This window comes from Flavihumibacter sp. (genome assembly GCF_036676075.1).
In the GTDB taxonomy this organism is placed as follows: domain Bacteria; phylum Bacteroidota; class Bacteroidia; order Chitinophagales; family Chitinophagaceae; genus Flavihumibacter.
In genome coordinates this window covers 1-57671 of the sequence record NZ_JAKFDQ010000011.1, presented here as the reverse complement: position 1 = coordinate 57671, position 57671 = coordinate 1, and the positions used below count along the sequence as shown (strand labels likewise).

Annotated in this window: 57 protein-coding genes (1 of these 57 running past the window's edge); 40 read left to right on the top strand and 17 right to left on the bottom strand. The window is 44.1% G+C overall.

Annotated elements, in window-relative coordinates; all coding sequences use genetic code 11:
- On the bottom strand, positions 1-53 hold the beginning of the coding sequence (locus tag V6M43_RS14335) for a B12-binding domain-containing radical SAM protein (RefSeq protein ID WP_332736397.1). It extends 2215 nt beyond the left edge of the window; 53 of the gene's 2268 nt are visible here — the first part of the coding sequence; its start codon is at positions 51-53; its stop codon lies off the left edge, out of view.
- A gap of 27 nt (positions 54-80) precedes the next feature.
- Between V6M43_RS14335 and V6M43_RS14330 the strand changes: the two genes are divergently transcribed.
- Together V6M43_RS14330 and V6M43_RS14325 are read left to right on the top strand one after the other, a co-directional pair.
- A complete protein-coding gene (locus tag V6M43_RS14330) occupies positions 81-620 on the top strand; it encodes a gluconate 2-dehydrogenase subunit 3 family protein (RefSeq protein WP_332736395.1) in 540 nt (179 codons plus the stop codon).
- A 2-nt stretch (positions 621-622) separates the two neighbouring features.
- Positions 623-2329: a GMC family oxidoreductase gene (locus tag V6M43_RS14325; RefSeq protein ID WP_332736393.1), complete on the top strand. Its 1707-nt coding sequence runs from the start codon at positions 623-625 to the stop codon at positions 2327-2329.
- Here V6M43_RS14325 and V6M43_RS14320 read toward each other — a convergent pair.
- Positions 2326-3447, bottom strand: coding sequence for a redoxin family protein (locus V6M43_RS14320; protein WP_332736392.1), 1122 nt, complete (start codon positions 3445-3447; stop codon positions 2326-2328). The genes V6M43_RS14325 and V6M43_RS14320 overlap by 4 nt on opposite strands.
- Positions 3448-3526: 79 nt before the next feature.
- On the opposite strand from V6M43_RS14320, the gene V6M43_RS14315 reads away from it, so the two are divergent.
- Genes V6M43_RS14315 through V6M43_RS14270 form a run of 10 tightly spaced genes read left to right on the top strand, consistent with a single transcriptional unit; the run spans position 3527 to position 12569 of the window.
- Positions 3527-4621: a glycoside hydrolase family 26 protein gene (locus V6M43_RS14315; RefSeq protein WP_332736391.1), complete on the top strand. Its 1095-nt coding sequence runs from the start codon at positions 3527-3529 to the stop codon at positions 4619-4621.
- Positions 4622-4626: 5 nt separating this feature from the next.
- Complete coding sequence (locus tag V6M43_RS14310) at positions 4627-5364, top strand: EcsC family protein (RefSeq protein WP_332736390.1); 738 nt, start codon at positions 4627-4629, stop codon at positions 5362-5364.
- Complete coding sequence (locus tag V6M43_RS14305) at positions 5315-6967, top strand: ArnT family glycosyltransferase (protein ID WP_332736389.1); 1653 nt, start codon at positions 5315-5317, stop codon at positions 6965-6967. Before V6M43_RS14310 ends, V6M43_RS14305 begins: the two co-directional genes overlap by 50 nt.
- Before the next feature lie 54 nt (positions 6968-7021).
- Positions 7022-7804, top strand: a complete 783-nt coding sequence (locus tag V6M43_RS14300; protein WP_332736388.1) for a glycosyltransferase family 2 protein — start codon at positions 7022-7024, stop codon at positions 7802-7804.
- Between the two features lie 42 nt (positions 7805-7846).
- Complete coding sequence (ribD, locus tag V6M43_RS14295) at positions 7847-8905, top strand: bifunctional diaminohydroxyphosphoribosylaminopyrimidine deaminase/5-amino-6-(5-phosphoribosylamino)uracil reductase RibD (protein ID WP_332736386.1); 1059 nt, start codon at positions 7847-7849, stop codon at positions 8903-8905.
- A complete protein-coding gene (locus V6M43_RS14290; protein WP_332736384.1) occupies positions 8890-9753 on the top strand; it encodes an EamA family transporter in 864 nt (287 codons plus the stop codon). Before ribD ends, V6M43_RS14290 begins: the two co-directional genes overlap by 16 nt.
- A 1-nt stretch (position 9754) precedes the next feature.
- A complete protein-coding gene (locus V6M43_RS14285; protein ID WP_332736382.1) occupies positions 9755-10360 on the top strand; it encodes an IMPACT family protein in 606 nt (201 codons plus the stop codon).
- Positions 10361-10402: 42 nt separating this feature from the next.
- A complete protein-coding gene (locus V6M43_RS14280; protein WP_332736380.1) occupies positions 10403-11344 on the top strand; it encodes a hypothetical protein in 942 nt (313 codons plus the stop codon).
- A gap of 5 nt (positions 11345-11349) precedes the next feature.
- Positions 11350-11901, top strand: a complete 552-nt coding sequence (locus tag V6M43_RS14275; protein ID WP_332736378.1) for an RNA polymerase sigma factor — start codon at positions 11350-11352, stop codon at positions 11899-11901.
- On the top strand, positions 11898-12569 hold the full coding sequence (locus V6M43_RS14270) for a hypothetical protein (protein ID WP_332736376.1): 672 nt from the start codon (positions 11898-11900) through the stop codon (positions 12567-12569). The genes V6M43_RS14275 and V6M43_RS14270 overlap by 4 nt, the downstream gene beginning before the upstream one ends.
- On the opposite strand, the gene V6M43_RS14265 is transcribed toward V6M43_RS14270, so the two are convergent.
- Positions 12547-13452: a 3-hydroxyacyl-CoA dehydrogenase family protein gene (locus V6M43_RS14265; RefSeq protein WP_332736374.1), complete on the bottom strand. Its 906-nt coding sequence runs from the start codon at positions 13450-13452 to the stop codon at positions 12547-12549. The two genes, V6M43_RS14270 and V6M43_RS14265, sit on opposite strands and share 23 nt — an antisense overlap.
- Positions 13453-13480: 28 nt before the next feature.
- Complete coding sequence (locus V6M43_RS14260; protein WP_332736372.1) at positions 13481-14122, bottom strand: carboxypeptidase-like regulatory domain-containing protein; 642 nt, start codon at positions 14120-14122, stop codon at positions 13481-13483.
- A gap of 95 nt (positions 14123-14217) precedes the next feature.
- On the opposite strand from V6M43_RS14260, the gene V6M43_RS14255 reads away from it, so the two are divergent.
- The 8 genes from V6M43_RS14255 (at position 14218) to V6M43_RS14220 (ending at position 21315) form a co-directional block, all read left to right on the top strand.
- Complete coding sequence (locus V6M43_RS14255) at positions 14218-15312, top strand: Mrp/NBP35 family ATP-binding protein (protein WP_332736370.1); 1095 nt, start codon at positions 14218-14220, stop codon at positions 15310-15312.
- 103 nt (positions 15313-15415) lie between these two features.
- Positions 15416-16255: a glycerophosphodiester phosphodiesterase gene (locus V6M43_RS14250; RefSeq protein ID WP_332736368.1), complete on the top strand. Its 840-nt coding sequence runs from the start codon at positions 15416-15418 to the stop codon at positions 16253-16255.
- 11 nt (positions 16256-16266) lie between these two features.
- A complete protein-coding gene (locus V6M43_RS14245; RefSeq protein WP_332736366.1) occupies positions 16267-17052 on the top strand; it encodes an SDR family oxidoreductase in 786 nt (261 codons plus the stop codon).
- A gap of 24 nt (positions 17053-17076) precedes the next feature.
- Positions 17077-18339, top strand: coding sequence for a kynureninase (kynU, locus tag V6M43_RS14240; RefSeq protein WP_332736365.1), 1263 nt, complete (start codon positions 17077-17079; stop codon positions 18337-18339).
- Positions 18340-18357: 18 nt separating this feature from the next.
- Positions 18358-19158, top strand: coding sequence for an orotidine-5'-phosphate decarboxylase (gene pyrF / locus V6M43_RS14235; RefSeq protein WP_332736363.1), 801 nt, complete (start codon positions 18358-18360; stop codon positions 19156-19158).
- Positions 19159-19220: 62 nt separating this feature from the next.
- On the top strand, positions 19221-20399 hold the full coding sequence (locus tag V6M43_RS14230; protein WP_332736361.1) for an acyl-CoA dehydrogenase family protein: 1179 nt from the start codon (positions 19221-19223) through the stop codon (positions 20397-20399).
- 24 nt (positions 20400-20423) lie between these two features.
- Complete coding sequence (locus tag V6M43_RS14225; protein WP_332736359.1) at positions 20424-20930, top strand: shikimate kinase; 507 nt, start codon at positions 20424-20426, stop codon at positions 20928-20930.
- The gene (locus V6M43_RS14220; RefSeq protein ID WP_332736357.1) at positions 20923-21315 is read left to right on the top strand and encodes a DUF423 domain-containing protein; all 393 of its coding nucleotides are present in this window, start codon (positions 20923-20925) and stop codon (positions 21313-21315) included. Before V6M43_RS14225 ends, V6M43_RS14220 begins: the two co-directional genes overlap by 8 nt.
- Here V6M43_RS14220 and V6M43_RS14215 read toward each other — a convergent pair.
- Positions 21295-23196 (bottom strand): sensor histidine kinase, encoded by a 1902-nt coding sequence (locus tag V6M43_RS14215; RefSeq protein WP_332736355.1) that lies wholly within the window; start codon positions 23194-23196, stop codon positions 21295-21297. The genes V6M43_RS14220 and V6M43_RS14215 overlap by 21 nt on opposite strands.
- Before the next feature lie 120 nt (positions 23197-23316).
- On the opposite strand from V6M43_RS14215, the gene V6M43_RS14210 reads away from it, so the two are divergent.
- A complete protein-coding gene (locus tag V6M43_RS14210) occupies positions 23317-25866 on the top strand; it encodes an FtsK/SpoIIIE family DNA translocase (protein WP_332736353.1) in 2550 nt (849 codons plus the stop codon).
- 140 nt (positions 25867-26006) lie between these two features.
- Positions 26007-26660 (top strand): LolA family protein, encoded by a 654-nt coding sequence (locus V6M43_RS14205; protein WP_332736351.1) that lies wholly within the window; start codon positions 26007-26009, stop codon positions 26658-26660.
- Between the two features lie 71 nt (positions 26661-26731).
- Here the strand turns inward: V6M43_RS14205 and V6M43_RS14200 are convergent, their stop codons facing one another.
- Together V6M43_RS14200 and V6M43_RS14195 are read right to left on the bottom strand one after the other, a co-directional pair.
- A complete protein-coding gene (locus V6M43_RS14200; protein ID WP_332736349.1) occupies positions 26732-27718 on the bottom strand; it encodes an AraC family transcriptional regulator in 987 nt (328 codons plus the stop codon).
- A 39-nt stretch (positions 27719-27757) separates the two neighbouring features.
- The gene (locus V6M43_RS14195; RefSeq protein ID WP_332736347.1) at positions 27758-28321 is read right to left on the bottom strand and encodes a UbiX family flavin prenyltransferase; all 564 of its coding nucleotides are present in this window, start codon (positions 28319-28321) and stop codon (positions 27758-27760) included.
- Between the two features lie 37 nt (positions 28322-28358).
- Here V6M43_RS14195 and V6M43_RS14190 point away from each other — a divergent pair, with 37 nt between their 5' ends.
- Entirely contained in the window at positions 28359-28892 is a 534-nt protein-coding gene (locus V6M43_RS14190) for a thioredoxin family protein (RefSeq protein ID WP_332736345.1), read from the top strand.
- 447 nt (positions 28893-29339) lie between these two features.
- On the opposite strand, the gene V6M43_RS14185 is transcribed toward V6M43_RS14190, so the two are convergent.
- Positions 29340-30596 (bottom strand): aminotransferase class I/II-fold pyridoxal phosphate-dependent enzyme, encoded by a 1257-nt coding sequence (locus V6M43_RS14185; RefSeq protein WP_332736343.1) that lies wholly within the window; start codon positions 30594-30596, stop codon positions 29340-29342.
- 121 nt (positions 30597-30717) lie between these two features.
- On the opposite strand from V6M43_RS14185, the gene pafA reads away from it, so the two are divergent.
- From pafA to V6M43_RS14170, 3 genes are read left to right on the top strand one after another with little or no spacing between them, the layout of a single operon-like run.
- A complete protein-coding gene (gene pafA, locus V6M43_RS14180; RefSeq protein WP_332736341.1) occupies positions 30718-32352 on the top strand; it encodes an alkaline phosphatase PafA in 1635 nt (544 codons plus the stop codon).
- A gap of 17 nt (positions 32353-32369) precedes the next feature.
- Positions 32370-35231 (top strand): M16 family metallopeptidase, encoded by a 2862-nt coding sequence (locus tag V6M43_RS14175; RefSeq protein ID WP_332736339.1) that lies wholly within the window; start codon positions 32370-32372, stop codon positions 35229-35231.
- Between the two features lie 12 nt (positions 35232-35243).
- The gene (locus V6M43_RS14170; RefSeq protein ID WP_332736337.1) at positions 35244-36308 is read left to right on the top strand and encodes a radical SAM protein; all 1065 of its coding nucleotides are present in this window, start codon (positions 35244-35246) and stop codon (positions 36306-36308) included.
- 88 nt (positions 36309-36396) lie between these two features.
- On the opposite strand, the gene fbaA is transcribed toward V6M43_RS14170, so the two are convergent.
- The 4 genes from fbaA to V6M43_RS14150 all read right to left on the bottom strand — a co-directional run bounded on the left by fbaA (position 36397) and on the right by V6M43_RS14150 (position 41543).
- Positions 36397-37464, bottom strand: a complete 1068-nt coding sequence (fbaA, locus tag V6M43_RS14165) for a class II fructose-bisphosphate aldolase (RefSeq protein ID WP_332736336.1) — start codon at positions 37462-37464, stop codon at positions 36397-36399.
- Positions 37465-37542: 78 nt separating this feature from the next.
- Complete coding sequence (locus V6M43_RS14160) at positions 37543-38727, bottom strand: hypothetical protein (RefSeq protein ID WP_332736335.1); 1185 nt, start codon at positions 38725-38727, stop codon at positions 37543-37545.
- On the bottom strand, positions 38633-39430 hold the full coding sequence (locus V6M43_RS14155; RefSeq protein ID WP_332736334.1) for an ABC transporter substrate-binding protein: 798 nt from the start codon (positions 39428-39430) through the stop codon (positions 38633-38635). The genes V6M43_RS14160 and V6M43_RS14155 overlap by 95 nt, the downstream gene beginning before the upstream one ends.
- 751 nt (positions 39431-40181) lie before the next feature.
- Complete coding sequence (locus V6M43_RS14150; RefSeq protein WP_039134567.1) at positions 40182-41543, bottom strand: pyridoxal-phosphate dependent enzyme; 1362 nt, start codon at positions 41541-41543, stop codon at positions 40182-40184.
- Positions 41544-41589: 46 nt separating this feature from the next.
- On the opposite strand from V6M43_RS14150, the gene V6M43_RS14145 reads away from it, so the two are divergent.
- The 5 genes from V6M43_RS14145 to V6M43_RS14125 all read left to right on the top strand — a co-directional run bounded on the left by V6M43_RS14145 (position 41590) and on the right by V6M43_RS14125 (position 47245).
- On the top strand, positions 41590-42234 hold the full coding sequence (locus tag V6M43_RS14145) for an alpha/beta fold hydrolase (protein WP_332736333.1): 645 nt from the start codon (positions 41590-41592) through the stop codon (positions 42232-42234).
- Between the two features lie 78 nt (positions 42235-42312).
- Complete coding sequence (locus tag V6M43_RS14140) at positions 42313-44559, top strand: Tex family protein (protein WP_332736332.1); 2247 nt, start codon at positions 42313-42315, stop codon at positions 44557-44559.
- 219 nt (positions 44560-44778) lie between these two features.
- Positions 44779-44991, top strand: a complete 213-nt coding sequence (locus V6M43_RS14135) for a hypothetical protein (RefSeq protein WP_332736330.1) — start codon at positions 44779-44781, stop codon at positions 44989-44991.
- A 27-nt stretch (positions 44992-45018) separates the two neighbouring features.
- Entirely contained in the window at positions 45019-45873 is an 855-nt protein-coding gene (locus tag V6M43_RS14130; RefSeq protein WP_332736328.1) for an aminotransferase class IV, read from the top strand.
- Positions 45874-45913: 40 nt separating this feature from the next.
- Positions 45914-47245, top strand: a complete 1332-nt coding sequence (locus V6M43_RS14125; RefSeq protein ID WP_332736326.1) for a cryptochrome/photolyase family protein — start codon at positions 45914-45916, stop codon at positions 47243-47245.
- On the opposite strand, the gene V6M43_RS14120 is transcribed toward V6M43_RS14125, so the two are convergent.
- Both V6M43_RS14120 and mqnB read right to left on the bottom strand, forming a co-directional pair.
- Positions 47200-48021, bottom strand: coding sequence for a 1,4-dihydroxy-6-naphthoate synthase (locus tag V6M43_RS14120; RefSeq protein ID WP_332736324.1), 822 nt, complete (start codon positions 48019-48021; stop codon positions 47200-47202). The two genes, V6M43_RS14125 and V6M43_RS14120, sit on opposite strands and share 46 nt — an antisense overlap.
- A 17-nt stretch (positions 48022-48038) precedes the next feature.
- Positions 48039-48695: a futalosine hydrolase gene (gene mqnB / locus V6M43_RS14115; protein ID WP_332736322.1), complete on the bottom strand. Its 657-nt coding sequence runs from the start codon at positions 48693-48695 to the stop codon at positions 48039-48041.
- A gap of 195 nt (positions 48696-48890) precedes the next feature.
- Here mqnB and V6M43_RS14110 point away from each other — a divergent pair, with 195 nt between their 5' ends.
- The 3 genes from V6M43_RS14110 (at position 48891) to fabD (ending at position 50923) form a co-directional block, all read left to right on the top strand.
- Positions 48891-49307, top strand: coding sequence for a 6-pyruvoyl trahydropterin synthase family protein (locus tag V6M43_RS14110; RefSeq protein ID WP_332736320.1), 417 nt, complete (start codon positions 48891-48893; stop codon positions 49305-49307).
- A gap of 38 nt (positions 49308-49345) precedes the next feature.
- Positions 49346-49942 (top strand): GTP cyclohydrolase I FolE, encoded by a 597-nt coding sequence (folE, locus tag V6M43_RS14105; RefSeq protein ID WP_332736318.1) that lies wholly within the window; start codon positions 49346-49348, stop codon positions 49940-49942.
- Between the two features lie 90 nt (positions 49943-50032).
- Positions 50033-50923 carry an ACP S-malonyltransferase gene (gene fabD, locus V6M43_RS14100; protein WP_332736316.1) on the top strand — a complete coding sequence of 297 codons (891 nt, stop codon included), beginning with the start codon at positions 50033-50035 and terminating at the stop codon, positions 50921-50923.
- A 5-nt stretch (positions 50924-50928) separates the two neighbouring features.
- Here the strand turns inward: fabD and V6M43_RS14095 are convergent, their stop codons facing one another.
- Genes V6M43_RS14095 through V6M43_RS14085 form a run of 3 tightly spaced genes read right to left on the bottom strand, consistent with a single transcriptional unit; the run spans position 50929 to position 54435 of the window.
- Complete coding sequence (locus V6M43_RS14095) at positions 50929-51378, bottom strand: GNAT family N-acetyltransferase (RefSeq protein WP_332736314.1); 450 nt, start codon at positions 51376-51378, stop codon at positions 50929-50931.
- A 6-nt stretch (positions 51379-51384) separates the two neighbouring features.
- Positions 51385-53181, bottom strand: coding sequence for a serine hydrolase (locus V6M43_RS14090; protein WP_332736312.1), 1797 nt, complete (start codon positions 53179-53181; stop codon positions 51385-51387).
- Positions 53182-53208: 27 nt separating this feature from the next.
- Positions 53209-54435, bottom strand: coding sequence for a trans-sulfuration enzyme family protein (locus tag V6M43_RS14085; RefSeq protein WP_332736311.1), 1227 nt, complete (start codon positions 54433-54435; stop codon positions 53209-53211).
- Between the two features lie 47 nt (positions 54436-54482).
- On the opposite strand from V6M43_RS14085, the gene V6M43_RS14080 reads away from it, so the two are divergent.
- The 6 genes from V6M43_RS14080 to V6M43_RS14055 all read left to right on the top strand — a co-directional run.
- Positions 54483-54971: a DinB family protein gene (locus V6M43_RS14080; RefSeq protein WP_332736309.1), complete on the top strand. Its 489-nt coding sequence runs from the start codon at positions 54483-54485 to the stop codon at positions 54969-54971.
- 57 nt (positions 54972-55028) lie between these two features.
- Positions 55029-55574, top strand: coding sequence for a hypothetical protein (locus V6M43_RS14075; protein WP_332736307.1), 546 nt, complete (start codon positions 55029-55031; stop codon positions 55572-55574).
- Positions 55571-56617 (top strand): nucleoid-associated protein, encoded by a 1047-nt coding sequence (locus V6M43_RS14070; RefSeq protein ID WP_332736305.1) that lies wholly within the window; start codon positions 55571-55573, stop codon positions 56615-56617. Before V6M43_RS14075 ends, V6M43_RS14070 begins: the two co-directional genes overlap by 4 nt.
- A 14-nt stretch (positions 56618-56631) precedes the next feature.
- A complete protein-coding gene (locus tag V6M43_RS14065) occupies positions 56632-56880 on the top strand; it encodes a hypothetical protein (RefSeq protein ID WP_332736303.1) in 249 nt (82 codons plus the stop codon).
- Positions 56867-57256, top strand: coding sequence for a type II toxin-antitoxin system VapC family toxin (locus V6M43_RS14060; protein WP_332736301.1), 390 nt, complete (start codon positions 56867-56869; stop codon positions 57254-57256). Before V6M43_RS14065 ends, V6M43_RS14060 begins: the two co-directional genes overlap by 14 nt.
- 30 nt (positions 57257-57286) lie before the next feature.
- Positions 57287-57671 (top strand): hypothetical protein (locus V6M43_RS14055; RefSeq protein WP_332736299.1); only part of this gene is annotated, 385 nt, incomplete at its 3' end.

Sequence of the window (57671 nt, the reverse complement as noted above, 5' to 3'; positions counted from 1 at the left end):
GGTAAAATTATGACAGAATAATTATCGATAATGGTATATTTATTCTTCGGCATGGGTGTTAACATAAAATTGCAAGCCAAATGAATCGAAGAGACTTAATCAGGCATATGGTCTGGATGGGTGCTGGTATAGCGTTCCTTCCATCCTGTGTTTACAAGCAGGACCAGCTATCAATCCAACTGAAAAAAATTCAAATTACCCCCGATCAGGAAAAGCTGCTCTTTTCCCTCGCTAATGCAATTATTCCCCCTGGTGATTCTCCAGGTGCGGCTGATTTAGGAGCTCATTTATTTGCTTTAAAAATGGTTGATGATTGTTTCAATAGAGAAGAACAGGAAAAATTTGTGAGGGGATTGAAAGCAATGCAGGAGTACCTCAGAAAAAATGGAGCAGATGTTCTGGATGAAAAAGAGGAAGAAGGAAAGCTCAGTCTATTGAAAAAAGTTTCTCAAAAGTCTGACAACAACGAGATTCCGGGATTTCTTGACCCTTTCAGGCGGTTGGTAGTTTTTGGCTATACACAATCCGAATATGTGATGACAAAACTTGTTCCCTATAAACTTATTCCCGGTAAATACCATGGCTGCGTACCGGTTACCACTTCAACAATAAAATCCTGATTATGGGAAACCTGAATTTGAAAGGCGTTAAAGAAAACACTTATGATGCAATAGTCATAGGTTCCGGAATAAGCGGGGGATGGGCTGCAAAAGAATTTACAGAAAAAGGGTATAAGACACTTGTACTTGAGCGTGGCCCTGATGTTAAGCACCTGAAAGACTATCCAACCACCAATATGATGCCCTGGGAATTTGAGCATCGCGGACAGTTGACCAGTGATATCATTGATGCCAACCCGGTTGTTAGTAAATGTTATGCATTTCGGGAAGATGCGATGCACTTTTTTGTTAAGGATAACGATCATCCATATGTGCAGGATAAACCTTTTGATTGGATTCGTGGATACCAGGTTGGTGGAAAGTCTCTACTTTGGGCAAGGCAGACACAGCGATGGAGTGATTATGATTTTGAAGGCCCGGCAAGGGATGGCTTCGCAGTGGATTGGCCCATCAGATATAAAGACATTGCGCCATGGTATAGTTATGTTGAAAAGTTTGCCGGCATCTCCGGTAATAAAGACGGCATTGCAACCTTACCTGATGGCGAGTTTCTTCCACCCATGGAACTCAATTGTGTGGAGCAGTACTTTAAAGAAAAGGTGGCTTCCCGGTATAACGACAGGCATATAATAATCGGCAGGGCAGCACATATCACAACTCCCCAACAAATTCATCTCGACCAGGGAAGGGCTCAGTGTCAGAACAGAAATCTCTGCCAGCGCGGATGTCCGTTCGGAGGCTATTTCAGCAGTAATTCCTCTACCATACCCTGGGCTCTGAAAACCGGAAATATGACGCTTCAACCTAATTCGGTTGTTGAATCCATCATCTATGATGAAAAGTCAAATAAGGCTACTGGTGTAAGAGTTATTGATACCGTTAACAAAAAAGCCACAGAATATTTTGCCTCAGTCATTTTTGTAAACGCGGCAGCACTTAATACCAACCTGATTCTCCTGAACTCCACTTCATCAAGATTTCCGAATGGACTTGGAAATGATAATGGGTTATTAGGTAAATATGTTGCTTTCCATAATTACAGGGGTAGAGTTAATGCCGAGTATGATGGTTTTAAGGATAAGAACAGCGAGGGAAGAAGACCTAATAGTGGATACATACCCCGCTTCAGGAATGTTCTTAAACAGGAAACCGGTTTCCTGAGAGGATATGCTGCGGGTTTTGGAGCATGGCGTTCAAACCAGCCTGCAAATGGTTGGGGCAATGAATTGAAATCAGCCCTTCTTAACCCTGAACCAGGACCATGGCAGGTGAACTCACATATTATGGGCGAAACAATTCCCAAAGAAGCAAACCGAGTTAGTCTTGATTCAAGTAAAAAAGATGAATGGGGAATACCTCTTATGCATATCGATATGGCCTATGATAATAACGATGAGGATATGCTAAAGGATTATTTTGAGCAGGTATCTGAAATGTTTGCAGATGCAGGCTTTACAAATATCAAAACCCAGGATTCTAAACAGGCGCCGGGACTGGATATTCATGAAATGGGTGGAGTGCGCATGGGCCGTGATCCAAAAACATCCCTTCTCAATGAATGGAACCAGCTACACCAATGCAAAAATGTATATGTTACGGATGGTGCATGTATGACCTCTACGTCTACTCAGAATCCATCACTTACCTATATGGCACTTACAGCAAGAGCGGTTGATCATGCAGTGCGAACTATGAAAAAGGAAGGTTAAAAATATCGTCCTATCAAGGGATGATCAACGATGATTTTTTTGATCTCAGCTGGATCTATAGGGCCCTGTTTGGCATATACAATCTTTCCTCCCGGTTCCACGATGAGGGTATAAGGTAATGCACCCGGCCATTTGGGATCGATGGCCTCTATGAGATGATATTTATCCTCAGCTGTGTAATGGTAATTGCTTCCCGATGCCTGCTGTTTTTTCAGGAACTCTATCACTTTATCCTTTTTCAAAGGATCATCGGCGCTGATACTGATGAATTCAAAATCGCGCCCTCTGTACATTCGGTGTATAGTTATGAAATCAGGAAATTCCCTAACACAGGGTCCGCACCAGGTTGCCCAAACATTGATCATCCGGAGCTTTTTACTGTCATTTTTCAATAACTCCCTGATACCGTTTACATCAATGTCCTTTACCATTACCGGCTCTTTGGCCCATTCTTCTTTTGCTTTTTCAAGCCAGTTTTCTTTTTCTGACCACTTGATGGAACAACCGAAAACTTTGGTTGTTTCCACTGCAGGTGCACGATTGTTTATCAATGACTCAATGGCATCCCTTGTATCAAAACTTGTTGGCGTTTTCGTTGGTTTTTCAACATTATCGATCCGTCCCTGGTAGCGCAATTTTCTCTTCTCATCAAAAATAAAAACATGAGGAGTGGCCACAGGTCCATAAGCTTTTGATACAGCCTGGGTTTCACCGTCATATAAGTATGGGAAGTTGAATTTTTTCTGCGCTGCCCTGATCTTCATCTCCTCAAAACTATCATTGAGATCAGTATAGTCAAGTTCGTTTAACCTGATGGCTTTAGGATCATTTGGAGAAATAGCAACTACTCCTACCGACTTGTCACGATAATCTTCCGCTAGTTTTATCAGCCTGTCTTCATAGGCTTGTGCGGTGGGACAATGATTGCAGGTGAATACTATCACTAGCACTTTTGCTTTTTCAAAACTCCCCAGTGTATATGTTTTACCGTCTGTACCGGGTAAACTAAATGAAGGCGCTGCTGAACCTATGGAAAGTGTTTTGGGGTCTTCAATGGCAAATGCATTAATAAATGAACTTATTAAAAAAGCCAACACAAAAAATGGTGTACTTTTCATTTCCAAGATTTCCTAAAAGTTATCATTTTTATCTGTATTAACCTGCATTATGAAATATTGCCCGGCACTATTGCTGATCATGATTATAATTTCTCTCACAGCATCCGCACAAAAGAGAATCTCCCTGATAGATCCTCTTGCTACCAAAGAAACCAGGGCCCTTGCAGGAAACTTATTAAGGCTCTCAAAGAATTCTATACTCTTCGGTCACCAGCATGCCACTGAATACGGACATGGGTGGCAGGGGGATGCTGACAGATCAGATGTGAAGACTGTAACAGGATCACACCCGGCTGTTATTGGCGTTGATATAAGTGGTTTGTCAGGAAGACCCAAAGATGAAATCGAGAAAAACAAAGCCGACCTGGTTAAGAATATAACTGATACATATAACCGGGGTGGATTGAGTACAATATCCTGGCATTTCTCGAACCCGGCATCAGGTGGTGGATTTTATTGGAAGGATTCTGTTTCCCTGCCTGCTGTGCCATTGATAATACCCGGTGGTTCGCATCACCATCAGTATAAGGATATTCTGGCTACAATAGCAGATATGGCAAAATCACTTAAAGGGAAGGATGGTAGCCTGGCACCGGTAATTTTCAGACCCTATCATGAATTCGACGGTGATTGGTTCTGGTGGGGAAGTAAGCATTGCACAAAAGAGGATTTCATAACATTATGGCAATTCACAGTAAGTTATTTGAGAGATACGCTTGGCGTACACAATTTCATTTATGCATTTTCTCCCGATAATAAATTCAACACCGAATCGGAATTTCTGGAAAGATACCCTGGTGACCAATGGGTGGACCTGGTAGGTATGGACAACTATGGTGATTTCGGTAGGGATGGAAAATATGATCTGCTTTCAGGCATTAAAAAACTCAGAATCGTTTCGGAATATGCACAAAAAGCAGGCAAACTCGCTGCATTCACAGAAACTGGTCTCGAATCTATTCCAAACCCAAAATGGTTCACCGATGTACTATTGAGAACAGTTATAACCAATGGCTTGAAACTTGCATACGTGCTGGTATGGCGAAATGATGCAACCAGTGCCACGCACTATTATGCCCCATTTCCAGGCCATCCCAGTGAGGCTGATTTTAAATTATTTTATGATCATCCCTTCACCCTTTTTGAGAAAGATCTGAAGGCATTATATAAATAAAAAGCATGGATGTATACCAGCAACAAATAATCGCTGAATTAACCGCCTGGCAGCACAAAATGCTAAAGCGCCCTTCATTCCTTAATAGCATCTCCAAAAGGATGCAAAAGCGTATCAATGCCATTATCCCCGAAAAAGTTCACCAGGCAATTACAGCTACCATCAAACAAATGATCCGCGGAGTGCTGTTTGGTTCAAAGCATACAACCAGCAATCCCGAACCTTTTGATTCACTCATGTCAAAGGAAATGGCTGTAATGCAAAAAATTGAATTCTACCGGAATACCGCAGCCATAGAAGGAGGGGTTACCGGGGCCGGAGGCCTTTTGCTTGGATTGGCGGATTTCCCAATTCTTCTTACCATCAAGATCAAATTGCTATTTGAGATCGCGGCCCTTTACGGGTTTGATATCAACGATTACAAGGAAAGGGTTTACCTTCTTCATATTTTTGAACTTGCCTTTTCAAGCCATGAACATCGGCGTAATGTATACCTGAAAATGGAAGACTGGGAAGAAAAAAAGAAACACCTCCCCGACGATATTCACCAGTTCGATTGGAGAAATTTCCAACAGGAATATCGCGACTACCTTGATCTTGCAAAGATGGCCCAGCTGATTCCTATCATTGGTGCGCCGGTGGGACTTATCGTCAACTATCGCCTACTCAAAAAACTTGGAATAACCGCGATGAATGCATACCGAATGCGTATATTTTCGGTTAATGATCGCTTCCAATCATAAAATTCTTTTTTTTTCAGCATGGCTTCTGCTGGGTTTTTGGCAATCAATCAATACTGAACTGCTTGATGATGAAGCATTGTATTGGGTTTATAGCAGGTATCCCGATTGGGGATATTTTGAACATCCTCCAATGGTTTCATGGCTCTCCAGAGCAGGATATGCCATCATGCCCCATGAAACTGGCCTCAGATTATTCTTCCTCCTGCTGAATACAGTTTCGCTGATTCTCCTGCAGACTCTTACAAACAGGAAGGATCCGCTTTTATTTTATGGGATTATCGCTGGTATCTCTCTCTTCCAGCTTTCGGGTCATCTTGCAGTACCCGATAGTCCGTTTATTTTTTCGGCTATTTGTTTTTTGATATTTTTTCAGAGATACCTCAATAAGAGTGATGTAGTAAATGGACTTTTTCTTGCACTGGCAATTGCTTTTGCATTTTATTCCAAATACCATGCAATGCTGTTAGTGGGTGTATGCTTCTTTGCAAATCCATTTTTGTTTCTTCGATTACATACATGGGTTGTTATAACTTTGACCTTGTTATTAATGATGCCTCATTTTTTATGGTTATATGAAAATGATTTTGGCGGTATAATGCATCATTTACAGGAGAGGCACAGGGATGCCTGGAGGCCCTCTTTCACCCTTCAATTTCTGCAATCCCAATTTATTTCAACAGGTCCCGTTACAGGCTGGTTGCTATTGTTCGCTGCTTTTAAACTCAGAACCGAAAAGGATTTCGACAGAACCCTAAAGTGGCTGATGGCAGGTGTTTTTTTAATATTCCTTACAATAAGTTTTTTTGTTCGCGTGGAATCAAACTGGACAGTCCTTGCTTTTATACCAATGATCCTGCTGAGCCATCAATATCTGCAAAACCATATTGTTCTGCGACGATTCCTATTCCTTGCACTGCCATTTTCTTTGCTATTCATTTTTATTCACAGGGTTTCGATGACCTCAGTCAATGGCTGGGTGAACAACCTTAGCCGAAATGAATTACATGACAATAATATCTTTGCTTCCAAAATTAATGAAGCAGCAGCCGGTAAGCCTGTTGTTTTCATTGATTCATACCAGCAGGCCTCCAAATACTGGTTTTACTCCGGCAGAAATTCATTCTCCCTGAATACCATCAATCATTACAGAAATAGTTATAATCTATGGCCTGGTGAAGCCAGTATTATATGTAAAACCGTTTGTGTTGTTGATAGCCAGGATAATAGAAAAGCAATTCTTCAGGTAATTGCAAACTACTATTCGTTTTCCGGAATATATTTCACCGTTAAGAATATTCGGAGAATAGGCAATTCCGTTGAAATACAATGTTCGATTAACATTAATAAATCACTTCTTCCTTTTATTGGACAGCAACCATATATGCATTTGCCTGTTTATCTGGCATCATACGATCATAAGGGGAAATTATCATCAATTACTCCCACAAATACAAAAATTGGGCAGCTAATTACCGGGCATGGTCAACTGACGATACACTCTGACCAACCACTATCCTTATCCGCAGGTAAGTTTCGACTTGCCATTGAAACTGCAGTTCAGAATACATATACCTGCAACAGTTCCTTTTTCACGAGCAGGTAAAAACGAACTCCCTTCTATAGTTTATAATTCATGGTATATTTCGTATATTTAAGTATGCCAGTTTTCTCGATTGTGGTCATCTGCAAAAACGAGGAGCATGTAATTGAAATGCTTCTGAAAAGCGTTTCAGCCCTTTCAGATGATTTGGTGGTTTATGATACTGGCAGCACAGATAATACGCCTCAACTAGCTTTGAAGTACAACGCTAATCTTTATTCCGGCCCCTGGGAAGGTTATGGAAAAACAAGGGTGACGGCAGCCCTAAAAGCAAAACATGACTGGATACTTATTCTGGATGCCGATGAAGCGCTTGACAGCGAAGCCAGATTTGCTTTAAACAATTTAGACCTTACAGATAATTCAAAAGTTTATCAATTTCGTTTCCGGAGTTTCTTGGGAGATAGACCTATTCACTATGGAGAGTGGGGAAACGAGAAACATATTAAGCTGTTCAATCGAACTATGATCAATTGCGATATGGCAGTTGTTCATGAAAGACTTATTCTTTCTTCGAGAATGAAAGTCCATACTGTTCCTGGTCATGTTCTTCATTATTCAATCCATGATATTCAGGATTATTGTGATAAAATGCAACGGTATGCATGGTTATGGGCCGAGAAGAATGCTTTTAACAAAAGCAGGTACCCGGCTTTCAAAATGTTTTTCTCACCCACATATACCTTCCTGTATAATTATATTTTGAGATTGGGAATAATAGACGGTCGTGAAGGTTTTATCTGTGCAAGTATGACCGCCTATTATACTTTCCTTAAGTACACAAGGCTTATGGAGATCCAACGAACACTGGCCGCTCTTCCTCATCCATCTCTTGGCTAATCATTTTCTATATCTCCTTGTACTATATTTGTTTGATTCTATATGAACATTCATGAAAAATACATGCATCGTTGCCTGCAGTTGGCTGAACTGGGTTTAGGTAATGTAGCTCCTAATCCCATGGTTGGGGCTGTGCTTGTATTTGACGACAGGATAATTGGTGAAGGATTTCATCGCCAGTATGGAAGGGAGCATGCAGAGGTAAATTGCCTTGCATCCGTTAAGGAGGAAGACCGCTACCTCATCCCTGAAAGCACCATGTATGTTTCCCTTGAACCTTGTGCCCATTATGGTAAAACTCCACCTTGTGCAGATCTGTTGATCGCGAACAAAATTCCTAAAGTGGTAATTGGAATAATTGATCCTTTCGAAAAAGTTAGTGGAAAGGGTGTTGCGCGATTAAAAAATGCAGGAGTTGAGGTGATAACAGGCGTTTTGGAAGAGGCTTGTTATTCAATAAACAGACGCTTCTTTATATTCCACCGTTATCAGCGTCCATTCATCATTCTAAAATGGGCCCAATCAGCAAATAATTGTATTGCCGGGGCAGGAAAACATCCTATGCAGATCAGTAATGAATTTTCAGGACGCAGGGTTCATCGGTGGCGGAGTGAAGAATCTGCCATCATGGTCGGAACAAATACAGCACTTATTGATGACCCGTCTCTGACAACCCGTTTGTGGAATGGTAGCAACCCTGTAAGGATTTTATTGGATATGCACCTCAAAGTACCTGATAGCAGTGCTATCTTTTCGGCTGATAATTGGAAACCAGGTGATATTCCTCGTACTATAATTTTTAATGAAAAGAAGGAGGAGACAAAAGATCATCTCCTTTACATAAGATTAGAGAATAATGATCACCTGATTTCCCAGCTCAATAAACACCTGTATACGCTCGGCATTCAGTCAGTACTGGTTGAAGGAGGAACGCTTTTGATTCAGTCATTTCTTGATGCCGGTACCTGGGATGAAGCAAGAATCATAACCAACAAATCACTTGTTATCGAAAATGGATACCCCGCTCCATCTTTAAATGTTGGCCAGCTTAAAACAAGTGAAACTTACTTAACAGATATTCACTCATGCTATTCCTCATAGGTAGCATAATTCTTAGCTCCTGGCTTATCCTCTCCTTTAAACTGGTGGAAAGGTTTGGTATCAATACATTTCAGTCAATTGTATTTAATTATATCACCTGCGTTATAACCGGCTCAATAGTAAATGGAGATACGCCATTCAAACAATCTTTAATACATGAAAATTGGTTTCCCTGGGCGATCCTGATGGGGAGCATGTTTATTTCACTTTTTAACCTTATCGGATATACTGCCCAGCGTTCTGGTATTTCAGTTGCCTCCGTTGCTTACAAATTATCGCTGGTTATTCCTTTTGTCTTATCCATTTTCCTTTACCAGGAAAAAGTCACTTTTCTTCGGATTTTGGGCCTTGTACTCTGTATCCCCGCTATTTATCTCGTCAACCGGCGAAATCAAAATACAAAGGCTGGCTTTGGGTTAGCTTTGCTTCCAATAATACTATTTATTGGTAGCGGTTTATTGGATAGCCTAATAAAATACACAGAACAGCGATTTCTTGACGGTAATAATAACGATGAATTTCTGATAACAGCTTTTGGCGCTGCTGCTGCTATTGGCTTTTTTATCCTTCTCTGGCAGCTGATTGCCGGGAAACCATACCTTAGCTGGAAAGCGGTATTGGCAGGAATAGCGATTGGTATCCCAAATTATTTTTCTATATGGTGCCTGGTGAATGTGTTGAAAAAATTTGAAGGGAATAGTTCGGCCATAATACCGGTTAACAATATGGCTATTGTTGCATTTTCCACAGTAGTAGCAGCCTTGTTATTCAAAGAAAAACTAAGCAGGAGTAACTGGCTGGGCATTATTGTTTCATTGGGCGCCATCGCCTTAATTGCTTTTGGATAACATGGATACTAAAACATATTATACTACGATAGATTCAAATGGTACCGCTGAATTCCGCGACAGGGGTTCCAAATTCATTGGTTATGCCTTCCCGGTAAATTCAGTTGATCAATTCAAGAAAACATTGGAGGTTATCAAAAAGGAACACCCTAAAGCCACCCATCACTGTTTTGCTTACCGGATTGGTATTGATGGTAACAGTTTCCGGGTTAATGATGATGGTGAGCCTTCTGGTACAGCGGGCAAGCCTATTCTTGGACAGATCGATAGCAAAGAATTAACCAATGTTGGGGTTGTGGTAGTCCGCTATTTTGGAGGATCATTATTAGGCGTTCCTGGTTTGATCAACGCTTATAAAACCACTGCAACAGTAGTATTGCAGACGATCCCCTTCGTGCAAAAGCCCATTGAAGTGAAATACAGGCTCCAGTTTGATTATACTACCATGAATGATGTAATGACAATCATCAAACAGTATAATTGCACCATCCTGTCCCAGGAAATTCAATTGTTCAGTCTTTTTACCATCGGCATACCTATCAGCCGTCTCGATGAGGTGCTCTATCGTTTAAAAGATCTTCATACAGTGGAAACCACCAAATGCTAATGCCATGAGCTGCATTTAATTTAATTGTTAATTGTTAAAGAAATGCAAAAGCTCCTTAACTTACCCAACGGTTTTGTGCCATGGGAGGGTATTGTTTATATGAGTGATTTACTCTTTACAACAATAAACATTATCATGAAAAAGCAACTATTATTCCTTTGCAGTCTGGCATTTCTTTTTTTGATCTCCTGCACTGCCGCCAAAGTTTCTGTACCGGACAACCTCCGGGCTGCCGCAACACCAATGAAAGTTTCGGGCCTCAATGGCTGGATGATTAACCAGCAGTTGTCTTTTGGTAATTATACCACCAGTTCGGTGAAGCGTGGATGGGATTTTTCTTCAGCCCTCCAGCACAGCCGTATCAGTTTCAAACTGGAAGACCAGATCGTAAAAGTTTTCAATATCGGGACCGATAACAGGTCAGTTAATGAAAGGAATAAGTTCCAGTATACTATTCGCGAAGGCGCAAATAGCGCTGCAGTTTTTGCAATGGAAAAATTCAACGAGAAACAATTGGTGTACAAAACAGGCTTACCAATTCTGGGGGATGTAACCCGCACTAAAAATGTGCAATACGCTTTTTCTGCAGCCATAGTTTTACTTGCCGATAACCAACCTGAACCCTGGCAGCTTGTAATGGTTCACCGCTACGATGCCGCACGTGATACAGCACGCGGAATTTTTGACCAGCCCTATGTAGAGGAGGATGGTTATGCCAGTAATGGCGATATGACCATACAAATAAGGCCATTAAGAATTCGAAATTATACCAATCCAAAAGGGAAGGATGTGAAAGTTGTGGGAGGACCATTGTTTGCAGGTTACGAACTGCTTATTGACAATGGTGTGATAGGTGTTGTGGATCTCCTTGACAACCAGGTATGGATGGTGAATGATATGGACCCGGCCTACAAAATGGTGACAGCAGCCGTATCTTCAGCGCTGATGTTAAAAAGAAAGCAGGACATCAACCAGGAGCAATAATTTACTTGAGCGATCAACTGACCATAGAAACAATAATTGACGGCTGTATAGCAAACAACCGCAAGGCACAGGAGTTGCTATACCGCCAGAACTATGCCTTTGCCATGGTTATTGCCCAACGCTATTCACGCGATGAAGCTGATGCCGCAGATATTCTCAGTCATGCTTTCGTGAAAGTTTTCAGAAGTATTAAAACTTTTGATCCTTCAAAGGGTAGCTTTAAAACCTGGTTGAAAAGGATAGTAATTAATGAGGGACTTGATCATATTAAATCAAGAAAAAAATTCGGCGATGAAATAGAACTTGAAATGGAAACAGTAGCTGCTCCCAATATCAACAATGCAGCTATCGAGCAACTGGATGCCAAAGAGCTGATGACGATGATCCAGCAATTACCTCCCGCAACACACGCAGTTTTTGTTCTGTATGCCGTTGATGGTTATAACCACCGGGAGATCGCAGAGAAACTCTCCATCAGCGAAGGCACCAGTAAATGGCACCTGAGCGAAGCCCGGAAATTTCTGCAGCAAAAGATCCTTCACGAAAATTTTAAATGAGCCAGGCCACACCATATGAACAATTAATAGCCGCAAAGCTGGAACAACTTCCACCATTACCCGAAATGGCGGATGCGATATGGCTTCGTATCGAAAAGGAACTCGACGATTCACCGTCTTCCGATGATGATGATTTTGGGGGCGATCCTGAACCAGGTCCGGTTTCACCCACTGTACCTGATCTTTCCTGGGTGGGATGGTCCTTTCTGTTAGTTGTGGGTTCTGTAATTCTGATTCTGATGTCCAGAAACAAGATTCTATCTCCCACATCGATGCCAGTTAATGTACCAGTTAAAAATTATGAAGAAGTTGATATTGGCAATTCAACCGTGAATAGAAATGCCATTCCATTCCTTACTGATAGCAGTCCAGGTATAACAAATAGGAGAGGATCAGTAGATTCCGGCCCTTTAATAATACAGGATCCGCTTTTGCAACCAGATTCTTCCCAGCTCATTAATGTGGATAGCATAGCCGGTTCTCCCGGCTCCCCAATACCCGATGCGGGTAGAGAAGCAGGCACGCTTATTCCTTTACCTGATACCATAAAAAATAACGCATTGAATAATTCTGCCCGCGATTCAACGCGTAGCAGAAAAAAACCAACAGGAATTATTGTGGATTCGGGTGCATACAGAATCGTTCCTAAAAAAGATTCTGGTTCTTAAAGCGATCGCTTACTACAAGCTCTTTGGAACCCGGCGTGTAAGAGTAAAATCCTTCACCGGTTTTTATACCAAATTTCTTTGCTGTGACCATATTGGTAAGCAGGGGGCAGGGTGCATATTTGGGATTCCCAAAACCGTCCTGTAACACCTTGAGGATACTATGGCAAACATCCAGACCAATAAAGTCTGCCAGTTGAAGCGGCCCCATCGGATGGGCCATACCTAATTTCATAACCGTATCAATTTCTTCAACACCAGCTACTCCTTCATATAAACTGTAAATAGCTTCATTTATCATTGGCATCAGGATCCTGTTAGCAATGAAACCTGGATAATCATTAACAACACAGGGTATTTTATCCAGTTGTCTGGAGAGGGCAACAATTGAATCCGTAACACCAGCATCTGTAGCATATCCATTGATGATCTCTACAAGCTTCATTAGGGGAACCGGATTCATAAAATGCATACCTATCACTTTCTCCGGTCGGCTGGTAGCACTTGCTATTCGGGTTATTGATATAGAGGATGTATTGCTTGCAAGGATTGCCTCTTTCGGAGCTAACTCATCAAGCTCCTTAAATATCTTAAGCTTAAGTTCCGTGTTTTCTGTTGCCGCTTCCACAACAAGCGCAACATCATGTAAGCCTTCCTTTAGCGTATTATATGTATGCAGCCTGCCATATGCGCTGTTTTTTTCATCTGCAGAAAGCGTCCCCTTGGTAACCTGGCGTTCCATATTCTTACTGATGGTCTGTAACGCTTTGGCCAACTGATCCTGGTTAACATCTACCAGGTTCACCTCAAATCCTTTTTGGGCAAATACATGTGCAATACCATTCCCCATAGTACCTGCACCAATCACAGCAATCTTATGAAACATAATTATTTTTTAAGGAACAAAACTAGCGCTACTTCTTGCTTTTAAAATCACCTCGTTTCCAGGCCCTGATAAACTCTGCCCAGGCGACCGGATTCATGAGGTTGATAGGAGGTGTTTGACCCGCATAAGAATATCGTTGGGCCTGCTTCCGTAATGTGTAGTTGGCAGCCTCCCTGCCATCAGCAGGAAGAATATTCATCAAAGCCCTGCGGGTTTGTTCATCCGTATTACGACGCGCAATTTCAAGATCATCATCCGGGATCTGCGTATTCACAAAATCACGTTCGAATTGTTCGCGGGTTGGTCTCGGTCTTATAATAGTTGCAGGAAGATACTGTGTATCTGTGACCATTAACTGCACAACACTGTATTGATTTCCTTCTATATCACGAGGCACCTCAACCAGTTTTGGTTTATAACCTATGCTGGTAAATTCTACTTTGTCACCCTTCATCACCACTATAGAAAATACACCCTGATCGTTTGTTATAGTTCCTCTTCTTCCCCCCTTAATAGTGATACTAACGGAGGGAATTGCCTGCAGGCTGTCGGCAGTCATTACAACTCCATATAATTGCACAACAGAATCCTTGATCTGTTCAAATTGCGCATTTGCCTTACTACAGATAACAAAAAAACTTATTATGAAAAGAGGTATAATTCGCTTCATCGCTTCAAATATATAGACTCTTGCAAACCTGACTCAACATTTTACGGCTTGCATTGGTTAATTTTGCACTAAAATTACCCTACAAAAGTCCAATAATGACGCAAGATCAAATATTACAGGCACTTAGAAATGTTCAGGAGCCCGATCTGGGTAGCGATATTGTTACATTGAACATGGTTAAAGACCTTTCTGTAAATGGCGATGATGTGAGCTTCACCATAGTTCTCACCACGCCCGCCTGCCCTATGAAAGACCTGATGAAAAATGCATCCATAAATGCAATCCGCCTTTTGGTAAACAAGGAGGCCAATGTTACCGTGAACTTTACCGCCAACACAAGTTCTGTAAGGAAAGACACCGGCGCGATACTTCCTAAAGTCAAAAATATCATTGCAGTTGTGAGTGGAAAAGGTGGAGTGGGGAAAAGCACCGTTTCTGCCAACCTTGCCCTTGCCTTATCACAGGGCGGAGCAAAAGTTGGATTGATGGATGCAGATATTTATGGACCATCCGTTCCCATCATGTTTGGCGTTCGCGGTGAAAGACCAAAGATGATGGATAATGGTGATAAAGGTCTGATCGTTCCCCTCGAACGCTATGGCATAAAACTAATGAGCATAGGCCTGCTGGTGGATGAAAAAAATGCTGTTGTGTGGCGCGGACCAATGGCCAGCAGCGCCATCAGGCAGTTTGTGACTGATGTGTTCTGGGATGAGCTCGATTATCTGGTGATCGATATGCCGCCGGGTACGGGTGATATTCACCTTACTCTTATGCAAACCGTTCCTGTAACAGGGGTGGTGGTGGTCACTACTCCTCAGGATGTAGCGCTCGCTGATGCTAAAAAAGGTATAGCCATGTTTGGACAGGCACAGATCAAAGTGCCTATCATAGGCATCGTTGAAAACATGAGTTACTTTACACCTGCAGAACTGCCCGAAAACAAGTATTATATCTTCGGAAAGGAAGGAGGCAAAAGACTCGCAGAAGAATATGATATTCCTTTCCTGGGCCAGATCCCATTGGTTCAAAGCATTCGCGAAGGTGGTGATAAAGGCGTTCCCATCATGATGACAGATGATGCTGTTTCAAAAGCAGCATTTGAAGAATTTGCAGGGCTGGCAGCCAGGAGTATTGCTATGCGAAATGCAAATTTTGCAGCTACCAGGGTTGTTGAAGTAGTAGCATAGCAACAATATTACCTTGCTCCAACAATGCTGAACTATGTACGTAAACCTCTTGTTTTTACTTTTCATTACAATCCTTTCAGGTTGTAGCGCAACTAAAACGAATATGCCAAAAACACCTTTACCTTCTTTTGATATGGAAGGCCACAGAGGTGCAAGAGGACTGATGCCGGAAAATACAATTCCGGCTATGATGAAGGCCCTGGAGCTGGGAGTGACAACCCTTGAAATGGATGTTGTTATTACCGCAGATCGTAAGGTGATATTGTCGCATGAACCTTTTTTTAATCATGATATCAGCACCCACCCGGGTGTTGTTCCAATAACAGCGGAAAATGAAAAGCAATACAACATCTTCAAAATGTCTTATGAGGAAACAAGGATGATTGATGTTGGTTCAAAACAACACCCACGGTTCCCACGCCAGAAGAATCTTCCTGCTACCAAACCATTACTATCAGAGGTGATCGATAGTGCCGAAGCGCATGCTAAACAAAATGGACGCTCCCTTCCTTTCTATAATATCGAGACAAAATCACAGCCATCATCAGACGGTATTTTTCATCCTTCTCCCACAGAATTTGTTGACCTTTTAATGGCAGTGATTATGGAGAAGGAAATTAGTGATCGGGTTATTATCCAATCCTTTGATTTCAGGACCTTAAAGGAAGTTCACAACCGCTATAAAGGAATTCGAACAGCAGCTCTTGTAGAAGGAACCGATAATAAATCCCCTGACCAGCAACTGGCTGAATTAGGATTTGTGCCAGATATTTATAGCCCGTATTTCCTGCTGGTAACACCATCGCTGATTAGTTTTTGTCACGATAAGGGGATGAAGATTATTCCCTGGACAGTTAATGATAAGGAGACTATCCAAGCACTGAAAACAATGGGGGTGGATGGAATCATAACCGATTATCCCGATCTTTTCACTAACGAGTAAATCAATCCCATATGGATCTTTCACTAAAAGGTAAGACAGCGCTGGTATGTGGTAGTACCCAGGGCATTGGTTTGGCTTCGGCTATTGAACTCGCTGCGCTTGGAGCTAATTGCATATTGCTTGCTCGTAATGAAGAAAAACTCCGGGAAATTGTTTCTCAACTACCATCTTCAGAAAACCAGCAACATTCCTATGCTGTTGCTGATTTTGCTGACCCTGCTTCCATCCGAAATGCAATCCAAAAAATCGTTTCCGAAAAGCACATAACCATACTGGTTAATAATACTGGCGGACCAGCAGCCGGACCAATCATAAATGCGGAACCTGATGCGTTTATTGTTGCCTTTACACAACATCTTGTCGCCAACCAGATATTGGTGCAGGCTGTTGTACCTGCAATGAAGCTGGAAGGCTATGGACGTATCATTAATATAATTTCTACTTCGGTTAAGATTCCGCTTAATAACCTCGGCGTATCTAATACCACACGTGGGGCAGTGGCTTCCTGGGCCAAAACGCTGGCCAATGAACTGGGCGGTTTCGGTATTACAGTAAACAATGTATTACCTGGATTTACCCGCACAGCCCGGCTTGAAAGCCTTGCAAACACGCTCGCTGCCGATAAAGGAATTTCAGTAGAGGAGCAATCAGCTGCCATGGCTGCAGAAGTGCCGGCAAAACGCTTCGGATCTGCCAGTGAGATCGCTGCTGTTGTTGCTTTCCTCGCATCACCCGCCGCAGCTTATGTGAATGGAACCAGCATACCGGTAGATGGCGGAAGAACAGGAACTATTTAAGCATTAAACCTAAAATCAACCTCCTTGAATAATTCCCCCGAATTTGCACGCACACTGGATGCAGCCGATCCATTAAGAGCTGCCAGATCATCATTTATCATTCCGGTTGAAAACGGAAGAGAACAGATCTATTTCCTGGGTAATTCCCTTGGCCTGCAACCAAAACGAACAGCGTCCTTCATTGACAAAGTGATGCAACAGTGGAGCCGCCATGGAGTAGAAAGTTTTTTTATGGGCGATGACCCCTGGATCGATTATCATGGGCACCTGGTAAAACCACTGGCAAATATCCTTGGAACACTTCCACAAGAGATCGTGGTGATGAACCAGCTCACGGTTAACCTGCACCTGATGATGGTGAGCTTTTATCGTCCGGAGGGGCAGAGAAAAAAGATCATCTGTGAAGCAAAAGCATTTCCTTCTGATCAGTATATGTTTGAATCGCATCTTAAGGCGCTGGGATTGGAACCGGATGATATTCTTGTTGAAGTGGGCCCTCGTGAAGGTGAGCATACTGTAAGACATGAGGACATTATATCAATGATTCACAAAACGGGTAATGATCTCGCCCTCGTATTATGGGGTGGCATTAATTATTACACCGGGCAGCTTTTTGATTTGGCATCCATAACGGATGCAGCCCATTCAGTTGGTGCTAAAGCAGGATTCGACCTCGCCCATGCCGCAGGTAATGTAATGCTTCATCTGCATCAATGGGACGTCGACTTCGCCTGCTGGTGCTCTTATAAATACCTTAATGCGGGTCCGGGTGCAGTTGGTGCAGCGTATATCCATGAACGATACCATAACGATAAACACATTCAACGATTTGCAGGATGGTGGGGTTATGAAAAAGAGACCCGCTTCCTGATGAAGAAGGGTTTTGTTCCCATGCCGTCTGCCGAAGGTTGGCAGCTAAGTACACCATCTCCAATAATGATGGCCTCTATGCGTGCCTCACTCGAAATATTTGAGGAGGCAGGCTTTGCAGCAGTTTATCAAAAAGGTCAGCTACTTAGCGATTACCTGCTTTTTTTACTTGACGATATTAATAAGGTATCCTCATCAATGATAGAAGTAATAACTCCACGATCACATAATGAAAAAGGTTGCCAGGTGTCAATGCTCATGCACAAAAATGGAAAGGAGATCTTTGACAAACTTTCCAAAGAGGGCGTATATGCCGACTGGCGTGAGCCCAACGTTATAAGGGTTGCACCTGTTCCCCTCTATAATAAGTTTGAAGAAGTGTGGCAGTTTGCAGAAATTCTTCGTTCAACTATTTAACCTGATTACCTTCACTCCATGAACCGAGCTCAACTCATTGAACAGATAAAGAGTAAAAAGTCATATCTCTGTGTAGGTCTCGATACCGACCTCTCCAAGATCCCCGCGCACCTTCATAAACGTCCCGATGCCATTGTTGCTTTCAACAAAGCCATCATAGACGCTACCCGCGAGTATTGCATCAGTTATAAGATCAATACAGCATTTTATGAAGCCATGGGACTCAAAGGATGGGCAGCCATGGAAGAAACTGTCCATTATATTGGTGATTCCCATCTAAGGATCGCAGATGCTAAAAGAGGTGATATAGGTAATACCAGCTCACAATATGCCAAAGCATTTTTTGAAGAACTCCCATTTGATGCAATTACCGTTGCACCATATATGGGATCGGATAGTGTTAAGCCCTTCCTCGAATATTCAGATAAATGGACCATCGTGCTGGGATTAACATCCAATATCGGGGCAAAGGATTTTGAACTGCAGAAAATGGATGATGAATTCCTCTACGAAAAAGTTTTACGTACCGTTTCAGGATGGGGAAACCCTTCAAACCTGATGTTTGTAATTGGCGCTACACAAGCCGATGCTTTTACCAATATCCGCAAAATTCTTCCCTATCATTTTTTCCTGGTTCCCGGAGTAGGGGCCCAGGGCGGCAGCCTCAAAGAAATATCAGAGAAAGCTATGAACCCTGATTGCGGACTCATCGTTAATGCAAGCAGGGCAATCATCTATGCTTCTGAAAAGGAAGATTATGCTGCAGAAGCTGCTGCCATAGCCTCCCAATACCAAACCGAAATGGCATCCTATTTATAAATGCCAGTTCGTACCACTTGACCGCTTTTTCCTACTTTAGCAATTCCAAAATTCAAGATGCCATGGCCCAGGATCAATTTCAAAGCCCCGATTATTTAAAGTTAGACGACCTCTTAACAGAAGAACACCTGATGGTACGCGATGCGGTACGCAATTATGTAAAGCAGGAGATCTCGCCCATCATCGAAGATTATGCCCAGCGAGCAGAATTTCCCCAGCAGATCGTTAAACAAATGGGTGAGCTCGGCGTATTTGGTCCCACCATCCCTGCTGAATATGGCGGAGGCGGACTTGATTATATTTCCTACGGACTTATGATGCAGGAACTCGAAAGGGGCGACAGCGGTGTCCGCTCTACAGCATCAGTACAGGGCTCACTGGTGATGTACCCTATCTACGAATTTGGCAGTGAAGAACAACGGCGGAAATTCCTTCCCAAACTTGCCAGTGGAGAATGGTTGGGTTGCTTTGGCCTCACCGAGCCCGATCATGGAAGTAACCCTGCAGGTATGCTCACCAACATCAAAGATGCTGGTGACCATGTTATCCTGAATGGCTCAAAAATGTGGATCAGTAATGCGCCCTTCGCACAGGTTGCAGTTGTATGGGCAAAAGATGAAGAAGGTAATATCAGGGGCATGGTTGTTGAACGTGGCATGGAAGGTTTCAGCACACCAACCACCAAAGGCAAGTGGAGCCTGCGTGCATCTGCAACAGGTGAATTGGTTTTTGATAATGTGAAGGTTCCTAAAGAAAATATCTTTCCGAATGTAAAATCAATGCGCGGTCCGCTTAGCTGCCTTACAAAGGCGCGTTTCGGAATCGCCTGGGGCACAATTGGTGCAGCAATGGATTGCTATGATACCGCCCTGCGTTATTCTAAAGAAAGAATTCAGTTCGATCGTCCTATCGGCGGTTTCCAGCTTCAGCAAAAGAAACTGGCTGAAATGATCACTGAAATCAGTAAGGCCCAGTTATTGAACTGGCGTGTTGCTGTACTGATGAACGAGGGAAAAGTAACCCCCGCACAGGTAAGCATGGCAAAAAGAAACGGCTGTGAAGTAGCGCATAATGTTTGCCGTGATGCAAGGCAGATGCTTGGTGGAATGGGTATAACAGGCGAATATCCTGTGATGAGGCATATGATGAATATTGAAAGCGTGATCACTTATGAAGGTACGCACGACATTCACCTCCTGATTACGGGTATGGATGTGACCGGAATGAATGCCTTCACCTGATTGGGTAGGCACCAAATATTTATTATGAAGATTTACCTGATCGGATTTATGGGAAGCGGCAAATCATTCTGGGGCCGGAAACTTTCTGAAAGTATGAAGCTTCCCTTCTTTGACCTCGATGATATGATAGTACAGCAGGAAAACAAACCTGTCACGGATATATTCATGGAAAAGGGTGAAGAATATTTCAGGGGAATCGAAAAAGAGATGTTGCATGATCTCACCGCTTCTCACGAAAACTTTATCATTTCCTGCGGAGGAGGCACACCCTGTTTCTTTGGCAATATCGATTACATGAAATCAAATGGTAAGGTAATCTGGCTGAACACCTCAGCTGATGTGTTGATTGAACGTTTGCTGAAAGAAAAAAAACATCGCCCTTTGCTTAGCGACATACCCGATGAAGACATGAAGGCCTTCATCATGAAAAAACTGCATGACCGGAAACTTTATTACGAACAGGCGCATTTGTCTTTGCCTGAAGAAACACTTTCACTAAAACAAATCCAGGAGGCAGTAGAAAATGAGTAGATCCATCCTTTCAACGGCAGCATTACTCGGCGCTCTTGCAGTTATACTGGGTGCATTCGGAGCTCATGGACTTAAATCACTCGTACCCCCTGAATCTGTGTCCACTTTCGAAACCGGTGTACGATATCATATGTACCATGTATTTGCATTATTGGCTACAGGACTATTGTCTATCCATTACCCTGTACTGCCAATGAAAAGAGCAGCACAATGTTTCCTCGTGGGCATGCTGCTTTTCAGCGGATCGCTTTATTTGCTTACTTTACTTAAAGCCACCGAAACGGTTGGACTATCCCGTATAGGTCTTATCACTCCGATTGGTGGATTATTCCTGGTGGCAGGCTGGTTATTTCTCTTCTGGGGATTATTGAAGCGGCACACTTAAGGTAATGGTGGTACCATCATTGCTGCGAATTCCAAAATGGCCGTCAATGGTTTCCATTCGCTTACGCATATTTGTCATTCCACTGCTGAACTCCCTTATCTTTTCCGGATTTACACCAACACCATTGTCATGGATCTGGATCACAAGATGAGGGCCAAGCCTGAAACTTATTGTAACTACAGTAGCATTTGCATGTTTAACGATATTGTTGAGTGACTCCTTAATGCACAAAAAGATATTTCGTCTTTTTTCACCACTCAATTCAACCGCAGGGATATTATCAGGGTAATCAACTTTACAGATTATATCTGCATTGTCAAGAAATTCATATGCATATGATCTTACATAAGCTATCATATTGTCCACCGTATCATTTGAACTTTTCATTGTCCAGATGATGGTATTCATCTTACTGATAAGTTCACTTGCTGAATTAGAAATTTTATCAATTTCAGGTAGTATGGGATCTTTCATTTTTGTCTTTGCCAACTCACTTAACAATCGGATTGCTGTTACCCCTGAACCCAGTTCATCATGCATATCAGCGGAGATCCTGTTTCGTTCTTCCTGCTTTGCCGCCAGCACAGCCATCTTGTTCTCAATAGCAGTTTTCTCATACTCCATCAGCAATCGCTCTTTTTCCCTTGCCCTTGCTGAAATGTCCTGCTTATTCTTCACCGAAAGGGCCACCAGGAAAAAGACCAGCTCAAAAAGTATTCCCAGTTCATACCAGAATAGTGAGTCGTTGATTAGGGCTGATCGGGCATCAGTGAAACGCTGTGAACTATTGATAAGGAAGAGTGAAAGCAGCCCCCCTACAAATAGAAAAGAATGGCCAATTGCCAGGTAGCGAAGTATTGACTGGCGGTTAATGATTGAATAGGAGATCACAAAAACAGTACAGAACGACCAGGAATATTTAATCAGGTTCTCAATAAGATTTTGTAAGGGGAAATTGTCTGTGAAAAAATTTAAATAAGTAAATAATGCCATCCCCGCTAAGGTGAGATATTGCAAAGCCTTCAGTACGATATTAAGTGCCGGGAAGTCTTCCCGCGCGTTCACAAATTTGACAAGGAAAAGAAAATAAAAAATTGTTGCTGTTGCCTGTAGCATAAAATCGGCATAGCTTTCAAAAAAGAAATTTTCTTCGGTGGGATATTTGTATAGAGCGGCCTTTAAAAAAAACATTATCCCAAGTAAAGTGCCATAAGCGGCATAATAGATAAACTCCATGGATCGGTTGGCAAAAAATTGTGCTAATGAGTAAATCATCATCATCAGCATAATGCCACATATGAGATAAGTTATAATCGCACTTATCCTGCGTTCATTTTGAATGGATGCGATCAGGGAAGGAAGATAAAAATCCTGCGATAACATCGGCCTGAGATTGTTAACTGTAGTTTTAATAAACTTCAGGCGTGCTATAAAAGTTGCTGATTCACCACTATCGAGCCTTATTTCACCAACAATCGGATTGAAATTATTTTCATTTCCTGGTCCCGATATGGCTGGCATAGAATCTGATACTTGCCCCGTATCCGTCATTTTATACAATACGATCTCCCTGAAATAAAACCCCGGAAGGAAAAAAAGCCTGGTGCTGGTATCTGTATCATTTTTAATACGAAAACGCAGGTAAAAATTTCTATTGATATCTCTGGCGGGAATCTTACTCGCAAAGCTGTGGTCAATGGTTTGGTTGATGGGTAAGCCTGTGAGTTGATTACTTCCCATACCATCAGCGCTGTCAATATAGATCCTGCTCTCCCCTTCAATGGGAACCGCCAGTTTGATCTTGCTAGTATGGATAGTTTCTGCTACAGGCACTATATCCTGCGCCTTCAGCAGGTCACCGGTTAGAATAGCTGAAATCATGTAAATTGTCCGGATAAGGCATCGGACCATCAAGGGAATTTGCATCGGTAGGGCTAATCTAAAAATCTAACCCAAAATACAATTTCTTTTGCACCCTACTGCCAATGTATATTTGTGTTTATGGCAAATAAGCTGAAGTCCAAGAAAAAACCATTACCCGATACTGTTGACCTCCGGCAAGATAAGGAGGAGAAGGTGGAAATGAAGTCACTGGTTAAAGACGAACGCACCCTGAAGATCACCGGTGCCATATTGTTATTGCTGGCCATATTCCTATTCATTGCATTCACTTCCTATCTCTTTACCTGGCAGGAAGACCAGGATAAGGTGTTCAAAGGAGGGAGTGAATTTCTGTTTGCTGATAATATCAGGGTTTCTAATCTGCTGGGTCGCCTGGGCGCCTGGGTATCACATTTTTTCTTTTACAAAGGATTCGGAATTGCATCCTATTTTCTCTGCAGCCTTTTTTTTGTTAGTGGAGCCAATCTACTTTTTGAGCGGAAAATATTTCGCCTCACCCGTAATATGAGATATGTTTTGGTCGGGTTGATATATTTCAGTGTTGCCCTTGCCTTTTTCTTTGGGGGAAGCGCATTTCCCTGGGGTGGTGCAGTGGGCACCATGGTGAGTGACTGGATGACAAAATTCCTCGGTACCATCGGTACCGCTGCTATATTACTGGCAGGCGGGGTTGCATACTTCATCTGGAGATTCAACCCGGTATTTTCTGTTCCAAAAATTCCTGCCATTCCACTTAAAAAAAATTCCGAACCTGCCCCTGATCCACCCTTAGAGAAGGACGAAGAGGATGAACCACGCCTCTTTATTGAAGAAAAACTGGCTAAGAAAAATGGACTGAAAAAAAATGATGGTGGCATCGTTGTTATTCCGCCACCCGATCCCATAACATCTATTCCATTGGAGGTTATCGAAAAGGAATCTCCCGATTTTGAATTGCAGGATCAAATCGAAGAAGACGAAATAATACCGGTTTTAGAAGAAGAGCCGAAAATTGAGGAAGATGTACATGCCTATGTTGAAATGCCTTCACCTCCACTTCGTCCAACAGTTCCACCAGTTCCCGTTACCGATCTTGAACTTGAAATTAAAGTAGTGCCGGAGGGGGCAATTGAAGACGACCTCAATGAAAAGCTCCCGGAACTTCCTCCTTATGAACCTACCCTCGACCTCAGGGACTATAAATATCCGGGAATGGATCTGCTGGAAACCCATGGTAGTGAAAAAATAGTGCAGGACCCTGCCGAACTGGAAACCAATAAGAACCAGATCATCACAACACTCAAAAACTATGATATCCATATCCAGAAGATCAGTGCCACGGTTGGACCAACTGTAACCTTATATGAAATAGTTCCGGCAGCAGGGGTGCGCATATCAAGGATCAAGAATCTTGAAGATGATATAGCCCTTAGCCTTGCAGCCCTCGGTATCCGTATCATAGCACCTATCCCAGGAAAAGGTACCATCGGTATTGAAGTGCCAAATGTGAAGAAAACTGTTGTGAGCATGAAGACCCTGCTCAACTCAGATAAATTCCAGAATAGTAATTTCAGCCTGCCTATCGCTATCGGAAAGAAGATCGACAATGAGAATTTTATTGTTGACCTCGCTGCTATGCCCCACCTCTTGATGGCAGGGGCAACGGGCCAGGGTAAATCAGTTGGACTAAACGCCATTCTTGTTTCCCTTCTTTACAAAAAACATCCGTCTCAGCTGAAGTTTGTACTGGTGGATCCAAAGAAAGTGGAACTGAGCCTGTACCGGACCATCGAACGTCACTTCCTCGCTAAATTACCCGGAGAAGAAGAGGCTATTATCACCGATACAAAAAAGGTGATCAATACCCTCAATGCACTTTGTATTGAAATGGATAACCGCTATGATCTTTTAAAGGAAGCCGGTACCCGCAACATCAAGGAATACAATGAGAAATTTGTTAAGCGCAAACTCAATCCGCAGAAAGGACACCAATTCCTTCCCTTTATTGTGCTGGTAATAGATGAGTTCGCTGATCTTATTATGACGGCGGGAAAAGAGGTTGAAATGCCAATAGCCCGACTTGCCCAGCTTGCCCGCGCAGTAGGTATACACCTGATAATAGCCACGCAAAGACCTTCGGTAAATATAATTACCGGAACTATCAAGGCAAACTTCCCGGCACGTATCGCATTCAAAGTTTCTTCCAAAATTGACAGCCGAACCATTCTCGATGCCGGGGGTGCTGAACAACTGATAGGGAAGGGGGATATGCTGATCTCCTATAATGGTGAACTTACGCGTCTGCAATGTGCCTTCGTGGATACACCCGAGGTGGAGGGTGTTACTGAATTCATCGGCGACCAGCGTGGTTACCCCCAGGCTTTTCTCCTCCCTGAATATGTTGATGAAAAAGACCTGGAAGGAAAGGATTTTGACCTCGGCGATAAAGATCCTCTTTTCGAGGAAGCCGCCCGTTTGATCGTTTCCAACCAGGTGGGATCAACATCCCTGCTGCAAAGGCGTATGAAACTGGGTTATAACCGGGCAGGAAGACTGATGGACCAGCTTGAAGCGGCCGGTGTGGTGGGACCTAACCTGGGAAGCAAAGCAAGGGAAGTGATCATTAAAACTGAATCAGAACTTGATCAGTTCCTCTCCGAACGGCTTTAACAAAATAAATGACCAGCTCACCGGCTAAACATTAGAAAGCTTTGTTAAAGCGAACTGCGTCTTTAAGCTTTGCTTACAACCAGGGGTCCAATCATTGCATCTGAAAGAATATATTTGCACCCGTTTTAATTAACTAACACATGAAAAGATTTTTAGCCCTTGCGGCATTGTTGATAGGTTCGTTTTCAATTTCTATAGCACAAACCAGCAGTGACCCCGCTGCCAAATCCGTGCTTGATAAAGTAAGTGCCAAATTCAAGACCTTTAATGCTGTACAATCGGGCTTTACCCTGCAGGTTGAAGATGGTAAGGGAAAAGTGCAGGGAGTTAAAAAAGGAACTGTATATATGAAAGGCGGCAAATACAGGGTAAGTGTCACCGGCCAGGAAATTTTCTGCGACGGTACCAATATCTGGACCTACGATAAAGCTGCTAATGAGGTTACAATCACCAAATTCGAACCCGGACAAAACACGCTCACTCCTCAGAAACTATTCACCAATTTTTATGATAAGGACTTTCTCTACAAGATGAATGGTGAAAAAAAGATCGGCGCAAAAACCATCCAGGAAATTGAAATGACCCCTACTGATAAATCTAAGGCTTTTCATAAGGTTTATGTTTATGTGGACAAAGGAACCAACACCATCTATTCTACTAAAGTGCTGGAGAAGAATGGTAACAAATACACGTACACGGTGAATAGTCTCAATGGTAAAGCTGTGGTGCCCGATGCACAGTTCGTGTTTGATAAGAAGAAATATCCGGGTGTAGAAGAAGTTGATCTTCGATAAATGATATCGTTCACATTACTTTAATAGCAGGACCCCCATAGGGTCCTTTTTTATTTGTAGGATAGAAAAAATCAGGCCCTGATTTCACTCGGGAGTAGATTATACTCCTTCCTGAATGCAGCCGCAAAGTTGCTGAGGTTTGAATAGCCAATTTTCAATCCAACTTCTTTTACAGAGAAATCACCACTCAGGAGCATATCCCTTGCAATACTCATTCGCTGGCGCTGGTAATAAGCATAAATGCTTGTTCCATACACTTCCTTGAAAAGTTTTTTAAGTTTTGCCGAACTCATGGCAGCTTCCTGCGCCAGCTGGTCAATAGTGGGAGGGCGACTATTAACATCACGCGTCAGTAATGATTCTACATGCATTAACTGGTGAACATCGTGCCTTGAAATTTTAGGACTTGCCATCAGTGTTTTTGATTTTTCATATAGCCTGGTGAAAAATCTTTCTATCAACAGCAATATCCTGTTTTGAATGGTTGCTATATACAACGGGCTCTCCGGATCTGACTGCATCATCTCGTTAAAATACCTGCGGTATTCATTGTCGATAGGTTCAATAGTATAACTACCTGTGCGCATATTGAGATATGCTGTCAGCACTTCTTCGGGATCATTGATGTTCAAATGTTCTGCCAGCCATTCTTTATTAAAAATGATATTTACACCCTTAATATGTGTGCCCTTTCTTCCCAGGTACGATACATCAAACAATGTACTGGTGAGATAAATACCTGCATGTTGTTCATTGCGGGTATTTAGAACTTCACCATCAATTTTTAAAACCATCTCATCTTCGATGCGGATATCTTCATAACGCAGAACATAATATTCTTCCGGTATTTTTTGCCTTTTCAGGAAGAACTGATCACGAAGGGTATAATCTGATATTACTGCCTGCAGTCCACTTGGCAATTCAACACAGGTTGTAAATCCATCAGCAATATGAGGGGGGTATTTGAGTGTACAGTTCTGCAATGTAGTACCCATTGCGGTGGCCAGGTCATTCATGATCTGCCGGTAATTATAGGAATTATACTCAAAGCTGAACACTGGCAAATGTTTAGAAGTACCAAATTAATCAAAACTCTGCTATTCCAATCCCCATCGGTAAGTCTTAACAGTTAGTCCGGCCAGGTCAAGGATTCTATCCACCACGGTGGCAGCAACTTCCTCAACAGTTGTTGGCCTTGAATAAAATGAAGGCGTAGCGGGGCATATAATACCCCCGGCAAGTGTTATAGTCTCCATATTACGGATATGAACCAGGTTGTAGGGTGTTTCGCGTACAACACATATCAGTTTTCTTCGTTCTTTTAATATTACATCGGCTGCCCGGGTAATCAGGTCATTGGATATACCGGTGGCTATTCTTCCCATTGTGCCCACTGAACAGGGAACAATGATCATGGTGTTGAATTGACCTGAACCAGATGCAAAAGGAGCATTGAAATCCTTTTTATCATAAAAACGGATACCGCTGTAATTATTATAACTGTCATTGCCCAGTTCAGTTTGCCAAACTGTTCTGGCGTTATCTGTCATAACGCAGGCAAGGGTCTGCCACTGGTCTTTCATCAAAACCAGCTTATCGAGTAATAACCTGGCATAGATGGAACCGCTGGCGCCTGTAACAGCTATAACAATTTTTTGCATCCGGATGTGTTATTTTTGAATACCAACAAAGTTAATCATGCATAAGTTTATCACCGTACTGTTATTCTTATTTACTTCCATTGCTGCCATGCCGCAATCATCCAAATCTTCCACGGACAAGGATATGCGCTGGATGAGTCTCGAAGAGGTTGAAAAGGCTACTAATGAATCGGCACGCCCAGTGCTGATTGACCTTTATACTGATTGGTGTGGCTGGTGTAAGGTAATGGACAAACGCACCTATAAAAATGAAAAAGTGGTTAGTTACCTGAAGGATAAATTTTATTCAGCCAAGATAAATGCGGAAAGCAAAGCTCCTTTTGTTTGGGGTGGGCGCAGTTTTGCCTTCAATCCTCAATACAAAACCAACGATTTTGCCCTGTTTCTCACCAATGGCCAGCTTTCTTACCCAACAACCGTCATCATACCCGCCCCCGGTGAAGCCCCCCAGGCAATCCCCGGTTTCCTGGCTCCCAATGATTTTGAGCTGATTGTGAAGTATTTCGGTGAAGGAGCCTATAAAAAAATCCCTTTCCCCGATTACCAGAAAAGCTTCAAAGGCAGTTGGTGATTGATTTTGCGGGCATAAATTAAATTTTAACAAGGCTGCAACGTTCCTTACCAAAAAGCAGTCTAATAAGTAGGTTTTTCATAGGATATTGGATATTATTCGGACGGGATTTCTATCCTGTCCTTTTTTCTTCCCCTGGCCACTCTTTTAGGCCCCAATTGTCAGATAAGTGTCATCGCGACACAATATTACTCAGGAAAAGTACTTAGTGCCGGTTGATTGCCGTCAAAAAAGACTGCTTTACCCCAAAAAAATATGACCCATGCAACCAATGTTACCCCATTAACATCTTATATTTGAATTTTCATAGGATAAGGTTTAATGGTTAATGGTATTTGATTAGTGCATCCCGCCGCAAGGCGGGATTTTTTTTGTGCCCGTTAAACCCAGCATAAAAAAAGCCACCCGAAGGTGGCTCCCCATATATAATAGCTTTCATTTTTTGAACTACATCGCTTCCGCCATATCCGGTATCTCCGCTGCCTTATATTCTCCCGCATCCAGTTTGGCCTTTGTCTCCGTAAAGGCCTTCAGCGTCAGGTCAATGTCCTCCTGGTTATGGGCTGCAGTAGGGATGAGCCTGTATATGATCTGGCCCTTAGGTATAACCGGGTAAACAACTATAGAACAGAAAATATTATAATTCTCCCTCAGATCCAACACCATAGCCGTTGCCTCAGGAACATCCCCTTTCATATAAACAGGCGTCACCATGGTATTGGTCTTGCCCAGGTCAAAGCCCCTGTCGCGCAGTCCTTTCTGCAATGCATTGGTAATCTCCCAGAGCTTAGTACGTAGCTCGGGCATTGATTTCAACATTTCCATTCGCTTTAACATGCCCTCTACAACCACCATGGGAAGACTCTTGGCAAAGATCTGCGAACGTACATTGTAACGCAGGTAAGCAAGCACATCTTTTCTTCCGGAAATAAAAGCACCTATACTTCCCATCGACTTTACAAAAGTGGAGAAATACAGATCTATCTCATCCTGGCAACCCTGCTCCTCATCTGTTCCTGCACCTGTTGGTCCCATCGCACCAAATCCATGCGCATCATCAATGAGGATCCGGAATTCATACTTCTTCTTGAGCTCCACAATTTCCTTTAGCTTGCCCTGGTCGCCACTCATTCCATAAACCCCCTCAGTGATCAGCAATATTCCGCCACCACTTTTTTCTGCCATCTTAGTTGCACGCTGTAATTGCTTCTCACAGTCTTCAATATCGTTATGCTTGAAAGTATAACTATAACCCATATGCATCCTGATCCCATCTACAATACAGGCATGACACTCCGCATCATATACAATAACATCCCTTCTGTTCACCAAAGCATCAATACAACTCATGATACCCTGGTATCCAAAATTCAGCAGCATGGCATCTTCTCTTTTGGTGAAACTGCTCAGCACCTTTTCAAGTTGCTCATGGTAAACACTATTGCCACTCATCATCCTCGCACCCATTGGATAACCAATTCCCCATTTTGCCGCAGCTTCTGTATCAGCCTTTCTCGTTTCAGGATGATTTGCCAGTCCAAGATAATTGTTCAGGCTCCAAACGATCCGCTCTTTCCCCCTGAACATCATTCGGCTTCCTAACTCTCCCTCCAGTTTGGGGAAGGCAAAATAGCCATGGGCACGCTTCATGTGCTGACCTAATGGTCCACCATCTTTCACCAGTTTTTCGAAGATATCTGCCATAGTTTATATATGATTGATGAGAAAAATTTTTGCAAAGGTAATTCATTTTCGCCTTGGCATTATCAAATGGTTAAGACAGTCCCGATTCATTCCTACCGCTATCTTTGTAAAAAAACAGGACATGTTAGTACGCTTTCTTTCTTTGTTGATTTTTGCCCTTTCTTTTTCCGTTACACAAGCCCAGCAGCCGGCATCCGGCTCAAATCCAAAACTGGTGGTTGGCCTGGTGGTAGACCAGATGAGGTGGGATTTTCTTTACCGGTATAGCGATCGGTATAAAGCTGATGGCGGATTCAGACGACTGCTCACCCAGGGCTTTTCAAATGAGAATACTTTCATCGCATATGCACCCACTGTTACAGCATGCGGACACGCATCCATTTATACCGGTTCAGTTCCAGCCATCAACGGCATTACAGGTAATGCATGGTATGATAAAAAAGCAGCTAAAGTGATGTATTGCACAGAAGATTCTACCGTTAAAACTGTAGGATCAACTACTGCCGCCGGACAAATGAGTCCGCGTAATATGTACAGTACAACGATAGGGGATGAACTCCGCCTTTTTACCAATTTCCGTTCTAAAGTAATCGGCATAGCAATCAAAGACAGGGGAGCGATCCTGCCCGCCGGTCATGCCGCCAATGGAGCTTATTGGTATGATAGCAGAACAGGTGATTGGATCACATCAACCTATTATCGCAACGACCTGCCCACCTGGGTTCAGACTTTCAATAAGCAGAAGATCGTCGACAAATATTATGGTGAAGGATGGAAGACCCTATATCCGATTGAATCATATAAAAGCAGTACAGCACAGGGTCAACAATTTGAAGGAAAACCTTTTGGTGATAAATCCATCGGCTTCCCCTACGATCATAAGGAACTTATCGGAAAAAATTATGGCAGCATAGCGGTTACCCCTCACGGTAATACGATGACCCTCGAACTTGCCAAAGCGGCCCTTACCGGAGAAAACCTAGGTAAAGGTGATGCAACTGATATGCTTGCCGTAAGCCTTTCTTCACCCGACTATATTGGCCATACATTCGGACCAAATTCAATAGCCGTGGAAGATTGTTATCTCCGGCTTGATAAGGATCTGGGAGATTTTCTGAATTTCCTCGACCAGCATGTAGGCAAAGGAAATTATCTTTTCTTCCTTTCCGCCGACCACGGCGTTGCAAATGTTCCGGGTTTCATGAAGGCAAATAAATTACCCGCTGGAACATTTGATGATATTGGCACCATGAACTCAATGAATACCATGCTGAAAGAAAAATTCGGTGCCTCCAACCTTATCCGCACAATGCTCAATTACCAGGTTCATCTTAATCACAAAATTATTGATAGCGCAAAGCTCGATAAGGAAGGTATCATCGAAGAAGTGATCAGTTACCTCACAAAGCAGGAAGCAGTATCACGTGCATTCGACCTCTCCGAATTGCAGGAAACCACGCTGCAGAGCACCATCAGGGAAATGATTGCCAATGGCTATATGCCTAACCGAAGTGGCGATGTACAATTCATTCTTCATCCGCAATATATTGATGGCGGAGAAACAGGCACCACACATGGCCTATGGAATCCTTATGATTCTCATATTCCACTGGTATGGTTGGGATGGAATATAAAAGCAGGTAAATCAAACGACCCAGTGCATATGTCTGATATTGCACCCACCATTGCCGCGATGCTGCAAATCCAGATGCCGAACGGTTGTGTCGGTAAACCTATCCAGGCTATCATACGCTGATTAACAAAACTTAACCTATGAACATTTCTTATTCCGGAAGATTATTTTTTTCCCTGCTACTCTTATTGGGGTATTCTGGTTCTCTGTTTTCTCAAACTCCATTGAGTACAGAACTGCAGCCCGATCCTGCTGTAAGAATTGGTAAGCTGGAAAACGGACTTACATACTATATACGTCAAAATAAAAAGCCCGAACAAAAAGTTGAACTGAGGCTCGCCATCAATGCAGGCTCCATCAATGAAGATGATGACCAGCTTGGCCTGGCCCATATGGCCGAGCATATGGCATTTAATGGCACTAAGAATTTCAAAAAGAACGAGATCATTTCTTTCCTGCAGGATATAGGTGTTGGCTTTGGCAATGACCTCAATGCCTATACGAGTTTTGACGAAACGGTTTACATGCTGCCTATCCCAACTGATAAACCGGGCAACCTCGAGAAAGGATTCCAGGTATTGGAAGACTGGGCTCACCAGGTCACTTATCTCGACGAGGATATCGAATCTGAAAGAGCCATCATTAAAGAAGAGGCAAGAACAGGAAAAGGCGCCTCAGACAGGATGATGCGGCAGGTATATCCGAAACTGTTTGCCGGTTCTAAATATTCAGATCGTTTACCCATAGGGTCCGAAGAGCTTATCAGTACTTTTAGACCTGAAAAGATCCGTAAGTTTTATAAAGACTGGTACCGGCCAAACTTAATGGCAGTTGCCGTGGTAGGCGATGTTCATCCTGACACCGCACTCGCAATGATCAGGAAACATTTCAGTAAACTTTCAAACCCACCCACTGAAAGGAAAAGGGATACTGTTCAGGTTCCTGCCTATTCAACAACAGAAGCACTGGTTGTTACAGATAAGGAAGCAACCAACTATTCCGTAAATATTAATTATCCCATCAGGCCTGCCGCACCGCAAAAAACAGTGGGTGATTATCGCAATCAGCTGGTTCGCCAGATCTTCAGCTCAATCCTCAGCCAACGTTTACAGGAACTCACCCAGCAGTCTGATCCTCCATTTGTTGGGGCAGGAGCAGGGGTTGGTGGTTTCGTAAGGGGATATGAAAGTTTCAGTGCAACTGCCTATGCCGGTACAGGTGATATTACAAAGGCATTGAATGCGGTAGTGGAAGAGATCGAACGCGTTAAACGCTATGGATTTAACCCTGCAGAACTGGAGCGTTCTAAAAAAGCAATACTCACCAGTATCGAACGTGCCTATAATAATCGTGACAAGACTGAATCATCAGTTTATATCGACGAATACCTGAACCATTTCCTCGAGGGCGAATATATTCCCGGCATCGAAAAGGAATTTGCTATCAGCAATGAACTTATTCCGGGTATTGGCATTGAGGAAGTAAATGCTGTAGCAAAAGAACTCCTCACACAATCCAACCGCTTCTTTTTTGTAACCGGTCCGGAAGCACCAGGTGATAAGAAACTGCCTTCACCGCAGGACCTGATTGCATCTGTGAATGCAAAAGAGAAAGCTAATATTACGCCCTATACGGAGAAAGCAGTTGCTGCATCTATCATGGCAAAAATGCCAAAAGCTGGCAAGCTCGTAAAGCGCGAATTGGATAAGGCCATGGGCGTTACAAAACTTACCCTGAGCAACGGCGTTACCGTTTCACTGAAATCTACTGATTTCAAAAATGACCAGATACTGATGGGGGCTACCCGCAACGGGGGATTGAATTATTATGGACTGGCAGATAAATACAATGCTCAGTTTGCAGTTCCCGTTGTTTCGGCTATGGGTGTGGGTGAGTTCAGTCCAACCGACCTCCGCAAAGCTCTTGCCGGCAAAACTGTATCCGTTACTCCCTCCATTGGAGAAATAACGGATGGCATCAGCGGAAGTTCCTCTAATAAGGATATTGAAACCATGCTCCAGCTTGTTCATCTCTATATGACAAGCCCGCGCAAGGATACAGCCCTGTTCAAATCATTTGTGCAAAGAAACTCCTCGCAGTATGCAGCCCTGTCGGCCAATCCACAGGCGGCATTTCTTGATACAACAAACAATGCGTTATACGGCAACAATCCACTTGCTCCTATTGTATTTCCTAAAGTGGAGAATTTTAAAAACCTGAATCTCGACAGGGCCTTATCAATTTATAAGGAACGCATCGGTGATGCTTCCCAAATGCATTTTGCTTTCACCGGCAGCTTCAATACAGATTCAATTATACCACTCCTTGAAACCTACCTGGGAAGTCTTCCTTCCAGTGGTAAAACCTTTGAGAAAAAAGATAATAAAGTGAGGCCGGTTAAGGGCGTCAAAAAACTCGTTGTAAATAAGGGGAAAGAAGAGAAAAGCCTTATCCTCGCTTTCTATACCGGCGAGATGCCCTATAGTGAAGAAATGGACATAAAGGCCCAGGCCATCAGCGAGATTCTCAGCATCAGGATCCTGGAAGAATTGCGTGAAAAGATCCAGGGTATCTATGGCGGCGCCTTTTATGGTCAGTTCGATAAGTACCCTTACAGCAACTATAGTTTAATTCTTCAGTTACCCTGCGGTCCGGAGAAAGTTGATACCCTGCTGAAAGCAATTGACGCAGAGATATCACTACTCGTTACCAAAGGTCCTGAACAGTCTTACCTCGACAAGGTTCGTAAGCAATGGATTGAAGAGCATAAGGTTCAGCTGAAAGAGAATGCTACATGGCTGCGCGAGATCCTCGACCAGCATAGTGAAAAGACAGATCCCAAATATTTTCTACAGTACCAGCAGATCATAGATCAACTCACGGTAAATGATATCAGGGATGCTGCTCGTAAACTATTAAATCGTGAAAATGTTTTTACAGCAGTCCTCATGCCTGAATTGAAAGTGGATCCAAAACCGACAACCGATAAAAAAGCATTCTAGGAGAGGACGAATATGACTAAGCGATTTTTGGAGAATCTCTTAAAGCGGGGGAAACACCTGCCGGGCGGCATTGATTTTTTTCACTATACCGGAAATAAAATTCAGCATGCTGCACTGAAATTGACCAGGCAAACCCGCGTTGCCCATCCTTCAACAGTGATGCTCGAACTCAGCGCTCATTGCAATTTGAAATGTACAATTTGTCCGCGTGAATATGGCTATGGTGAAGAGATGGATATGGGATTGATGGAAGAAGAGAATGCTAAAAAAGTGATTGACGAACTGGTTCCTTATGTCGATTCCATTGGACTCACCGGCATGGGTGAAACGCTGATGTATAAAAAGATCGAATCTATTGTCGATTATATTAAAGCCAAGAACGAAGGCATCATCATTACCATCTCCACCAACGCTGTACTTCCCAAAACAATTGAAAAGATCGAAGCGATGGCCGGTAAACTGGATACCATCCAGATCTCTATCGATGGCATTGATGAAGTATATAATTCGATAAGAGTTCAGTCTGATTTTCAACTCTTCAAAAATAATGTTCGTCAGATAGCGGATATCTGCCGCAATACCTCCACAACTGTTATGCTGAACATGGTGGTGACGCAGGAGAACTTCTTTCACATGAAAGAGGTCGTACTTTTTGCAGAAGAAATGGGAATTGGATTTGTAAACTATACCATATTCAATCTTGCCTGTATTTCTGGTGTTGATCTGTCATACTATGATTTTTACCAGGGCGAGACTTTTCACAATGAAGTAAAGCGTATGCAGGAACATAATACTGCAGTAGAAGTCACCTGGAGCGGACTCGGTTCTGATAAAGGATTCCAAAGCTGCAGCCTTCCCTGGAGTCATTTTTATGTTTGCTGGAATGGTGAGATGGCACCCTGTTGTGCAAAGCCCTTCCCCAAGGAATTGAGTTTCGGAAACGTCTTCAAAGAAGGATTGATGCCCGTCCTGAACAGTGATGGCTTCCAGGATTTCCGAACCAAATGGCTTAAAAACGAGACCCCCGATTTCTGTCGCGGCTGCCATTACGTGGACTGCAAAAAAGTAAATATTTAAATCCCAAAAAAAGAATGTACCACGAAAAATCCGCAGTACATTCCCAATGCACCTCTTACCTCTTACCTCTTACCTGAATTCTTACCTCTTAGGCGTTGCGGTTGATGCAATTCAGATCGCCAAACGCTTCTTCCAGTCTGCTTATAAAAGTATCCTGGCCCTTGCGTAACCATACGCGTGGATCATAGTATTTTTTGTTCGGCTTATCAGCACCATCGGGGTTGCCGAGTTGTGCCTGCAGGTATGCTTCATTTTTCTGGTAGTACTTCAGAACACCTTCCCAGAATGCAAACTGGAGGTCAGTATCAATATTCATTTTGATAACGCCATAACCCAGTGCTTCCGCGATCTGCTCCTTGGCTGATCCGCTTCCACCATGGAATACAAAGTATACCGGCTTCTCTGCAGTCTTGTATTGCTCCTGGATATAAGTCTGGCTGTTCTGCAAAATCTCGGGACGCAGTTCAACATTACCCGGACTATAAACACCATGCACATTTCCAAATGCAGCAGCTACTGTAAACAGGTTGCCGATCTTGCCCAGCTCTTCATAGGCATAGGCCACGTGCTGGGGCTGTGTATAAAGTTTGTCATTTTCAATACCGCTGTTGTCAACACCATCTTCCTCACCACCGGTTACGCCAAGTTCAATTTCTATACCCATGCCTAGCGGCTGCATGCGTTTGAAATATTCAACACTGGTCTGGATATTATCTTCAATTGTTTCTTCAGAAAGATCCAGCATATGTGAACTGAAAAGTGGACGACCTTTTTCTTTATGGAACTCCTGTCCGGCATCAATCAATGCGCTGATCCATGGCAGCCATTTATGCGAAGCATGGTCAGTATGCAAAATAACCGGCACACCATAATGCTTTGCAACATTGTGGATATGCAGGGCACCAGATATGGCACCTGAAATATTCGCCTGCATCTTATCGTTTGGCATTCCCTTACCGGCTATAAACTGCGCTCCTCCATTGGAGAACTGGATAATGACGGGTGAATTAACCTTCGCGGCTGTTTCAAGCACAGCATTGATGGAATCGGTGCCGATCGTATTTACGGCAGGCATTGCAAATTTGTTTGCTTTGGCGTCCTTATAAAGGGCTTCTAATTCTTCGCCGAATAATACGCCGGCGCTGTACTTACTCATCTTGGTAAAATTGGTTGTTTAATGATGCGATAAGGCAAATGCAATCGTAAAAGCGAGCGCTAATATACTGATAGTATTTCAATCAGCTATTTTCCCCTGTAACCGGGGAATCATCAAAAGGTTTTTCCGCAGGCAAACCTTCAGGTGTTCCTTTACCAGCCGGCCCATGGTATTGCTTCGCAAAAGTCCGGGGTGGAAATTATGGAACTCACTCAGCTCCCGCGCCAGCTGCATCGTTTTTTCTGGGGTGGATATGGTATCACGGATCATGATATCCAGCAGTTCTTTTACCCGGTATCGCGCAGAAGCCAGCCTGAAGGCGATCATGGTCCTTTCCTCCGTCTGGTATTGCTCAATAGAATCCTTGTTGAGGTATTTCAGGGTAACATCAACAAAGGGATTATTCTCCTTGAAATATTGCGGTAGATAAAGATTTTTCCGCCCCTCATATGATTGCTGGTCAAAATCAATTGCCCTTATACGGTACTGGTAATCTTCAATATCAGGCGTAATATCTATCACCCAGTTATAGCTGCGCATATCTCCCAGCAGCCTTACAAAACAACGCTCATTGAATTTGACGAATTCCTTTGCCAGCCTGATCTTATTGGTATCCGGACGTTCCAGGTAATTGGCAGAGAACAGGTCGCCTGGTATCCCTGGAATATGCTCCTCCACCAGCGTTTCCTTGCTTATCAGGAATTTGATCCGGTTGGGGGAGAGCAGGTGCTCCAGCTCTAGTCCATAGATCCGCGATGCATCCGCGATCTTGATATAATAGTGGTCGTAATTATCGTTGAACTTGTTCACGATGCGGATCCGGAATGGCTGCGAGTTACCAAAGCCACAGAAATCGATCCTCGCCACATCAAGATGCTTGCTGAAGGTCATATCACCCTCCGTCTTCAGGTTGGCATATATACCAATCAATCCCTCCCTGATATAATCCCATTCCCGCAGGTCATAGATAACCGTCTCCCAGGCAGTATCATTGCCTTCTTTGTCTTTAAGGGGGAGAGAATAAGTAAAGCGCTGAAGGTCGCGGTATTCAACCGGTAAGCGCACGCCACGACCATGCTGGTTGAGATACTCACGCAGCCGTTCATTCACCTTGAACATCGGCTTCTTCCTCGATGGCCGGTGATTCTCTCCACTGGGGATATTAGGGTCATAATACTGGATATACATTCTGACGGGAATATAATGAAAAATAGGCAGGGGCTTCCAGCAGCCGGCTTCCATACCAACTGAAATAACTTCCATCTACCAGCAGTATGCGGGTTTCAGGGAGCTCTGCCTGCAAGGCTTCCAGGTGCTTTTGCCGGAATGGATAAGGCTCGGAGGAAAGCAGTAAAAGCCGACACTCCTTTTCTTTCAATTCTTCTATTGTTATTTCGGGGTACCTGCTTGTTGCTTTGTAAATATTCATGAATCCGCACCTCTCCATCATATCACTGATAAAGGTATCACCACCCGCCGCCATCCAGGGATCTTTCCAGATCAGGTAGGCGGTTGCGGGCATAGGATCAACCGGAATTAACTGACTGAACCTTTCACTGATCAGCCTGGTCATTTCGAGTGCTGCCTCTGGCCGCCCTGTGATCTCTCCTAATGCGCCGATCATTTCAATGGCTGTAGGTAAAGTATATACATCACTTGTATATACCGGTACATGTTTGGATATCTCCTCTACATGCTCACGGATATTTTCTTCCTTATTGGCAATTACAAGATCGGGTTTAAGCGAAATGATCTTTCTGATGTCAGGATCCTTGGTGCCACCAATACGGGTTTTACCCTGGTGCCATATTTGGGGATGAATACAAAATCGTGTGATACCTACCACTTCATCGCTTAGCCCAAGGCTATAGAGCAACTCTGTTTGTGATGGTACCAGTGAAATAATTCGTTGGGGGATGGAATCTAGCTGGAGGCTGTTACCGGTTTGGTCGGTAATGGAAGTCATGCAAGTGTTTTGTCAAAAATACACCTGAAAGACCACTTTGGTCCTCCTGCCTTACAACTTGGACGAGAAGCAGGGCAGGAGGGTACCGGATTTTAAGTGGTTTTTAAGGACTTGGTCATGGTCTTCACCAGAACATTGGATCTCTGAAACCATACGTAATGAGATTTGGACGTTGGTTACTGTACAATGGTTTTAGGCCATGGTTTCAGGGGTTTCTTCGTTCGGCATTCATTAGGATCTTGGTGCTGATTTTTCTACGGTCTTTCTAAAGGATCTTGGTGCTGATTTTCTACGGTCTTTCTTTAGGATTTAGGATGGTGCTGATTTCTTTTTTCGGTTTTTAATTAGGATTCATGGATCTGATGCTGATTTCGGTTTTGGTCTTTCTAAGGATAAAAGAAAAAAAGGAAGTTGACTGATACTGGATTTTTGGTGAAACTGTTTTTCTAAGGATTTGGTCTTTGGAATTTCTGGATCTTGGATATTTTGTTGCTTTTCGTCAGGATATTGGAACGATTGAATGATCAATCAACTTCTGATACAAATGTAGTCGGCATAGTATTGGTAGGCAAGAGCGTCTTTGCTCGTTTTTAACAGTTCGGTATTTACTGCAATTTTCGTAAGCTTACAGCATTACCTACCGGGAGTATACGTAGTTTGGCTTCGTAGATCTACGTGAATCGAAGAAGCATAAAAAATCCGGATAACGCCAAAGCCTTATCCGGATTGAGTTTCATTGAAATAGACATCTTTACTTGCCCATGGCCTGTATAACGTCGTACTTGGTCACAATGTGGAAATTACCCGCTTCGTCCTTGCTTAACACTGCGCCATTTTCGCGATTTATCAGTGTACTTAACTTCTCAACCGGGGTCAGAAAGTCCACAATTGGAAAGGCCGCTTCCATCACCGATCCAACTTTTTCATGCTTGATATCAGGATTCGAAAAAACTTTCTGAAATAATCCGCCTTCACTGATAGATCCCACAAATCCATTGCCATTCAGCACTGGAATATGCTCGATATCATATTTACGCATAAGGTCCACCGCTTCGGCAACGGTATGCTCAGGGGCCAGACTTATCAACTTCTTATTCGTGCCCCTTCCGTTCACGATATCCTTAAATGTTTTTACATCAAGAAATCCTCTTTCCTGCATCCACTGGTCATTATAGATCTTGCCCACATAACGGCTGCCATGATCATGGAATATGCATACCACCACATCAGTTGGTTTAAGACGGTCTTTCAATTGCATCAATCCCTGTATACAGCTTCCTGCACTATATCCGCAGAATAATCCTTCTTCTTTTGCCAGCTTACGCGCCATGATAGCGCCATCTTTATCAGTGACCTGTTCAAAATGATCGATCACGCTCATATCATAATTCTGCGGTACGAAATCCTCCCCGAAACCCTCTGAAATATATGGATGCACTTCTCCCATATCCACTTCACCGGTGCGGAAATATTTTGTGAGCAATGATCCATAAACATCCACCGCCCAGATCTGTATATCGGGATTCATCTCCTTAAGGTATTGCGCTGTACCTGTTACCGTTCCACCGGTTCCTGCTGTACAAACAAGATGCGTGATGGTGCCATCGGTTTGTCGCCAGATCTCTGGCCCGGTTGTTTCATAATGCGCTAAACGGTTGGCCAGGTTATCATACTGGTTGAAATGATAGGAATTGGGGATCTCCCTCGCCAGCCTTTGCGCAACTGAATAATAGGAGCGCGGATCGTCGGGTTCAACATTTGTGGGACAAACAATCACCTCTGCACCAACAGCTTTAAGGATATCCATTTTTTCCTTACTCTGTTTATCGGTAGTGGTAAATATACATTTGTATCCCTTCACTACTGCAGCAAGTGCCAATCCCATCCCGGTATTGCCACTGGTGCATTCGATGATGGTTCCACCGGGTTTGATTTTGCCTTCTTTTTCGGCTACCTCCACCATTTTCAGCGCCATACGGTCTTTGATGGAGTTTCCCGGATTGAAATAATCTACCTTGGCGAGAATGGTGCCCGGCAGGTCTTTAGTAATTTTGTTCAGACGGATCAGCGGGGTATTGCCGATCGTTTCAAGTATATTGTTTTTTATATCCATAGCAAGCTTTATTGCGCGGTAAAGTTACAATTCTAGAAGGGAGCTTATGAAACTGTATTTTATTCCTGGTTTAGGTGCTGATAAAAGAGTGTTCCGGCATATCCATTTACCCGAAGGATATGAGATGGTGCATATCGACTGGATTCCACCACACCCAACTGAAAGCCTCCATGATTATGCCCTTCGATTGGCAGAAAAAATTGATATGAATGAAAACTGGGGACTGGTGGGATTATCTTTCGGCGGAATGCTGGCTGCGGAAATAAGTCGACTCTTCAAACCAAAACATACCATCCTGATTGCGAGTATTTCATCACCCGCACAATTACCTTTCTATTATAAAATTGTTGCACCGCTGAAAGTGCATAAGATACTGCCGATCTCCCTCTTCAAAAATGCATCCCTCGCCCGCCGCATCTTCACCACTGAAACGGATGAGGATAAAGCCCTGCTCAGAAAAATCATCAGCGAATCCGATCCTGCTTTTATCAGATGGGCATTGGGTGCCATCCTTAGTTGGAAAGCTACCGACTTGCCCGCCGATTACTATCATATTCATGGCTCAGGTGATCACCTGCTTCCTGTGCGTTATGTGAAACCTACGCATACCATACCCGGCGGTGGACACCTGATGGTGATGAACAGGTCGGAAGAAGTGAATGGATTGCTGGCGAGGATACTGGAGGGATAGGGGTGGAGGGATGGAGTGATGGAGGGATGGAACTTCCCCTTATATTTGCCGTCCGAAAAAATTGAAACAGTTACAAAAATGGAATCGAAATATATAGCGGTTATCGCAAAAAAACTTTCTCTTTCACTCAAGCAGGTCAACAATGTGTATGACCTGCAGGCCGAAGGGGCAACTGTGCCTTTTATGGCGCGATACAGAAAAGAAGCAACGGGCAACCTCGATGAAGTGGCCATCAACGATATCGTTGAAGAAGTAAAATATTATACTGAACTCCACAAAAGAAAAGATACTGTTCTCAAGACCATCGAGGGCCTCGGCAAACTGACCCCTGAATTGAAAAATCGTATCGAGGAATGCCTTGATGCTACCGCCCTGGAAGATATTTACCTTCCCTACAAACCCAAACGCAAGACCCGTGCAACACAGGCCATTGAAAAGGGATTGGAGCCCCTCGCCAAAATGATATTTGAACAGGGCACAATCGACTTGCAAAATGAAGCAGGCGCATTTCTGAGTGAGGATGTCAAAGAAATTAAAGATGCCCTGCAGGGTGCTCGCGATATCATTGCCGAATGGGTTGCAGAAAATGAACAGGCGCGTAATATTATCCGGAAACAATTCCAGGATGGAGCCATCCTCACATCAAAAGTGCTGAGCTCAAAAAAAGAAGAAACAGAAGCACAGAAATACCGCGATTATTTTGAGTTCAATGAAGCCCTGGCTAAATGTCCATCTCATCGCATACTCGCCATCCGCCGCGGTGAAAAGGAAGGATTCCTTATCATGGATATCAATATCGATAAGGCAACCGGTGTCGACTCACTGGAAAGGATATTCGTAAAGAATAATACTGCTGCTGCTTCTGAAGTGAAAACTGCCATTACCGATAGTTTCGACCGGCTGCTAAAACCTTCTATCGAAAATGAGTTCCGCATGAACAGCAAGACCTCTGCTGATGAAGAGGCCATCCATGTATTTGCGGAAAACCTGCGCCAGCTACTGCTGGCATCACCGCTTGGATCAAAAAGGGTGATGGCACTTGATCCCGGTTTCCGTACCGGATGTAAACTGGTTTGCCTTGATGCACAGGGTGCACTTGTGTATAACACTGCCATATACCCGCACCCGCCGCAGAACGACTGGCAGGGCAGCATCGCCACGATCCGTCAACTCGTAGATCGATATGATATAGAAGCTATTGGAATTGGAAATGGAACCGCCGGACGTGAAACAGAAACATTGGTAAGAAGTATAGATTTTGGAAAGCCGGTGAGTGTGTTCCAGGTGAATGAAAGCGGTGCATCTATTTATTCGGCCTCGGATGTTGCGCGCGAAGAATTTCCCGACCAGGATGTTACCGTGCGCGGTGCCGTCAGCATAGGCAGGAGACTTCTTGATCCCCTGAGTGAACTGGTTAAGATTGATGCGAAATCAATAGGCGTGGGACAATACCAGCATGATGTTAACCAGACCCGTTTAAAAGAGAGTCTCGACCGCGTTGTAGAAAGTTGTGTGAACCATGTTGGTGTAGACCTCAATACTGCCAGCAAACACCTGCTCACTTATGTATCTGGATTGAGTGCAACACTTGCAAAAAATATTGTTGAGTACAGAACAAAAAATGGTGCTTTCAATTCAAGGGATGAAGTGAAAAAGGTGAGCCTGATGGGCCCCAAAACCTATGAGCAGTGCGCGGGCTTCCTGCGCATCCGCGATGCCTCCAATCCGCTCGACAATAGTGCTGTTCACCCCGAGAGTTATCATGTGGTGGAAGCAATGGCAAAAGATCTCGGATGCTCGGTTACCGATCTTATTAAACAGGCTGAACTAAGAAAGCAGATCAACCGGAAAAAATATATATCAGAATCGATCGGCGAATTCACGATAGAAGATATTCTTCGCGAACTCGAGAAGCCGGGCCGTGATCCCCGTGCCCCCATCGAGGAATTTCGTTTTGATGACACCATTAAAACAATTGAAGATGTGAAGCAGGGAATGGTGGTTCCCGGCGTTGTAACCAATATTACCAAGTTCGGCGTGTTTGTGGATATTGGCGTAAAGCAGGATGGATTGGTGCATGTTTCCCAACTAAGCAATACCTATGTGAGTGATCCCTCCACAGTGGTGAAGCTCCAGCAAAAAGTAACCGTTACCGTCACCGAGGTGGATGTTGCCCGCAAGCGGATCGGCCTCTCCATGAAAGAGCATTCCCGCACCGCGGCCGCCCCCGCTGCACCAAAGCCGGCTGCTCCCAAGGCGCCGAAAGCCGCCCCGGCCAATGAATTCCAGTCCAAGCTGATGGAACTGAAGAAGAAGTTCAAATAATTCCATTACCCATTCCATTACCCATCTGACGCCTGTCAGGACAGGCGTCAGATGGGTATGCCTCAGGTTCAGGCAACTTGCATGAACCCTGTCTGACTTATGTCATGACAGGCGTCAGACGGGTAATCCCGGGAGGGGGAAAATACGGGGGTGCCACGTTCCTTTTCCGGGTATGCGGGTGTGCAGCGCCGCTGTACTTTTGGGTCTCAACCTTTTACTATGAATCTGTTCAAATACCTGCCGCTAATGGTGATCAAATCGCTCAAAGCGCAGAATAGCGGCTTTTCTGTACCAGAATATCAGGACACAAGCTATAACCTCACCGCGCAGTTATATCCCATCATCCCCCTGCTGCTGCTCCTGCTGCTGTTTGCAACGTTTTCAGTTGTAGCCTTTATGCTGCATAAACAAAAGCAATCAAAAACAATGTAAGTTTATACCTGTTAAAAGGTATAAACAATGTCGCAGTTGCTTTTCCAGGATGGTCAGTTTTATCGCGATGATAAAATGGTGGTAGGGGCATCCAGTCGGGCCCTGCGTTATGGTGACGGACTCTTCGAAACAATGAAGGTGAACCGCGATACCATCCAGCTCGGCGATTATCACATGCAACGATTGTTTGATGCCCTTCACCTGCTGGAGTTTGAGCTGCCCTCACATATCAACCCATCTTATTTCCTGGATCGCATCCTGCAATTGGTACATCGCAACGGCCATGGAAAACTCGCTCGGATAAGGCTTATGGTCTTCCGCGGCAACGGCGGACTCTATGACCCCGAAAATCATTATCCCCACCACATCATCCAAAGCTGGAGCCTCCCCGAAGCCAATCATCACTGGAATGAAAATGGACTGGTAATTGGTATCCACGATAAGGCAAGAAAATCGATGGATATCCTCGCCAACAGCAAAACCAATAATTACCTTCCTTATATTATGGGTGCCCTGGAAGCGAAAAATCAAAAATGGAATGATGCGCTCATCCTAAATAATGCAGGAAGGATTTCCGATAGCACCATCGCAAACGTTTTTCTGGTGTCGGGAAATAAGATCACAACCCCAGCACTCGAAGAAGGTTGCGTGGCGGGCATAATGCGCCGTTATCTTCTGGAAAAATTAAAAGCCAATAACAGGGATGTACAGGAAATTGCCATCCTACCCGCCGATCTCGAAAATGCCGATGAAGTTTTCCTGACCAACTCAACCTATGGCATCCGGTGGGTAAAATCGATCGGTAACAAAAATTATACTGCTAACCTCTCCCTCGAATTATACCACCTCTTCATCAAACCACTTTTCGGGATAACAGAATGAACCAACTGCACCATGCTTTGTTGTAAACAACAAAACAGCTATGCATAAAGAGCCCCTCGCAATAATGTGGTTTCGCCGCGACCTCCGGCTCTCCGATAATGCAGCCTTATACCATTCCCTTAAATCGGGACTTCCCGTTCTCCCCATCTTTATTTTTGATCGCAACATCCTCGACGACCTCGAAGAGAAGGCCGATGCCCGCGTAAGCTTTATCCACCGTGCACTCAGTGATATGCAGGAGCAACTCCTGGCAATGGGTTCCACTATGGATGTCCGTTACGGATCTCCCACACAGGTGTTTAAAGACCTGCTTCAACAATATTCCATCCAGTCCGTTTTCACCAACCACGACTATGAACAATATGCCCTCGACCGTGATGCAGAAATTGAAGCCCTTTTAAAGGAAGCAGGAGCCAGCTTTCATCACTACAAAGACCAGGTGATCTTTGAAAAAAATGAAGTGATCAAAGATGATGGTCGTCCATATACTGTTTTCACTCCCTACAGCAAACGATGGAAAGCAACCCTTAAAGAATTCTACCTGCGCTCGTATCCAACACATGAATATGAAGACGCCTTTTACAAGCAGAAACAAATACCCCTGCCAACGCTTGAATCAATGGGATTTCAACCCGTAAACATTGATTTCCCTCCAACGGAAGTAAATGAAACCCTGGTGAGAAAATATACGGAGCAGCGAAACTTCCCCGGCATCAGGAGCACATCGAGGTTGGGAGTTCATCTTCGTTTTGGCACCATCAGTATCCGCGAACTTGCGCGGAAAGTTCAACCCCTCAATGAAACATTTTTCAATGAACTCATCTGGCGCGATTTCTACCACATGATCCTCCATCATTTCCCACATGTGAGCAGGGGCAGGGCTTTCAGGGCGGAGTATGATCTCATCCAATGGCGTAATAATGAAAAAGAATTTGCACACTGGTGTAATGGTACAACGGGATATCCTATCGTGGATGCAGGAATGCGCGAACTCAATGCAACAGGTTTCATGCACAACCGCGTGAGAATGATCGTTGCCTCTTTTTTAACCAAGCACCTGCTGATCGACTGGCGTTGGGGCGAAGCCTATTTTGCCAAAAAACTACTCGATTATGATTTCGCGGCCAATAATGGGGGATGGCAGTGGGCGGCAGGAAGCGGTTGCGATGCAGCGCCATATTTCAGGATTTTCAATCCATATCTGCAGACAGAAAAATTTGACCCCAAGGGCGTCTATATCAGGAAGTGGATCCCTGAATTTGATAGTCTCGAATACCCCTCGCCGATAGTGGATCACGATGTTGCCAGAAAACGTTGCCTGCAGGTTTATTCTGCCGCGCTTAAGCCGGGAGCTGAAATATCGGACTCATAAACCTCAAGTAACTGAGCAACCGCCTTATTGCCCGCATCACCTAACCCCAGCGAATAATTATTCACGTAAAGATTTATATGCTGCCGCATCACCTCCTCACTCATTTCCTGTGAATGATCCCTGATAAAATCAGATAGCTGCGGATACTGCTTCCAGTTATATTCAATACTTGTTGTGATCAATCTCTCCATTTGCAACGCAACCTCTTCATCAATGCTTTTTTTAATGACAATCCCACCCAGCGGAATGGGACAATGCAGCTTTGCCTCCCAATTTTCACCCAGATCCATTATTTTATGTAACCCCTTCTGCTGGTAGGTAAACCTGTTCTCATGAATGATAACACCCGCATCAACCCTTCCATCTAACACCGCCTGTTCAATTTCATGAAACACCATGAACTCCTTATTCATCGCCGCCGGAAACGCAAGTGAAAAGAGTAGATTCGCCGTGGTATGCCGCCCCGGAATCGCAATCTTCAAGCCATTGATCTCATCCAGCGGAATAGGCTTGCGCGATATCAACAGCGGTCCCACACCTGTTCCAAGCGCCCCACCTGATTGCAGCAACCGGTATTGATCCATCACCAGCGGCAGTACACCATAACTGATTTTAGTGCAGTCCAGTTTCCCCTCCAGGGCCCATTCATTCAGCGTCTGCACATCTTCCATATACAACCTGAACGAAAAAGGATTTGCATCCAGCTTTCCATTCACTAGCGCATCAAAGATGAAGGTGTCATTGGGACAGGGAGAAAATCCTAAACTGAGTTCCATAAAAAATAAATAAGATCCTACAATGATTCCAGTAGCCTGATCAGCTCTTTATTGAGATTATTTATCGCAAGCGGAATATTCCATTTCTTTTTATTTCTTTCTCCTACATAATTGGATACAGCCCTCACCTGCAAAAAACTGATATGCTCCATGATACAAACATAATGCAGCGAAGCGCCCTCCATTGATTCAAGATCCGCCTTATACCGCGATACATAATGCGCCGCCCTTTTTTTGCTTGTCGTTACCTCGTTCACCGTGATCCCGTTTGCTTTTTTCAGTCGAGTCCTCTTGATCAATTCAGTATAGGGATTTGGCAGCACGCCTTTCTTATAAGGTATCTCATTTGCCAGCGCCAGTTTCATATCGAAAACATCCAGGAAACCATTTTTCTCCTGCACACCCTGGTCGGCCAACGCATCCTGCCTGATCGCAAAAACAGATCCCAGTTTTATGGAATCATCAAATGCGCCGGCCACACCTGCCTGTATCACCAGGTCGGGTCGCTTATGCTGCAGGTAGCGCGTGATGCCATAAGTTGCCGCATTGCTGCCCACCCCGGTGATCAGAATATCCACATCAAAATCGATATGGTTCAGCTTATCCGTTGTACTGAGATGGTCGGTAAAGGGATTGATTTCCATGGGAGTAGACGCTACCAGCAAACAATGCATAAATGATCAGTTTGGGGCAAATGTCGTAAATCCCACCAAATCAGGCAGATATTGTAATTTCGCTTTATCTGTTGCCATTTTTTTTGGATTAGCGAACAAACCGGCGACAGTCCTGTTAAACTTTGTACTATAAAACGCTAAACAACTTGGACGGCAGACTTCCGTTTCAGTTGCGGAGAGCGGTAATAATAATATATGGGAAATAAAGTAGCCGTTTTCCGGAAGGAACATTTTAATGCAGCACACAGACTCTACCATGCGGGTTGGGACGAAGCCAGGAACCTGGAGATGTTCGGTAAATGCAGTTACCCCAATTACCATGGACATAACTATAACCTCGAGGTTAAAGTGACGGGTATTCCGGATGCAGATACCGGTTATGTGATGGATATGAAACATCTCTCAGACCTCATTCATTCTGTTATCATAGAACGCTTCGATCATAAGAACCTCAATCTCGATACGGTTGAATTCAGTAAGCTGAATCCTACTGCTGAAAACATCGCGATTGTTATCTATGATCTGCTGCGACCGCATATTGATGCACAGCACGACCTGATGATAAGGCTCTATGAAACAGAAAGGAATTTTGTTGAGTATCCTGCTTCTTAAAATATTGGCTGATCATATTTAATTATAAAACAAGGAAGATGGCATATCATAAGGTTGAACAATACGAGGACAAGATCACGTCGGGACTGATCGAGAATTACCGCGAATCACTCGAACTCTTAGGAGAAAATCCTGACAGGGAGGGATTACAAAAAACGCCGGAACGCGTTGCCAAGGCCATGCAGTATCTCACCCAGGGATATGGAATGGATGCGAAAGCAATTCTTGAATCGGCAAAATTTCATGAAGATGTTAGTGAGATGATCATCGTGAAGGATATAGAACTTTTCAGCATGTGCGAACACCATATGCTTCCCTTCTTTGGCAAGGCCCATATTGCGTATATCCCTAACGGCTATATCACCGGCCTCAGCAAGATCGCCCGCGTGGTGGATGTTTACAGCCGGCGCTTACAGGTGCAGGAAAGACTCACCCAGCAAATTCTTACCGCTATCAAAGAATCTCTCAATCCCATAGGCGTTGCCGTGGTAATTGAAGCGAAGCACCTGTGCATGATGATGAGGGGCGTGCAGAAGCAGAACTCCGTTACCACCACCTCCGCATTCTGGGGTGAATTTGAGAAGAATGAAACAAGAAGTGAGTTCACCAAACTGATCTCCTCAAGGCTGAGTTAGTACTTCTTAATAACTAAATCCGAAATGGTTTGGCAGTTCCGTTGTTGTGCTGCCAAACTTTTTTATTTTTGCCGACTAACAAGGACAATTATGAAGCATGCTTTTGTTTTTCCCGGTCAGGGTTCCCAGTTCCCGGGGATGGGAAAAGAGCATTATGAGAACAGTGCATTTGCAAAGAAAATATTTGAACAGGCTAACGAACTTCTTTCTTTTCGGATCTCTGATATAATGTTTAACGGTACCGAAGATGAACTACGCCAGACCAATGTAACGCAGCCCGCTGTTTTCCTTCATTCGGTTATTGCTTACCGGGGTATAGGCCATGCAAAACCCGATATGGTTGCAGGCCATTCACTGGGTGAATTCTCCGCACTCGTTGCCAATGGCACCCTAACTTTTGAAGACGCCCTCAAACTGGTTTCCCTTCGCGCCATAGCCATGCAGAAAGCCTGCGATATACAACCTTCTACCATGGCAGCAGTTCTTGCCCTCGCCGATGAAAAAGTGGAAGAGGTTTGTCGCCAGGTGCAGGAAGAAACGGGTGAAATTGTTGTACCCGCCAATTATAATTGTCCCGGCCAGCTGGTCATCAGCGGATCGGTTAAAGGTATTGATATCGCATGTGAACGAATGAAAGCTGCAGGTGCCAAAAGAGCCCTGGTGCTGCCTGTTGGCGGCGCTTTCCATTCCCCCCTCATGGCCCCCGCAAAAGAAGAACTCAAAGCGGCTATTGAAGCCACCAAATTCCAGCAGCCTTCCTGTGCCGTTTACCAGAATGCGGTTGCCCGCGCCGTTCTCGATAAAGATGAGATCAAACATAACCTTATCGAACAACTTACAGGTGCCGTTCGGTGGACGCAATCTGTTCAATCGATGATTGCCGATGGTGCTTCCACCTTCACGGAATCTGGACCTGGTAAAGTTTTACAGGGACTGATCCTGAAAATCGATAAGAATGTATCGGTTGATGGTGTTAGTTAGTCTGATCAATTTATTTCCATCGAGCAATTGATCCACTCGGCATCAAAATGAGCCCCGTATTTTTTGTAAAAATTGATAGCGGGCTCATTCCATTCCAGCACCTGCCACACAATTCCATTGAAGCCTTTAAGCTTTGCTTCTTCAATGAGCTTGTCGAACAGTAGCTTTCCCAGTCCGCGTCCACGCATGGCCTCGGTTACGAGTATATCTTCCAGGTACATACGCTGCCCCTTCCATGTGCTGTAACGGATATAGTAAAGCGCAAAGCCCTGCACTATGTTATCTTCTTCTGCCACAAAGGCCCACCACACCGGGTTTTCTCCAAATCCACTCTCCGTAAAATGCTCAAGGCTAACCGTCACTTCCTGCGGCGCTTTTTCATAGGTTGCCAGTTCTTTTATCAGCTCAAGTAAACGCGCACAATCTGCGGCTGTGGCATTGCGGATCTTTATCATTGGTATTTATTTCTTTGGTGCCTTGAAAACGCCATTCGGCTGGATGGCATTCATACTGGTTACTTCACCCTTATCATTCAGATCAAACTGGATATTAAATCCTTCCAGCGCCTTGATCTTGAACAGATCTTTTTTAACCGGGATAAGCTCGTAATCTGGTTGCCCCGGCACTAAAAGCATCAGCGTATTTTCTCCCCGCAGGTAAACCTTTGCAAGGATCCCCGGCAATTGATATTCCCCTAAATATTTCTGCAGCTCCGCCTTCGAAATTTCCATCGCCGGCGCCTCCCTCCTGAATACAATTTCCTTCACGCCCTGTTCCAATGCAACATCAAAGGATTCTATTTCACCACCATAATTGGTATTGAACTTGATCCTTGTAGCATTATCATCAGGGTTCTCCATGTCACGAACCTTATACACATCAAAATGATAATGTTCAAGATAACTGGTCTGCTTGCCACCTGAATTATAATCGAGCCATAATGTATCTCTTTCAAGTTTCACAGTCGCCGTTCCATAACCCGGATTTTCATATTTACCTGCATAGTCCGCCTTTGCATGAAGGGCTTTGGCATTGGGCTTCCGAAGCAGACTGTCACTATTGGTTTTCTTCGTTGCAGCAGCAGCGGCCCTGCCTTTTGCACGGGCATCAAGTTGCAACTGGTTCCAGTTTCTGTTAGGTAACTTCAGCATCCTGTCGGCAATATAATTCCGCACCAGCGCCGTTACATTTCCATTGCTCGATACCACAAATATTCCAATGCTATCAGTTGGAAAAAAGCCCGTACTGGTGATAAAGCCATCTATCCCTCCACCATGCTCAACGCGGTAATGGCCGCGGTAAGAACTGAGGAACCAACCTAGTCCATATGCCTCCATATGTATATCGGGATGTAATGCCGGTGGCAGCCCGCCTCCATCCAATGCCATCTGCTGTGAAATGGCCTGCGATACATAGCCGGCTGGAATAATTTCCTTGCCCTTGTACTTGCCTCCATTGATCCAGGTGATCAGCCATTTGGCCATATCATTGGCAGAGCTGTTGATAGAACCTGCCGGACCAATCGCATCTATATTCCGGTATGGTATAACCGAAATAATAGAATCCTTTTTTACGGTGAAAGCAGGGGAGCGGTCGGCCGACTTCTCCATATCCTTAACTGAAAAATTGGTAGTGCTCATTTCAAGTGGCTGCAAAATACGCTCACGTATATTCTGCTCCCAGCTTATGCCGGTAAGCTTTTCTGCTACCATACCCTGCGCCAGGAACATGAAATTATTATACTGGAATGACTGCCTTAATTCCTTACTCGGCTCCTGGTATTTTATCCTTTTTAGTAATTCCATCCTGCTGGCCGACGATCCATACCAACTCATATCATGCCTTGGCAGTCCCGTGCGGTGCGTCATCATATCCCGCAGTGTAACATGGTTGTTCAGGTACTCATTGTGAAATCCTAATTCAGGAAGGTATAGCGTAGCGGGCTTGTCGAGATCCAGCTTGCCTTCTTTTTCCAGCATCCCCAGCAGGGAGGCTGTGAAGGCTTTGGTGCAGGATCCTATGGCAAAGAGCGTATTGCCGGTTACCGGTAATTTTTTCTCCAGATCACGAAATCCAAAACCTCCTGCATATACTACCTTATTCTTCTCTACAACGGCAATGCTCACCCCAGGAGCATACCAGTCCTTCAATATTCGCTTCACCAAAGTGTCGAGTCCTTTTAAGCGGGGATCAGTTGTGCTCTGCGCAAACAATCCTGTGCCGATAAGGCAAAGAATTGCCGTCATGATTTTTTTCATATCAATGGTTTTGGTTTGGTTCTTTTATCACTGAAGTGCATTATCAAGGTCCGCGATAATGTCCTCGATATTTTCAATGCCCACACTCATCCTTATCAGTCCATCCGTAATGCCATATTTTTCTCTTTCTGCTTTTGGGATGCCCGCGTGCGACATAGACGCAGGGTGGGAGATAAGCGTATCAACTGTTCCCAGTGAAACAGCCCTTGTACAGATCTGCAGCCGGTTGATAAATCTTTTGCCTGCTTCTACGCCTCCCTTCACTTCAAAGCTCAGCATACCGCCTGGGTGCTTCATTTGTTTCATGGCGACAGTATGGTCGGGGTGGGATGGCAACCCTGTATACAACACCTGCTCAATGGCGGCGTGATTATCCAGGTGTTGCGCTACCGCCATGGCATTGCTGCAGTGCCGCTCCATCCGCAGCTCCAGCGTGCGCATGCCCTGCGTTAGCATGAAGGCATCGAAAGGATTGGAATTGCCGCCCAGCAATACATACCATTTCCAGACCCGGCTATTCATTTTTTCAAGATCCTTTCCCAATAGAACACCACCAATGGCTGTGCCATGACCATTCAGGAATTTAGTGGTGGAATGAAAAACATAATCCACATCATAACGGAAAGGCTGTTGCAGGTAAGGTGTGGCAAATGTATTGTCAACGGTCACCAATAGTTGATGTTGCTTTGCGATGCCAGATATCATTTCAAGGTCAACACATTGCAGTGTTGGATTGGCCGGCGTTTCTATATGAACAAGCTTTATCGCTTTATCTGCTTTGATGGCAGCCGCGGCCAGTTCAGGGTCACGCAGGTCGGTGATAACTGTTTCGATATTATTTTCAGCAAGCACTTTGGTGAGCAACTCCTGGGTGCCACCATACAAAGAATAATGGGTCAACACCTTATCGCCCGCCGACAAATTACTCAGAAACATGGTTGCCATGGCCGCCTGTCCGCTTGCATGTAGCAGTGCCTTAAGCTGCAATGGTTTGCCATCAGCTCCGGTGATGCCATGCGCTTCCAGGGCCGCTATCTTTTGCTCCGCAACTTTAAAAGATGGATTGCCCCACCGGCTATAGATCCTCGTCTTATCCTCACCAGCAAATCTTTCCATGCCCTGTTCTGCCGTATCGAAATAAAAAGTCGAGCTCGCATAGATCGGGGTGAGGTGGGCATAATTGGGATCGGGTTCATTTCCGCCATGTACCGCTACCGTTCCTTTGCCTTTCAGTTGAATATCTTTGTTGACCATTGCGCTGGGTTCTTTAATTTAGTGTTCGCCAAATTTAATCGAAATCAATGAAGCAGCTCCTCCAGGATTACGCAACTTACCACCATTGGGCCAATCAATTGCTGGGACAAAAAATAGCAGAACAGGATTCCGCACTCTGGACCCGCGAAATTCCCGGCAGTTTTCCTTCACTCCATAAAACGCTTACTCATATATGGGATGCCGACAGAGCCTGGTGGAACCGCCTGAAGAAGGAGCCCGATACCGGACCCTTCCCTGCTTTTGAAGGAGATATCGCCGAAGCCCTTGGCCAACTGCTGGTGCAGAATGAGCAACTGATCAAATGGATCGCCGACCAGGAAGAATCACAGTTAAATGCTACCCTCAAATATGTGAACTGGAAAGGCATTCCCTTCGAACAACCCCTCGCACATGTATTATTGCACATCTTCAGTCATGGTAGCTACCACCGCGGTCAACTGGTCAATATGCTTCGGGCACTGGGGGTGGAAAATATCCCCCAGACCGACTTCATCGTATGGGCAAGGATGAAATAGATTTTCACATGGCGCCCCGGCCTACCTTATCAAATAATTTCGTAAATTAACCCTCATATGAAGCGCCAGTTTGTGGGATGGATGACGATGTTGGTGGGCCTGGTACTCACGCAAAAAGCCAGCGGACAGCGGTTCGACTGGCGTTCGAGAATTGATGAGGTGGTGCATCTTGCCGATAGCCTCTCCCTGCTTTCACAGCAAACTTTCCATATCAATAAGTTCACCAAGAATGATCGCTCCGTCAGGGAAACATGGCATTATACATTGCATAATGGTCGCGTTATAATTTTTGAAGTTCATTATTTTGTTGACTCCACTGAATATATCGAAGTGTATTATCTCGACCGCGATCATGTTGTTTGCATGGAGCAGTATGCCATTCTGAATCCACACCTCGATGATGATCGGATACTCTGGGGAGAAGTGGGATTTTTCCAGGGCGATGCGCGTCGCCAATATGTTACCATGGGCAATCCCGATCATGAGACGGGTACCATGAGTGAGTGGAATGCACTGAACCGTTTTAAAGGCCGCTACCGCGAGCTCCTCGCCAACCGCCCCTTACTGGAAAAAGATCGCAAAGGCCCTATCTTTGGCCCATGACCGGAATTGATGCTGTTATTCTCGAGAAAGCAATTGTACATAAAGTAGGTAATCCAACCAGGGGAGAAGAGTTAAAGATCTCCGCCAATCCCCTCACTTTAAATGATGATATCGTAAGAGCACTTCTTACCCGATATTTCCTCAATCCCTTTAATGAAAATGAGCACTATCATTTTACGCATATCAGTGATATTGCCATGAATGAGGTCTACCATTATGTTGTCAATATTTTTGAAGACAGCAGCAACTTTCACCGCGAATCCGTTTTCCTTGCACAACTACTTTATAATAAATCGACCCATGCGCGGGTTAAGGAAGGTGAGCTCTACGTGGTATTGTTCGACAAGATTCCTTTTGAAGGTGAGCTGGTTCGTGCTGTTGGCATATTTAAATCGGAGACCAAGGATACCTATCTCAAAGTATTCCAGCATGGCCAGGGATATGAAGTGGCTGCCGAAGATGGCATCAATATCAATAAGCTCGACAAGGGTTGCCTTGTATTCCGCACCAACCAGGCCGATGGCTTCAAGGTTTGCATCATCGATAATACCAACAAACAGCAGGACGCACAATACTGGGTGAATGATTTTCTGCAGGTGAAGCCCTTTGCCGATAGTTATCATCATACCAACCAGGCGCTGGGCCTCTGCAAGCTCTTCATTGAAAAAGAGTATGCTGAAAAATTTGATGTCTCAAAATCTGACCAGATAGATCTGCTGAATAAATCGATGGACTATTTCAAAACCCGCGACCAGTTCAACCTGAATGAATTTGCCGAAGAGGTGATCCACCATCCGGAAGTGGTAGATACCTTCATGAACTATAAACGCAATTTCGAAAGCAACCGCAATTACGCCATAGATGAATCATTCGATATCAATCTTGCAGCAGTAAAGAAGCAGGCCAAAGTATTTAAGAGCATCCTCAAGCTCGATAAGAACTTTCACATCTACATCCACGGTCGCCGCGACCTCATTGAGCGCGGCTACGACGAACAAACCGGCCAGAAGTTTTATAAGCTGTATTATGAGGAGGAAAACTGATAAAAAGAGTAAATTTGAGAATTAATAAGATGGTTATGTTTGGAGAAGCAAAAAAACTATACCTCATTGAGGAAATATTAAAGATCGAAAATGATGCGGTTCTGGCAGAGGTAGAAACCGTAATAGCTAAAAGTAAACTGCATGCTGTAGGTCGTAAAAGTTTTACTTCATTTGCCGAAATGTGGACCAAAGAAGAAGCTGATGAACTGGAAAAAAATATAGAAGAAGGATGTGAGCAAATTCATTCCGATGACTGGAAGTAAATGTCTGCTTGATACCAGCGTTATTATACACGCGTTTCGAGAGAATAATGCTGTCTCAATAAAGTTGGATGCTATTGCAGAAGTATATGTACCGTTAATAGTAATAGGTGAATTATTTTACGGAGCGTATAAATCGACTGATCCTGTTAAGCATATTGAAAGAATACAAATTTTTTTAAGTAACTGTATCATTTTATATCCGGATGGTGCCACGGCAGACATGTATGGTAGCATCAAAGCTGCTTTGATGAAAAAGGGTAAACCTATACCTGAAAATGATATCTGGATAGCCGCCATGGCGCTACAATATAATCTCCGGCTTTTTACTACCGACAAACATTTTGCTGAAGTGGAGACTCTTTCATTGTTTGGTTGATAGATTACATTATTTATTTTACCCAACATTATGCATGTCCGCTGGAAACAATCAGGAAGCGGTAAAACCATTACCACCACCACCAACTATATGGGGGGGATGGTCTTCGAGTCACGCACCACTTCACCAATCGATGCCAACCAGCCCGACTATACCCACCTGCTGCAGTTCATTGCCCATGAAGAGGGCAGGGTACGCTTCACCCCTTTGAGCGGGGCGGTACCGGCCAGGTTTAGTTATGATTACTTCCTGAAAGACCACCTCGGCAATACCCGGATGGTACTGACCGAGGAGGCCAGCTCAGAGACCTATCCGGCATTGAGTTTTGAAGGAGCGGCCGGCTCGGTAGAGCTGCAGAACCAGGACCGCTACTGGGAGAACAAGGCAGGGCAGTCCATCAATGTAGCGGGGGTAC

Excerpts from the sequence above, each read along its gene's own strand:
- V6M43_RS14330 (WP_332736395.1), top strand. The coding sequence starts at position 81 with ATGAATCGAAGAGACTTAATCAGGCATATGGTCTGGATGGGTGCTGGT.
- V6M43_RS14325 (WP_332736393.1), top strand. The coding sequence starts at position 623 with ATGGGAAACCTGAATTTGAAAGGCGTTAAAGAAAACACTTATGATGCA.
- V6M43_RS14320 (WP_332736392.1), bottom strand. The coding sequence starts at position 3,447 with ATGAAAAGTACACCATTTTTTGTGTTGGCTTTTTTAATAAGTTCATTT.
- V6M43_RS14315 (WP_332736391.1), top strand. The coding sequence starts at position 3,527 with ATGATTATAATTTCTCTCACAGCATCCGCACAAAAGAGAATCTCCCTG.
- V6M43_RS14310 (WP_332736390.1), top strand. The coding sequence starts at position 4,627 with ATGGATGTATACCAGCAACAAATAATCGCTGAATTAACCGCCTGGCAG.
- V6M43_RS14305 (WP_332736389.1), top strand. The coding sequence starts at position 5,315 with ATGCATACCGAATGCGTATATTTTCGGTTAATGATCGCTTCCAATCAT.
- V6M43_RS14300 (WP_332736388.1), top strand. The coding sequence starts at position 7,022 with ATGCCAGTTTTCTCGATTGTGGTCATCTGCAAAAACGAGGAGCATGTA.
- ribD (WP_332736386.1), top strand. The coding sequence starts at position 7,847 with ATGAACATTCATGAAAAATACATGCATCGTTGCCTGCAGTTGGCTGAA.
- V6M43_RS14290 (WP_332736384.1), top strand. The coding sequence starts at position 8,890 with ATGCTATTCCTCATAGGTAGCATAATTCTTAGCTCCTGGCTTATCCTC.
- V6M43_RS14285 (WP_332736382.1), top strand. The coding sequence starts at position 9,755 with ATGGATACTAAAACATATTATACTACGATAGATTCAAATGGTACCGCT.
- V6M43_RS14280 (WP_332736380.1), top strand. The coding sequence starts at position 10,403 with ATGCAAAAGCTCCTTAACTTACCCAACGGTTTTGTGCCATGGGAGGGT.
- V6M43_RS14270 (WP_332736376.1), top strand. The coding sequence starts at position 11,898 with ATGAGCCAGGCCACACCATATGAACAATTAATAGCCGCAAAGCTGGAA.
- V6M43_RS14265 (WP_332736374.1), bottom strand. The coding sequence starts at position 13,452 with ATGTTTCATAAGATTGCTGTGATTGGTGCAGGTACTATGGGGAATGGT.
- V6M43_RS14260 (WP_332736372.1), bottom strand. The coding sequence starts at position 14,122 with ATGAAGCGAATTATACCTCTTTTCATAATAAGTTTTTTTGTTATCTGT.
- V6M43_RS14255 (WP_332736370.1), top strand. The coding sequence starts at position 14,218 with ATGACGCAAGATCAAATATTACAGGCACTTAGAAATGTTCAGGAGCCC.
- V6M43_RS14250 (WP_332736368.1), top strand. The coding sequence starts at position 15,416 with ATGCCAAAAACACCTTTACCTTCTTTTGATATGGAAGGCCACAGAGGT.
- V6M43_RS14245 (WP_332736366.1), top strand. The coding sequence starts at position 16,267 with ATGGATCTTTCACTAAAAGGTAAGACAGCGCTGGTATGTGGTAGTACC.
- pyrF (WP_332736363.1), top strand. The coding sequence starts at position 18,358 with ATGAACCGAGCTCAACTCATTGAACAGATAAAGAGTAAAAAGTCATAT.
- V6M43_RS14230 (WP_332736361.1), top strand. The coding sequence starts at position 19,221 with ATGGCCCAGGATCAATTTCAAAGCCCCGATTATTTAAAGTTAGACGAC.
- V6M43_RS14225 (WP_332736359.1), top strand. The coding sequence starts at position 20,424 with ATGAAGATTTACCTGATCGGATTTATGGGAAGCGGCAAATCATTCTGG.
- V6M43_RS14220 (WP_332736357.1), top strand. The coding sequence starts at position 20,923 with ATGAGTAGATCCATCCTTTCAACGGCAGCATTACTCGGCGCTCTTGCA.
- V6M43_RS14215 (WP_332736355.1), bottom strand. The coding sequence starts at position 23,196 with ATGATTTCAGCTATTCTAACCGGTGACCTGCTGAAGGCGCAGGATATA.
- V6M43_RS14210 (WP_332736353.1), top strand. The coding sequence starts at position 23,317 with ATGGCAAATAAGCTGAAGTCCAAGAAAAAACCATTACCCGATACTGTT.
- V6M43_RS14205 (WP_332736351.1), top strand. The coding sequence starts at position 26,007 with ATGAAAAGATTTTTAGCCCTTGCGGCATTGTTGATAGGTTCGTTTTCA.
- V6M43_RS14195 (WP_332736347.1), bottom strand. The coding sequence starts at position 28,321 with ATGCAAAAAATTGTTATAGCTGTTACAGGCGCCAGCGGTTCCATCTAT.
- V6M43_RS14190 (WP_332736345.1), top strand. The coding sequence starts at position 28,359 with ATGCATAAGTTTATCACCGTACTGTTATTCTTATTTACTTCCATTGCT.
- V6M43_RS14185 (WP_332736343.1), bottom strand. The coding sequence starts at position 30,596 with ATGGCAGATATCTTCGAAAAACTGGTGAAAGATGGTGGACCATTAGGT.
- pafA (WP_332736341.1), top strand. The coding sequence starts at position 30,718 with ATGTTAGTACGCTTTCTTTCTTTGTTGATTTTTGCCCTTTCTTTTTCC.
- V6M43_RS14175 (WP_332736339.1), top strand. The coding sequence starts at position 32,370 with ATGAACATTTCTTATTCCGGAAGATTATTTTTTTCCCTGCTACTCTTA.
- V6M43_RS14170 (WP_332736337.1), top strand. The coding sequence starts at position 35,244 with ATGACTAAGCGATTTTTGGAGAATCTCTTAAAGCGGGGGAAACACCTG.
- fbaA (WP_332736336.1), bottom strand. The coding sequence starts at position 37,464 with ATGAGTAAGTACAGCGCCGGCGTATTATTCGGCGAAGAATTAGAAGCC.
- V6M43_RS14160 (WP_332736335.1), bottom strand. The coding sequence starts at position 38,727 with ATGGAAGTTATTTCAGTTGGTATGGAAGCCGGCTGCTGGAAGCCCCTG.
- V6M43_RS14155 (WP_332736334.1), bottom strand. The coding sequence starts at position 39,430 with ATGACTTCCATTACCGACCAAACCGGTAACAGCCTCCAGCTAGATTCC.
- V6M43_RS14150 (WP_039134567.1), bottom strand. The coding sequence starts at position 41,543 with ATGGATATAAAAAACAATATACTTGAAACGATCGGCAATACCCCGCTG.
- V6M43_RS14145 (WP_332736333.1), top strand. The coding sequence starts at position 41,590 with ATGAAACTGTATTTTATTCCTGGTTTAGGTGCTGATAAAAGAGTGTTC.
- V6M43_RS14140 (WP_332736332.1), top strand. The coding sequence starts at position 42,313 with ATGGAATCGAAATATATAGCGGTTATCGCAAAAAAACTTTCTCTTTCA.
- V6M43_RS14135 (WP_332736330.1), top strand. The coding sequence starts at position 44,779 with ATGAATCTGTTCAAATACCTGCCGCTAATGGTGATCAAATCGCTCAAA.
- V6M43_RS14130 (WP_332736328.1), top strand. The coding sequence starts at position 45,019 with ATGTCGCAGTTGCTTTTCCAGGATGGTCAGTTTTATCGCGATGATAAA.
- V6M43_RS14125 (WP_332736326.1), top strand. The coding sequence starts at position 45,914 with ATGCATAAAGAGCCCCTCGCAATAATGTGGTTTCGCCGCGACCTCCGG.
- V6M43_RS14120 (WP_332736324.1), bottom strand. The coding sequence starts at position 48,021 with ATGGAACTCAGTTTAGGATTTTCTCCCTGTCCCAATGACACCTTCATC.
- mqnB (WP_332736322.1), bottom strand. The coding sequence starts at position 48,695 with ATGCATTGTTTGCTGGTAGCGTCTACTCCCATGGAAATCAATCCCTTT.
- V6M43_RS14110 (WP_332736320.1), top strand. The coding sequence starts at position 48,891 with ATGGGAAATAAAGTAGCCGTTTTCCGGAAGGAACATTTTAATGCAGCA.
- folE (WP_332736318.1), top strand. The coding sequence starts at position 49,346 with ATGGCATATCATAAGGTTGAACAATACGAGGACAAGATCACGTCGGGA.
- fabD (WP_332736316.1), top strand. The coding sequence starts at position 50,033 with ATGAAGCATGCTTTTGTTTTTCCCGGTCAGGGTTCCCAGTTCCCGGGG.
- V6M43_RS14095 (WP_332736314.1), bottom strand. The coding sequence starts at position 51,378 with ATGATAAAGATCCGCAATGCCACAGCCGCAGATTGTGCGCGTTTACTT.
- V6M43_RS14090 (WP_332736312.1), bottom strand. The coding sequence starts at position 53,181 with ATGAAAAAAATCATGACGGCAATTCTTTGCCTTATCGGCACAGGATTG.
- V6M43_RS14085 (WP_332736311.1), bottom strand. The coding sequence starts at position 54,435 with ATGGTCAACAAAGATATTCAACTGAAAGGCAAAGGAACGGTAGCGGTA.
- V6M43_RS14080 (WP_332736309.1), top strand. The coding sequence starts at position 54,483 with ATGAAGCAGCTCCTCCAGGATTACGCAACTTACCACCATTGGGCCAAT.
- V6M43_RS14075 (WP_332736307.1), top strand. The coding sequence starts at position 55,029 with ATGAAGCGCCAGTTTGTGGGATGGATGACGATGTTGGTGGGCCTGGTA.
- V6M43_RS14070 (WP_332736305.1), top strand. The coding sequence starts at position 55,571 with ATGACCGGAATTGATGCTGTTATTCTCGAGAAAGCAATTGTACATAAA.
- V6M43_RS14060 (WP_332736301.1), top strand. The coding sequence starts at position 56,867 with ATGACTGGAAGTAAATGTCTGCTTGATACCAGCGTTATTATACACGCG.